Consider the following 57,671-nt stretch of genomic DNA (forward strand, 5'->3'; position numbering starts at 1 on the left):
AGGCAAGTTCAATGAAGAAGGGATTACCGAAATCGCTATTTACAAACACGATGGTCATCAAGTTGTTGATCAGTTCATAAGTTTGGTTAATCCGGAACGAAAAATTCAAGATTTTGTTGTTAAACTTACTGGAATAAGTAACAAGATGCTCCGAAATGCTCCCAAATTTCATGAGGTTGCCAAGAGAATTGTAGAAATTACAGACAATTGTATTTTAATAGCGCACAATGCAAGTTTTGATTACAGAATATTAAAAACAGAATTTAATCGTCTTGGTTATGAGTATAAAAAAACACCATTTGTACCGTTACCTTAAGTAAACTACTTATAAAAGATGCACCATCTTACAGCTTAGGTAAGCTATGCAGACATCTAGGAATTCCGGTAACAGATAGACACCGTGCAAATGGAGACGCTATAGCTACAACTAAACTGTTTAAGCTTCTATTAGATAAAGACACCGATAGAAAAATCACAAGCGATACCATAAAATACTTTGACAACAGACAGGAAAAGCAACGCATTATAAAAATCCTAGACAAGTTGCCAGAGAAACAAGGCGTTTTTTACATACACAATCAAGAAGGAACCATTCTTTATATCGGGAGAGGCTCCAATATAAAATTAGAGGTCAACAAACAATTTTTGAAAAAAACTAGCAAAGGTGAAAAAGTATTAAAAAGAGCATATGATGTTACTTACGAGGAGACTGGAAATGTACTCTTAACAAGACTAAAATACCATCTAGACTTGCAAAGAATACGACCTAAATTCAATATTATCAGAAAACGTAAAAAATTAGGTATTGACTTCAACAGTGATAATTTTTTCATCCAAGACAAGGGTAGATTTCCAGAGGAGAACTCTATTATTTTGGTAGAAAACAATGTTGTCTTAGGATATACCTTTACTAACCTAGCGTTTCAAGAAAACCAAATTGAGATTTTAAAATCAATGCTAACCCCCATCGAGAATAAAGATTTAGCAAAAACCATTGTAAAAAACTATTTACTCAAAAACAAAGTTCATAAAATAGTTCGATTTGACACCAACAATAGTTTTATATAAAAATTATAGAGAAACGATAAATCTTCCGAATACCTCACGAAACATCAAAATAAATGGGGTAGCATATCTAAACTAGTAATAAATCGAATTTTTTGTATTTCTGACAGGTAAAAGCCTCTAAAATCTACCATAAAAAAGCCTTATAGTTTCTATAAGGCTTTTTTACATATTTGTGTAACTCTATTTACTCAAGTACATCTTTCTTCGCGCGTAAAGATCATAAAACTGATCGTCACGTAAGTTATCAATAAACAAGATACTCTCTCCAGTAGATTTCATTTCAGGCCCCAATTTTTTATTTACGTTGGGAAATTTATTAAACGAAAAAACAGGTTGTTTAATTGCAAAACCTTCCAATTGAGGATTGAAATTAAAATCGGCAACCTTTTTATCTCTTAACATTACCTTAGTGGCATAATTCACATAAGGCTCCTTATACGCTTTGGCGATAAAAGGTACCGTACGAGATGCCCTTGGGTTAGCCTCGATGATGTATACTTTGTCGTCTTTAATTGCGAACTGAATATTAATTAAACCAACAGTATCTAACGCTAAAGCAATAGTTTTTGTGTATTCTCTAATTTGTTCCAGAACTAACTCACCAAGGTTAAAGGCAGGTAACGTCGCATTAGAATCTCCAGAGTGAATTCCACATGGTTCAATGTGTTCCATGATTCCGATGATGTACACATTTTCACCATCACAAATAGCATCTGCCTCTGCCTCTATTGCTCCTTCTAAGTAATGATCTAATAGTAATTTATTGTTTGGTATTTTTCGCAATAAGTCTACTACGTGCTCTAATAACTCTTCTTTATTAATTACAATTTTCATTCCCTGACCTCCTAAAACATAAGAAGGACGAACTAATATTGGAAAATCAAGATCGTCTGCAAGCGCTAAGGCTTGTTCTGCATTTTCTGCAACACCAAATCTTGGATATGGAATATTGTTTTCCTTTAATAGCGTTGAAAAACTTCCTCTATCCTCTGCTAAGTCAAGTGCTTTAAAACTTGTTCCTATAATTGGAATACCGTAACGGTCTAATTTCTCTGCTAATTTTAAAGCTGTTTGTCCACCTAACTGCACGATAACACCTTCTGGCTTTTCGTGTTTTATGATGTCGTAGATATGCTCCCAAAATACGGGCTCGAAATATAGTTTATCGGCCGTATCAAAGTCTGTAGAAACTGTTTCAGGGTTACAATTAATCATGATTGTTTCGTAGCCACACTCAGCCGCCGCCAATACACCATGTACACAACAGTAATCAAACTCAATGCCCTGTCCAATTCTGTTCGGCCCTGATCCTAAAACTATGATTTTCTTTTTATCACTTACCTTGCTTTCATTGGCTACAGTAACTGTTCCTTCCGGAGTCTCTATGGTACTCTCAAAAGTAGAATAGTAATACGGAGTTTTCGCTTCAAATTCAGCAGCACAAGTATCTACCAATTTATATACCCTCTTAACATTTAATTCCTCTCGCTTTGCGTATACTTCACTTTCAAGACATCCCAACATGTGTGCGATTTGTCTATCCCCATATCCCTTCTGCTTTGCCTCTAGTAATAAATCTTTCTGAAGCGTATCAATCGTGTATTTTGAGATTTCTTTTTCTATTTCAAATAGCTCTTCGTATTGTTTCAAGAACCACATATCAATTTTTGTGATTTCGTGAATTTTACTCAATGGCATTCCTATTTGTATGGCATCATAAATAGCAAACACCCGATCCCAAGACGCATATTTCAATTTATCTTTTATCTGGTTGTAGTCGGTATAACTTTTACCATCTGCTCCAATTCCATTTCTCTTAATTTCTAAAGATTGTGTCGCTTTATGCAGTGCCTCTTGGAAAGAACGACCTATTCCCATTACCTCCCCTACTGCTTTCATTTGAAGTCCTAAAGTTCTATCTGACCCTTCAAACTTATCGAAATTCCAGCGTGGAATTTTCACTATTACATAATCTAAAGTTGGCTCAAATAAAGCAGATGTAGATTTTGTTATCTGGTTATCCAATTCATCTAAGGTATATCCTACCGCTAACTTGGCAGCAATCTTCGCAATCGGATACCCTGTAGCTTTAGATGCTAATGCAGATGATCGCGATACCCTTGGATTAATTTCAATAGCTATGATATCTTCGTTTTCGTCTGGAGAAACAGCAAACTGCACATTACAACCTCCTGCAAATTCACCAATAGAACGCATCATTTTGATTGCCATATCACGCATTTTCTGATAGGTCTTGTCCGATAAGGTCATGGCAGGTGCTACAGTGATAGAATCCCCTGTATGAATTCCCATCGTCCATATTTTCAATCGAACAAATAATAACCACATTATCGTTATCATCACGTAATAGTTCTAATTCAAACTCCTTCCAACCCATCATGGCTTTGTCTATCATAACCTCATGGATAGGAGAAATTTCCAAACCGCGAGTTAACGATTTTTCAAATTCCTCTTCATCATACACAATAGAAGCTCCTGCGCCTCCTAAAGTAAAAGAAGCCCTAATACATAACGGGAAGCCATATTCTTGTGCTATCTCTTTTCCTTTTAGATACGAGGTAGCAGTTGCTTGCGGAGCCATTGGTACACCAATTTCCAGCATCAACTCTCTAAATTTTTCACGATCTTCTGTGATATTGATAGCATTGATATCCACTCCAATAATTTCTACTCCGAAATCATTCCATATACCTTTTTCATCTGCTTCAATACAAAGGTTAAGAGCGGTTTGTCCTCCCATAGTTGGCAGTACTGCATCAATTTGCGGGTGCTCTTTAAGAATTTGAATTATAGATTTGGTATTTAATGGTAAAAGATATACATGATCAGCCATTGAAGGGTCTGTCATGATGGTAGCAGGATTGGAATTAATTAATATTGTTTCAATTCCATCTTCGCGCAACGAACGAAGTGCTTGCGATCCAGAGTAATCAAATTCACATGCTTGACCAATTACAATTGGTCCCGATCCGATAATTAAAATTGACTTTAGGTCTTGTCTTTTAGGCATTACTTAATGTTGTATAGTTGTGTATAAAAATAAAAATTGTTTGCGTATAAAAAAAGGTGTTACTAAAAAAAAGTAACACCTCTATATTAATGATAATATACCATTATTTCTTTGGTCTTGCTTCAGATGAAACAGTCAATTTCTTTCTTCCCTTTGCTCTTCTTCTAGCTAATACTTTACGACCATTAGCAGAAGCCATTCTATCTCTGAAACCGTGCTTGTTTCTTCTCTTACGTTTTGATGGTTGGTACGTTCTTTTACTCATTACAATATATCTTAAATATCTTCTTAATTAATGTTTGCTTTTGTGAAATTCCGTCTGCTAAAAGCGTGGGCAAATATACAACAGTTTTTCAGTCTGACAAATTCAATTTTTCTTTTTTTAAAAAAAAATATAATTTTAAAGCAGGCACCTCTTTTTTCTACAATTTTTGTTTGCCGAGTTTAACATACTTCTTACTTTTGCCCAAACCTAACAATATCATGAACAATACAAAATATGTATTTGTAACTGGTGGGGTAACCTCCTCACTAGGAAAAGGAATTATAGCCGCTTCACTAGCAAAATTAGTTCAAGAGAGAGGTTTCTCTGTAACTATACAAAAACTAGACCCTTATATAAATATAGATCCAGGAACATTAAATCCTTATGAGCATGGCGAATGCTATGTTACTGATGACGGTGCAGAAACCGATTTAGACTTGGGACATTATGAACGATATTTAAACATCCCTACTTCTCAAGCCAATAACGTAACTACAGGTAGAATATACCAATCTGTAATAAATAAAGAGAGAAAAGGAGAATTTTTAGGAAAAACTGTACAAGTAATTCCGCACATAACCGATGAAATCAAACATCGCGTTAAGCTTCTGGGTAATACTGGTGAGTATGATATTGTTATTACAGAAATTGGTGGAACTATTGGAGATATAGAGTCTTTACCTTATGTTGAGGCAGTTCGTCAATTACAATGGGAAATGGGACAAGAAAATGCTATTGTAATTCATCTAACGCTTGTACCGTATCTTTCTGCTGCAGGAGAATTAAAAACAAAGCCTACACAGCATTCTGTGAAAATGCTAATGCAAAGTGGTGTTAGTCCGGATATTTTAGTTTGTCGTTCTGAACATGAAATAAACGATACCATTAAACGTAAGTTGGCTTTATTTTGCAATGTTAAAAAACAAGATGTAATTCAATCTCTAGATGCGGAGACCATATATGACGTTCCTAATTTAATGTTTCAAGAAGGACTGGATTATGTCGTCTTAGAAAAACTTCGTTTATCTACGAGAAAACAACCAAAACTTAAAGCTTGGAATAAATTTTTAGAAAAACATAAAAACCCAATTTCTTCTGTAGAAATAGGATTGGTTGGGAAATATGTAGAACTACACGATTCGTATAAATCGATAACAGAGGCTTTTATACATGCTGGTGCGGCCAATAAGACTAAAGTTAATATACGATGGATACACTCAGAAGAATTAACGCCTGAAAATGCCGTTACCATGCTACAAGGCTTGGATGGAGTTCTAGTAGCTCCAGGATTTGGTGACCGAGGAATTGAAGGAAAGATTGCAGCCGTAGCGCATGTGCGTGAAAATAATATTCCTTTTTTAGGTATCTGTTTAGGAATGCAAATGGCTGTTATCGAATTTGCTAGAAATGTTCTTGGACTAGTTGGTGCTAATTCAACAGAAATGCAACCCGATGTAAACTATCCGGTTATTAGCTTAATGGAAGAACAAAAAGGAGTAACTGACAAAGGAGGAACCATGCGATTAGGAGCGTGGAATTGTCAATTATCTCACGATTCTAAGGTATACGAATCTTATAAAGAAGAGATAATCAGTGAACGTCATCGCCATCGCTATGAGTTTAACAACGATTTTAAAGCGCAAATTGAAGATGCAGGAATGAAAGCTACAGGGATTAACCCAAAAACTGGCTTAGTGGAAATTGTTGAGGTACCTGAGCATCCATGGTTCGTTGGAGTTCAATACCATCCAGAATACAAGAGTACGGTTTTAAATCCACATCCTTTATTTGTTAGTTTTATAAAGGCAGCCCTAAAACAATCTAAAAAATAAAAGAAAATCCTGTGAAATTAGTCGCAGGATTTATTTTTAAAAAAAGTGGAACAACATTTGAGCTATTTACTGCAACAAAACAAATAAAGGTAAACACTGCCTAAATAGACGTGGTTTTACTAAATTTGTCGGTTTTTAAAGCTATTAAAAACCCATTTACTGACAAGTTGACAATTATAAAATAAAGCAATGGAACAAAAAAAATTCGATTTTAATTCCTTTATTGGAATGATTTTACTGGGAGCACTTTTACTATGGTACATGAATACCCAAAAACCAGAAATAACAGAATCCTCAGTTGAAGAAATAAAGACAGAACAAGCTAAAGAATCCGATAATTCTGCAGCACAACACGAGGAGATAAGTTACGGCAATGATTCCATTCAAAAAGAGTTACTTCAAAACAAATTAGGTGCATTTTCTTACAGTGCAATGGTCGCAAAAGAGGGAAACAGCGTTTTAGAAAATGATGTTGTAAAAATTACCATAAGCAATAAAGGAGGACAAATTACGGAAGCTTTATTGAAAAACTTTAAAACCTACGATTCCCTCCCTTTATACTTAATTAAGGATAAAAATGCCTCCTTTAATATCAACTTTGGGACAACGGATAATAGAATTTTAAACACCAAAGATTTACTTTTCGAGCCAACTTTAACCACAACCGGTGATACCGAAGTATTATCGTTAAAATTGAAAGTTGCCAAGGATAAGTTTTTAGAGTATCGTTACGAAATTAAAAAAGACGACTATAGAATTAATTTTGCAGTTCGTTCACAAGGCCTAAGTGCTGTGATTAATGCTTCGCAGCAAATTAATTTAAACTGGAACCTGAAAGCATATCGCCATGAAAAGAGTATGAAAACAGAAAACACCATGTACTCTTGGTATTATTATAAAGCGGATGATGAAGTAGACTATTTAAGACCTGGAAATTCTGAGGTTTTAAATGATGTTAATTGGGTTTCTTACAAACAACATTTTTTCTCTACGGCTTTAGTGAGTGATACAGCTTTTAACAGCGCAACACTTACCTCTACAGATTTGGGAGAAAATGAAGAGAATAGCACAGGAGTATTCACTAAAGAATACGACTTAAAAACACCACTTGCCTTACGTAATGGAGAATTGAATTACAATATGCAATGGTTTTATGGGCCAACAGATTATAACTTACTCAAAACCTACGAAGGTACCGGTCTTGATGAAACAGCAGACTTAGGTTGGGGTATTTTTGGAACCCTAAATCGTTATGTTTTTTATCCGGTTTTTAACATGCTGAAAGGCTTTATTGGAAACTATGGTTTAATAATTATTTTAATGACCATAGTAGTTCGTATTATCATGTCGCCTGTATTGTACAAATCCTATTTATCTAGTGCAAAAATGAAAGTTATTCGTCCTGAAATGGAGGAAATAAACAAAAGACTTCCTGGCAAGGAAAATGCGATGAAACGCCAGCAAGAAATCATGGCAGTGCAGCGAAAAGCTGGTGTTAGTATGATGTCGGGATGTGTTCCTGCGCTTCTTCAAATGCCCGTTTTCTTTGCTTTGTTCAAATTCTTTCCAACCAACATAGATTTTAGACAAAAAAGTTTTTTATGGGCGAATGATTTATCTTCATATGATACAATCTTTAAATTACCTTTTGAAATTCCTTTCTATGGCGACCATGTTAGTTTATTTCCAATTTTAGCCTCAATAGCGATTTTCTTTTACATGAGAATGAACCAAAGCCAACAAGCAAATATGCAGGCACCTGCACAAGAAGGAATGCCGGATATGGGAAAAATGATGAAATGGATGATTTACTTTTCTCCTATTATGATGTTATTCTTTTTTAACAACTATGCAAGTGGCTTAAGTTTGTATTATTTCATCTCTAATTTACTTACTATTGCGATAATGTTGGTTATAAAGAATTTTGTGATTGACCAGGATAAAATCCATGCTCAAATTGAAGAAAACAAGAAAAAACCTGTTAAGAAGAGTAAGTTTCGTGAACGTCTTGATGCTGCAATGAAGCAGGCACAAGAACAACAAGCTTTACAACAAAAAGCTAAAAGCAAAAAGTAGTAGCTTACCAATTTATAAAGTAAAACCATCCCCTACGGATGGTTTTTTTATACCTAAAATTAATCGCATGTCTAAATTAAAAGTATCCCCTCAAGAATCACAAGCCAATTATAATAAATACTGGATAGCAGGGTATGCGGAAGTATTGTGAAAAACAAAACTAAAAACTACAAAAATCACCCAAGAAATTTACTCCTATTACAAAATTTAAGATCCGTGTATCTTTATGGATTTTAAAATAAAAAGGGTTGATTTTTTGTTACAAAAACTACCCTAGTAATCACGAAAATTAAAAACTTATTAAAGTTATCTAAAATACAAACCTCACTGCAATTCAGTACTACATATAGGTTACAAAACACAAGTGCATTGCGTATTATTTGATGGAAGTTTCAATAAAAATAAAGTCTAAACAAAACACAATACACCAAATGTCTTATGCATTAAAAAGAGCTATAATATTTCTATTATAGCTCTTATAAATTATGCGTGGTAAATACTTTTGATACTATCGTACTTTTCGATTTAAGTAATCAGGAAGATCCGGATTGTTTGGATCGTTTTTATCATTGGTCGGATCACCGTCACCATTGGCGTCTTCATCCCTTGTCGGGATACCGTCTCCATCATCATCAAAATCTCGATAATTCGCAAGACCATCTTCATCGGTATCATCATTATACGGATCACCATCACCATCGGGATCTTCTAATATCCCAGGAACATTATCATTATCAAAATCAGTATCTGGTAAAATATCCCATAAATTAATATAGAATAACAAATTTGAATTTGGACCTATTCGTCCGGAAGAATTATTTCTGTATGCCAAACCGGATGGAATGAAAATGAAACCTTCACCGTAATTGATATACGAGATAGGATCGTTAGGAGCATCTACTAGCTCACCAGGTTTGAATTCAGGAAAACTATATCTCCAACCAGGAATAACGTTAGACAATACAAGCCAAGAAGTATTCTCATCAAAAGTATTCCCTAAAGCGTTAGAAGATTCAATTATCTTTCCATTATACTTGGTAAAAACAGAGTCCATTACCGTAGGATTTCCTTTATCTAAATTTGGATTCGAATGCCCACCTGGTTTATAACATATACATATAATTTATAGTCTATATCGAATTGATTGACGTCTTTGGTTATTAAATTAACATCGTTAAAAAGAGGAGTTTCCCCCGATAATAAAGAGTCAATAGTTTTCGTGGTAGAGTTATAATAATTATTCTTTAAAAATTTTACAATAGAATCATTATCAATAATCGCTTGAGCCTCATGATCAAAATCAACAATCTCATCACCGCTATCTCCACACGAATAAATCAAAACACAGAAGGTTAGGAAATAAAAAATGTATTTTAGTTTTTGCATTTAGTATGAATAATTTTAGGGCGCAATTTACCATTTTTATACCTTTGTGAAAAATGATTAGGTAATTTTTAACTATTTTAATGAGAATTGACAAATATTTGTGGTGCATACGACTTTTTAAAACTCGAAGTATTGCTACAGAGGCCTGCAAAAAAGGGCATGTTAAAATTTCAGGCAATAACCTTAAACCCTCTAAAGAAATATTCGGAAACGAGGAAATAACCATAAGAAAAAATCAAATAAACTATAAAATTAAAGTCCTAGATATTCCACCGAATAGAGTTGGTGCTAAATTAGTAGATTTATACCGAAAAGATGAAACACCTCGAGAAGAATTTGAAAAAACCGAACTACTAAAATACAGCAAAGACTATTATCGAAAGAAAGGTTCGGGAAGACCAACCAAAAAAGACAGAAGAGATATTGATGACTACTATCAAGATAACTAATACTAGACTACCGTAAATTTGTACCACTACAGCATGAATACAGCAAACAACAATATAATTCTAAATAATAACGAGATTGAGCACAAAATTAGAAGAATTGCATATCAAATATTCGAATCTAATAACGAAGAAAGAGAGATTGTAATTGCCGGAATAAGTAACAATGGATTTCTTTTTGCAAAAAAGATAGCCAATGTATTGGAAGAAATATCCCCCATTACAGTTGTTTTATGTGAGGTTTTCATTAATAAAAAGCGTCCTATCGAAGCGATAAAGACCTCTATTGATCAAGACCAATACAAGAACAAAGCACTAGTACTTGTAGACGATGTATTAAATTCAGGCACTACCCTAATCTATGCTGTTAAACATTTTTTAGAAGTCCCTCTGAAAAAATTTAAAACAGCAGTTTTGGTAAATAGAAACCATAAAAAATATCCTGTGAAAGCCGATTTTAAAGGAATTTCACTTTCTACGTCTATAAAAGAACACGTCGCTGTAGAATTTAATAAAGACGAAATTATAGCCTATTTAAATTAATAAATCGGTAAGCTCTTTCGTGACCTCCTCTATTGATTTGCTATCGACATGTATCGTAAAATTCGCTTTTAAATAATATAAATTGCGCTCGAACAAATGTTTCGCAATAAACTCATGTAAATCCAAATTGTTTAGAGATGCTACTAGTGGCCTCTGCGCTTTTTCTTTGCTTAGCCTACTTACCAGAGTATTGATGTTAGCCTTCAAATAAATAGAACGTGTATTTTGTGTATTTAGAATAGCATCCATATTATTAGCATAACATGGAGTCCCACCTCCTAAGGATAATAAAAAATCATCATCACTAGCCAATAATTCCTTTAAATACTTACTTTCTATTGTTCTAAAATAAACCTCTCCTTTATATTTAAATATATCTTTAACCGTTTGTTTTTCCTGTTTTTCTATGAACGTATCTAAATCAATAAAAGGATAATCAAGGACATTAGCGGCCATTTTCCCAATCGAAGATTTTCCGCAAGACATATACCCAAGTAAAATAATTTTCATATGACGATGACATTAAAGATTTACAAATATGACTAAAAAAAATCAAAAAAAATAGTTTGAGTTTTAAAAAACCATTGTATATTTGCAACCGCTTTTAAGCACGAAAATGACCGGGTAGCTCAGTTGGTAGAGCATCTCCCTTTTAAGGAGAGGGTCCTGGGTTCGAGCCCCAGCCCGGTCACAAAAAGTTAAGCAAAAAATTCGCTTAACTTTTTTAATTTAAGCACGTATGGCGGAATTGGTAGACGCGCAGGCTTGAGGGGCTTGTTCACAACGTGAGTGCAGGTTCGACTCCTGTTACGTGCACTTTCTTCACTTTTTTAAATCAAACAAATTTTCGGAAAACAAGCAAAAACCTAGTAAAAACAAGGGTTTAGAGAATTTATACCCTTTTTTAAAAAAAATTAATTTGCTTTTAAATACGGTAAAAGTGGCAACTGTGGTGGCAACTGGCTATATTTGTATTATGGCATTATGAAACTTTTTACATGTATTTTGATTTAAAAGAACCAAATTCGACACAGGAGACATTGATCGTACTACGATATTATATTTCCAAAAATGAGGGTAGATTTGTTTTTTCAACTGGCTTAACTATCCATCCCCAAGAATGGGATAAAAAAACTAAATTACCCATACAAAAAAGAGGTCGTTCAGACCTTGGTTCTATCAATAGAAAGCTTCAAGAATTTATCGTCTTCTTAGACAAAACAGTTGATAATTTCGACTTAAATAAAATACCTATTACAAAAGCAAATCTAAAAGAACGGTTTGCAAGTGAATTTAACAAAACCAATGAAAAGAAAACGTTTAGTTATTTTACTGACTTTGTAGCTGATTTTGTAGAAAAAGCCCCAAACCTAGTAAACCGAAAAACTAAAAGAAAGCACAGTAAAGTTCAATTGAAACATTACAAAACTTCCCTTAACATTCTATTGAAATATGAAAGCTTCTGCAATAAACGAATAAAAATTAATGAGTTTGACCTAAAAACCTACGATTCATTGTGCGAATACCTCTTAAACGACCAAAAGTATTCTATTAATTCAAGTGGAGAAGTTATAAAAAATATTAAGGTGTTTTTATCTAAAGCAGAGGAATCAGGACTTACAATTAATCAAGATTATAAAAGTAATTACTTTACAACTTTAAAAGAGGAAAGTGTTTCTTTTGCATTGAATGAAGAAGAAATTGAAAGCATTTTAAATTATGATTTTTCAAATAATAAAAGACTAGAAAACGCAAGGGATTTGTTCATTATAGGTTTATGGACTGGTTTAAGGGTTTCCGACTTCCTAACGCTTTCAAATATTAATGTTAAAGACGATTTTATAAAAGTTAAACCACAAAAAACAGTTACTACCTCTGGTATTTCTGTGGTTATACCTTTACACCATCATATTAAAGAGGTAATCAAAAAAAGAGGTATGCCCCACTCTATTTCAGATGTTAAATTCAATAAATACATAAAAGAGGTATGCAAAGAAATAGGTTTTAGCGAATTGATAAAAGGAGGATTAGTATTTGTCGATGAAAATACAGGAGATAGAAGAAAAAAAATAGGTATGTACCCAAAATACAAACTTGTAAGCTCTCATATTTGCCGACGTTCATTTGCTACCAATTTATATAAAATGAATTTTCCATCTTTATCAATAATGCAAATTACAGGACACACTACGGAAAAAGCTTTTTGAAATACATAAAAGTAACACCAACAGAACATGCCGAAAAACTTCTTGCTCATTGGAAAGAATACTATAAAGCTACAAACGTAAGCAAGGACGTATCTAAATAGAATTTAATTTTGCATTATGTATGCAAAGTATTTTTCTGTTTTGGTTAAGAGTTCTGGCGCACCAAATTTAAGCACCGATTAATTTATACGTTATCAAAATATTATAGCAATCGAGTATTTTATTTTGAAAATTAAAAGCATGGGAGTAGCTCATACTTTTTATAAAGAATTAGCGAGACATCAAGAAAATTTAGACAGACTTACCAAAAAACTACCTCCAGAAGAATTAATACAAGAAATGTTAAAACTATCTTATAGTTAGTTTATGAAATGTTAATTGATAACGATTGTATTATTTATTTTTTTAATTTTAAATGTACTTACTATCAAACAAACATTTTGTTTCGTGATAAAATTGTTTAAAAGTCCTTTATTATCCCCCAATAAAGGGCTTTTTTTATTCCTTATCACAACCAAATAAATAAAACAGTTAAAACACCCTTTTTAAAACTTTAGAGCCTTAAATCAATCGAATCAAAAATTTTAACACTTTCGTAAATTTATATTTGCTATTATTTTTTTTTACAAAATAGATATATTTTGTTCTCGAAGAGTTTTCCCAGTTATATCTATAATACCACTTATATATTTAAATATAAGATCGAAAAATTAGAAATAAAATTAACACTTGTAAAAAATATCTTTCCATCCTTATGAATATTAATAGAACTTAAACTTTTTAAGTAATTTAAGTTTTTTATTTCATTCATGTCAAATTTAGAATTTTTATGTATGATAGCATTTCTAATTTTTTGGTAACCTTGTATTTTATTCCAAGTATCATCTAATTCATTTAGATTTAATCCAACTGCTTTGTCAAGATAAACTTTACATTTTCTAATTTCATTATGTTCTTTAATATGTTTTAATTCAAGTTTTATATTATAGAAGTCGGTATAATCCTTACATAAATCTTTAAAAAAAGACTCGAAAATAGAGTATGCATTTAAAAAGTTACTCGATACATTGAAATTTCTATAAATAGAATCATATTTGTATGTCTCCATAGTCAAATCAAGCATGTGGTCATGGAATGAGTCATTATTGAAATAATTCTTTACAAATTCTTTACTTAATTTTTCATTTTTACTTGTAACCTCATTGAGGTAATCGTCAACGTCAATAATAAATTCTCTAAAGGGAGATATTAAATATTCTTCTAAATTAAATAAGTTCCTATCCAACTCATTGATAAATTGTTGTATTTCATCTGGCCTACTTGTTATGCTCATTTTATTTGTTTAATGGTAATATATGTTTTATCAAAAATAAATGTTTTAAATGTGTTATTTTACTTTTCTTAAATTCACTTTAAAAACAAAAAAAGCACCTCGTAAAAGGTGCTTAGTATAGTAGTAGATTGTGAGTAATTAAAATTAGTTGTTTTCTTTATTTTCTGTAAAGTCAACTATTTTATTACTCATACTTCCGTTAAAAGTTGCATAATTAAAGCAACTAAACTTTTAATTTTTGTAATCTTTAATAAAACTTTGAATGTACATTCTGAACAAATATAATTATAATCGCTAAGATTAAGATTTTATAGATTTTTCAAATATACTTTCATAGTAATCAAGAGCTAAGAAGCCAGATGTTCGAGAATGAATAAATAAATGTTTTTCTGGATCATACTCCACATAATTTAAAGAATGAGGTAGTTTGTCAACTTCTATTTCTTTGTCAATTTCATTAATAGGAATAGGCTTGTCGTAATCATATTTATAGTTAGCTCTAGTTAAAACATAAAGAGTATTGTTGTCTTTTGACAAACCGCTTTTTACTACAACATATTCTCCATTGTGATTTCTAAAAAAAACTTTACCCTTTTCTAAATTATCTTTATACTCCAATAAGGATGAAATGTTATTACCTTGGGGAGTGCATGGAAATTCATTTGGTTTATCATTATGAAATTTTTTTTCTTGGGCAGCATTTGGAGTTTTAGATAAAATGTAGTTAGAATAATTTTCACTTACATTTTCACTATTTATTTTTCTGAATATAAATTCTCCAAGTTTACCTCCTTTTGAAACACTACCCTCTTTAAACCATGTTGTTAGATTATTTAAAGTGTTTTCGGCTTCTTCTGGTGTAACAGTTCTCATCCATTCAGTATCTTTTTCATGAGGGCGTATAGGTTTTGATGGATCTTTTATAAAAGCATCAATACTTCCGTATAAATATATTACGCTTTGTAGCGAACGTTCATTAAGAAGAATGTTTTCTAATCGAGTAACCCATCTTAAATTTTCTGGTCTGTTATTTTGTCGATTTGTGTCGATATGATCTACAACATGATTTCCTGTTGGGTTTTCTCCATGAAATGCGGTAGCGACAATTTGATGAACCCTATTACTTGAAAAGTTTAAATATCCATCTGCTGTAATACTTGAATAGAATTTCCAAACATTATCAAGTTTTCTTTTTCTTTTATTCGGGTTAGGTTCTCTTAATATTGCCCCGTTATCTCTAACTCGATACTTTTCTCCTTTATAGATAGTCGTTTTTTCAATATCAAAAATGTCAATTATTTCTTTCATTACTTATTTTTAATATTCTCGCAGTAGTATTCTAAATAAAAACTTTCCATTGTATCTGGAAACGGTATTTTCATTTTCACACTGCTGTTTTGATTATAATCTACAACAGCATCTTTAGTCCAATATCCATTTGATTTAATACCTATTTCTTTTGATTCACAATCAAAAACATACAATACTACATCACTTATAATTGTATGTTCTTTTGTATTTAGCAGAGTGATTTCTTCGTGCTTTTTAGGTTTATTATAAACCGTTTTGAACCAAACAGTATTCTCTTTTAAAAGTTGGTAATAAAGTTCATGGTTAGTCTTTTTGCTTTTAAATATAAAAGTCCACCCATCGTAAACCTTACCCTCTTCTTTTTTATCTTGTCCGTAAAAGTCGCAGATTGAAAATATTAAAATAGCAATTAGTAGTTTTCTTTTCATTTCGGTTAATTTTATTAATTAAAAGTAAACAAATATATTTTCTCTACAATTAACTTTATTCTAGTTTTATAAAACTTAATTAATTTTGTCAATGATCGTATTAAAGAGTTTTAAGAACTCCCTGTAATTTTTCTTTTACCTGTTCTAACTTTTCTCTGGTTTCTTTTAGTTCTTTTTCTAGGGCTAATACATCAATAGTTTTCATATTTTCCTGTCCTGCTTCAAAAGCATTTTTTATCCTATCAATTCGACATCTTTTTCGCTTTCGATGGATTGTAAAAAATCTTTAGTTTGAATTGCTATAAGCTAGCATTTTTTGAAGAATTGAATCGTCCTTGATTGTATTACTTTTTTTGATATTTAACTGCTTAACCTTTGCTTTATCTATGTTTTTTAGCTTGTTTATCCAGTCATTCTCCTGCCAATCTCTTTGAAAGTTTAGCCAATTGTGTTTCTCTTGACCTGTCAAATCTTTAAATTTCATGTAAGCGACTGTTTGCTTTTCGAATTCTTGAAATTCTCCGTTTTGCTTTTTTGCTCTTGCGAAACTGTAAACACGCATTTTTAAAACTTCGGTTGTTTGAGAAAAAAATTCGCAAAGATTTTTTAAAAACATTTCTTCGTCTTTAGAGAAAATTAAATTTGAAAATTCATCATTCCCTTGCACGCCTATTGTTTGTTTGTTTATTTGTTTATTTGTTTGTTTGTTTATTTGTTTATCTATACTCGACTCGCTTTGGTGCGTGCTTTGGTATGTGCTTTCTACTTGCTTTGGTGTGTGCATTGTACTTGCTTTGTCATACGCTTTGGTATGTGCTTTGGTATGTGCTTTGGTATTTTTTACCAAAGCGATTATACTAGCGGTAAATTGATTTTTACTCTCTTGAACCATTTCTATAAAACCCCATTCGATTAAATTTAGTAGCGCAGGTTTATATGTTTTATAAGACCTTATTCCTAGTGCTTCCATTGCCATATCTGTTGGCAAACCAAACTTTTCTTTCCATCCTAAACGGTTACATCTATCAATAACAAAGAAGTATATTGCTGTGTGTATAGGCTTGACTTTTTCTGGATTCTCAAATGAGAAGTCGAACCATTGTCGAGATAAATCGTAACTATTCATTTTATACTTTTTTTTAAAAATTAGGAGCTGTATTTACTGCTCTATCTATTAGTTGAATTATTAATCGTGTTGGTACGATATGTTCCTTTTGAATCTTTTCGTTGTCTATGTGATTATCAAAACGAATACATCTTTTTTGCGCTTCTTCCATTTCTTTTAAGCGACTTTTAAGAACTTGTTTCTGTAGCTTATTATTTTAATTATTTTCAGAACAAAAATTCTGACAACTTAAAGTTAAGTCTAATTTTAATCGGTTAAACATGGCAAATGTTAAAATTTACGTTTTGGTCTTGATTTTACATATTCCAAAAACTTTAATCCGTCAATTTCTTTCTCTGTCATTGGTTTTAACTCTGTCTCCTGCTTTTTATGTCTTTTTGCAAAAAGCCTATCTAAATATTCCGCAACTTCTGCCTCTCTTTGGGCTTTTGATTTTCTTTTCGACTTTATTAGTTCTGGCTTTATCTTAACACCTAACATTTTATAAAGTCTTTGCTTCTCCTTTTCTGAAAGTGCTTGTATTACGTTGTAGGCTGTTTCTGCTTTCATAGGTATAAATAAAAAAGCAAGGACATATTTAAAAAAACACGTTTTACTAAACGTGTTTTATAATATATTTAAATTCTAAGGAGCGTATACTTTACTCGCAGGGTATCGAACCACTTTGAGTAATTGTATACGAATAGTATACTATATTATTACTTCCCAAATCAACCGCTTGAGTATATTCACCAGTTAAATAATATTCTATCCGTTTAGCTGATTCATCGTAACGAGTGTTTGAAAAAGTTTCATGCCAAGTAAGTCCATATTGCCAACCTGAAAGATTAGAATTCATTGAGGTTGGTTGACAAAAATCTATATAAAATCCATATACAAGCGTTGTCTGAAAACCAATAGGGTACCTCCGCGTCCAATAATAATTATTCTCTTCACCTCCACCTTCATTATCTATATGTGTAATCTTATCAAAACCTACAGATGATCCAAATTTAGCTTTATTATCTTCAATATTTTGCTTGCATTCTTTAATAGAAGGTAAATCTGTAATATTTTCATGGTTATCAATACTATTTTTTGGAACAAATCTAATATTATGGAATCCATTTTCTTCCAAATAAGATTTTAACTCCAATTGTTCCAATTCCAATCTTGTATCATCAAGAACGTTATTTTCATCCGAACATGAATTTAGAACTATTAAGAATGCTAAGGCAATAAATTTGATTTTTTTCATTTGATTGAGTTTTAAATTTTTACAAATATTGATATAAGAATTAATACTAACAATACCTATAAACCCTATTTAACACTTATAGTTAACCCTACTATAGACTAATGGTTAACCCTATTATAGATTAATGGTTAACACTGGTTATCCTAAATTAAAACACTATAAATCATAATTCTAACTAACCATATTTAAGTCAAAGAATTTTTCAATATATTTAAAAGTCAAATAATGCGTGATTTTTGTGTGAGACTTTATCTCTTGAATTATGCCCACAGCCGGATCATAATATTTTCCTTTGTGCTTTACTATGAAATGTCCGTTTTCAGTTGGGTAACTTAGTCTTATTATGCTACTGTCTGGAATCTCTGAATAAGTAATATCATAGCCTTTTATTAATCTTGTTTTATACCCTTGACGGTTTAAATACTTCATTATGTCGGTATCTATATTTGTAGTTCCGTCTTTCCCTAAGTCTTTACATATTTCCTCCAGAGAATTACCTGTTATCATAGACAAACAACTTTGACCGCATTTTTTAGAGTTAAAAGGCTGTGTTACGTGCTGCATTTATTTTAATCTTTTAATTACTTAACTTTTTGACATAAAAAAACCACTTCTTTTGAAGTGGTTGTGGTAAGGTTTTTTAAATATTCAATTTACTTTTTCATTTAAAACTGAATACATTCTTTGTTTAATATTATCTACCTCGGAAAGAGCCTTTTTCAAAAACGGAATAATTTCTATTTCTCTATTTAAAAAAAACATCTTATTTTCCTTTACTATTTTAAACTGAACATCAATTGAACTAACGATTTCACCATTTTTGATTACTAAATCTTCAACTTTTTTACCATTAACCAAAGTATTAGTAAATGATATATTTGATGTATCCGAAACATGAAACGCACCTGGAAGATTTACACTCTGTACTTTATCTTTATTTTCAGTTTTATTTAAATTATTGTGTTTAACTTCATTAGTCAATTCACATAAGTTTATTAACCATTGATCATTTATTTCAAATGGTTGAACTGACAGGAAAATTTTATAAATAGAAAAATATTTTTCTTTGAGCCCAGGAAAGTTTCTTTTAATTGAAAGTTTTAAAATGATTTAATCTTTGCCCATAAGGAAAAAATACTTTTTTCTCGGGAGAATTAACAATATCTGAAACATCCTTTGCAATGTATTCTAATCCACTTCGTAAATTTTCTAAAGTGTTTTTCAATAGAACTTTATCAATATTATCTTCTAATTGAATTATTTGATTTTTAGTGTATTTTAAAATTTGATCTACTTGTTCTTTGTTCATTTCATATTTTATATTTTATATTTTTAGTTAAAAAACAATCTTTGAAACTCATTTTTATCCATTTCCTTTGGTTTAAATAAGGATAAATTTCTACATTATTGAATCTTCAATATTACTAACTCTTTGATTTAGCAATTTTAAATTTTCTGCAATTTCAGATAAAAACAATTGAATTTCACTACTATTTTTATAATAACTTTCTATATCAGAGGTAAACCCCAAACAAATACTTTTAATAGTTTTTATTTTCTCTTCAACAGGTATATCTGAATCGAGAAATTCAATACTTTCCTTCAATGTCATTATATAATCTTCAATTTCACTCATAAATATTTTATTTATTTATTGTTATCACTTTTAATCTAAAAATCTAATCTATCAAATATATGGAATAAATAAAATAATTTATTTAGTCCATGATAAATTTACTTACCACAATTATATCAAAGAACTTTACAGGCTTTTTAGTATTACCGTTTAACTACTGTTTGTTTAATTCTATATTTTATACAAGTTTTATACTCAATTATCGCTTTCGTCTGCTTTTTTAAGTTCTTCAGCTGCTATCTATAAATTTCTACCACAGTAGAATCCGTTTTCGTCTTCCAAGTCAGATAGGTAATATCCTAATTTTTGGTATAGATCTACCATTAATTCTACTCTTTCCTCTACCGTCATTTTTTTTTGTAAATGTCATTGCTAAAATGAATGAATATATCTGCTATTTGGCTCAAAATCTTATAATAGATAAGTCAAATGTTAAAATGCTAATATTTTTCATATATTGAAAAATGAAAGTTTTAATCTTAAAAACTCAAAAAGTGGCAACTGTGGTGGCAACTAAAAAACAAAAACCTTATAAAAAAAGGGATTAAAGCATATATTAGTACTCCTGTTACGTGCACTTTCTTCACTTAAACATAATTGTTTAATTGCTCCAAAATAAAATATCATATGCACAAAATATACTATGCGATGTTTCTTTTTTAAATACTATTTGAGCACTCATACTAATATCAAATTCTGCCTAAAATAGGCATTTAAGTACCACAAATACAAGTTATGTTGCTATGGTTTTTGTAAGTTTATTACATAAACTTAGTTTATTCTATAGATTTTTTACACGGTAATAAATATTTTTTCAAAATTTTGTATTTCTTTTTAGCTTACAAAAATCTAGTTAAAAAAAAGTTAAAATTTATAATACCTGACAACTAGTATTATTTAAAAGAAAAAAAATCTTACTTTAGGTTCATCTTATGATGTTAAATATACCCATTTACAATTTAGATTCTTCGGTATATGACAGTATGAGATATTTCAAACTATATACGCAATTATTTGATTAATAAGCTCCATTAATTTGGGGCTTTTTTATTTAATCCCAGATTATATACTACATCTAGACTAAAAAAAATAAAGAACATTAAAAAAAAATAGTAACAACTGTAACAAAATAGTTATTTCCTCGTCTATTTATTGTAACCGCGTATTAGGAGACATGGTTCTTACACCAATAGCCGTTTTTCTTTTTACAACAGGGTAAATATTTATATATTTAGAATTGGCACTAGCAATATTGTGTTTTAATTTCCGGTGAACTAGTAGCACCATTTAAGCGAAAATTAACTAGGAAGAAATATTGCCAATCCAGCAACAAAAGGAAATGTTAGGGTAATAAAATATATAAACAAATATTAGGAGGGATGGCTTTTGCAGAAATGGCCGTTCCTCTTTTTTTTTTAATTTTTTAATAAGTGGTTACCATACAAGAACGAAATCTAAATGTCTATTATATGACAATACACCATAAAAACCACCTAAATAGGTGGTTTTTTCGTTATTGTATGCAAGTTTTATTTTACAAATTTAATTTTTACGTAAACGTAAACTTTCTGGGGTTACTTCTAAATATTCGTCATCTTTTATGTATTCCATACACTCTTCTAGTGACATGTCTACCTTAGGTGCAATTTTCACACCATCATCAGAACCAGATGCACGCACGTTTGTTAATTTTTTACCTTTAATCAGATTCACTGCCAAATCATCTTGTTTCGCATTTTCGCCAACAACCTGTCCTTTATATATTTCTTGGTTAGGATCAATAAAGAATCGTCCTCTATCTTGTAATCTATCTATGGCATAAGCAGTTGCCTTCCCAGCTTCCGAAGAGATGATAGCACCATTAACTAAGTCAGAAAACTCTCCTTTGTAAGCATCATATCCTCGTAATCGATGGTTAATAATAGCCTCCCCTTGTGTCGCAGTTAAGAGCTTGTTTCGTAAACCAATAAGTCCGCGAGAAGGAATATCAAATTCTAAATGCTGTAAATCTCCTTTTGGTTCCATTACCAAGAGGTCCCCTTTTCGCATGGTTACTAAATTAATAGCTTTACTTGCTAATTCTTCGGGAACGTCAATTACTAAAGTTTCATATGGCTCACATTTAACACCGTCAACATCTTTAAATATTACTTGCGGTCTTCCTACTTGAAGTTCATACCCTTCTCTTCTCATTGTTTCGATGAGTACCGACAAATGCAATATCCCCCTTCCAAACACATTAAATTTATCTTCTGTGTCCGTATCTTCAACCCTTAGAGCTAAGTTTTTCTCTGTTTCTTTATACAATCTATCTCTTAGGTGACGCGAAGTAACAAATTTTCCTTCTTTCCCGTAAAATGGAGAATTATTTATGGTAAATAACATACTCATAGTAGGCTTATCTACCTCAATTCTTGGCAGTGCCTCAGGATTTTCAAGGTCTGCGATAGAATCACCAATTTCAAAATCATCAATACCAGTAATAGCACAGATATCGCCACTTCGAACTTTACTTGTTTCCACTTTACCCATACCTTCGAAAACATGCAACTCTTTAATACGAACTTTTTTAGTAGATCCGTCTGCTTTACAAAGCATATAGTCTTTATTTTTTTCTAAATCTCCCCTAAAAACACGTCCGATTGCAATTCTTCCCTTAAAAGAAGAGTAATCTAAAGATGTAATTTGCATTTGTGGTGTACCTTGGCGATAAGGAGCTTCCGGAATGGTTTCCAAAACAGCATCCAATAAAGGGATGATATCTTCTGTAGGCTTTTGCCAATCCGTACTCATCCATCCATTCTTTGCAGAACCATATACCGTTGTAAAATCAAGCTGTTCCTCTGTAGCCTCTAATGCAAACATCAGATCAAACACCTTTTCATGTACTAAATCTGGAGTACAATTTTCTTTATCTACTTTATTAACTACAACGATTGGAGTTAAACCTAATTCGATAGCTTTCCCTAGTACAAATCGAGTTTGTGGCATAGGACCTTCAAAGGCATCTACCAATAATAAAACACCATCTGCCATTTTTAATACACGTTCTACTTCTCCACCAAAATCGGCGTGACCTGGGGTATCAATAACATTAATTTTTACGTCTTTATACGTTACGGATACATTTTTAGATAAGATTGTAATTCCTCTTTCTCTTTCTAAATCGTTATTATCTAATAATAAATCTTTTCGCTCTTTACGGTCGTCTAAAATTTTTGCTTGGTCTATAATTTTATCCACCAAAGTTGTTTTACCGTGGTCAACGTGTGCTATAATAGCGATATTTCTTATTGATTGCATTTTACTACGTTAAATTTGGCGCAAAAGTAGTACATTATAATTTAATATGTTGTTTTTAAGCAAATCAATTTGATGTCAAAATGATTTTACTACTTTATCCTGTGTTTAAGAAGTTTACGAATCAGGATTTTTATCAGCAATATGCTCGGCATCTGTTGTAAAAGAACTCGGCAGAATATCGGGGATTAATTTTATTAAAAGCGGTAATAGAATTGCACCGCCCGGAAGCATAAAAACAGTAAATGCAGGAATCGCTTTGCAAATATCCAGCATTTGTGTTTTTACTTTTAATTTCTCTTCCTCGGTTAAGGGAGCTTGTAAAGATTTTTTTATAAGTGCTACTAATTCTTTACTTTCTTGAAGCTCTTTGGCCAATCTATTTTTATTAACCCGAATCGCCTCTTTTATTTCGGCAATGGTGGTCATTATAACTTTCGACGAGCTTTCTCTGTTTTCAATAAATTTAATTCTCTTGAGGTTTGTCCTGCTACGGAGGTATTTTCTTCGGCTCTTCTAATTAAATAAGGCATAACATCTCTTACTGGTCCAAAAGGAACGTATTTGGCTACATTATAGCCTTCTTTTGCTAGGTTAAAACTAATATGATCACTCATGCCATATAATTGGCCGAACCACATACGTTTATCATCTGCTTTTATGGCGTGTTTTTTTGCCAATTGTAATAAAAGGTACGAACTATTTTCATTATGCGTACCGGCAAAAATAGCCATATTTTTATGCTCCATCATGTAAGTAATAGCAGCGTCATAATTACGATCTGTGGCTGCTTTATCTTGACATATTGGCGAATTATACCCTTTTTCCTCCGCTCTTGCTCTCTCTTTTTCCATGTAAGCTCCGCGTACTACTTTCATTCCTATGTGATAGCCTTTTTGATGAGCTCTTTGGTGCAGCTTTCTTAGGTATTCCATTCTATCATGACGATACATTTGCAGGGTATTGAAAACAATGGCTTTGTCTTTATTGTATATTTCCATTAATTCTTCTATCAAATCGTCTGCAGCATCTTGCATCCAACTCTCTTCAGCATCAATTAACAAAGGCACATTCTTTTCTATAGCAGCTTTACACACTTTGTGGTAACGTGCAACAACTTTCTCCCACTCTTTTTTTTCTTCGTCTGTAAGCTTCTCCCCTTCCGTTAATTTTTGATACAACGCAAACCTTCCAAATCCTGTTGGTTTAAAAACAGCATATGGTATAGAGTTTTTCTCTCTAGCAAACTCTATAGTTTTTAAAGTCATTTCCAAAGCATTCTCAAATTGCGTTTCATCCTCTTTTCCTTCTACAGAGTAATCCAGGATACTACACACCTTTCCCTTCATGTACATATTCTCAATATTTGGAAGGCAATCGTCTTCTGTTACTCCTCCACAAAAATGATCAAATACCGTTGATCTAATAAGACCTTCGATAGGAAGATGTGCCTTTAAAGCAAAATTAGTAACCGCGGTTCCAATGCGAACCATAGGCTGATTCTGAATTAATTTAAACAGAAAATAAGCTCTTTCTAGCTCTGAATCAGACTTTAATTTAAATGCCGTTTCCGTGTTGTCAAATAATTTCATCAGGTGCGTTTATTATGGATTATTTTTCGATTACAAATATACTTGAGAAGAGCGACATTTTTCAATTTTTTCTATTTAATTTGCATTCTTATAAAAAGGAATAAAATGGTCTCTATACAAGCAGAAACATACCCAATACACTTCAACGAAAAAGCATATAATGAACTCGCTAAACACATTGTGGAAAATGCTTATTCGTCAATTTTTATTTTGGTAGACACTAATACGATAGAATTTTGCTACCCTCGATTCATACAGTTGCTAGAAACAGACAAAAACATTGAGGTTATCCAGATAGATGCTGGTGAAGTTTATAAAAATATGGAAACCTGTATAGGTGTTTGGAATGCCATGACGGAACTCGGTGCAGATAGACATAGCTTACTCATTACCCTTGGAGGTGGCGTAGTAACAGATTTGGGAGGATTTGTGGCCGCTACGTTTAAAAGAGGTATAGATTTTATTAATATTCCGACAACTTTGCTAAGTATGGTGGATGCCTCTGTTGGCGGTAAAACAGGTATAGATTTAGGCGTGTTAAAAAATCAAATTGGAGTTTTTTCTAATCCTAAAATGATCGTTATTGATCCGGAATACTTACATACCCTCTCGGAAAGAGAGATACGTTCTGGTACTGCAGAAATTTTAAAGTACGGAATGACACATGACAAAAATTTATTTAACCAAATAAAAGATAACCTACACTTAAATATCATCACGCTAATTCACCGATCTATAGAAATTAAAAACACAGTGGTACTTGAGGACCCACTTGAACAAAATGTTAGAAAAGTTTTGAATTGGGGGCATACCATAGGTCATGGAATAGAATCGTATTTTTTAGAGAATGCATCGAAAGAAAATTTAACACACGGTGAAGCGATTGCTATTGGTATGGTTTGTGAAGCCTTCATTTCTAATAAACTATTAAATTTCCCAAAGGAGCACCTAAACGATATCAAAAACACGATTATTTCTCTATTCGGTAAAGCGGAAATATCTGATCAAGACGTGCCATATATCCTAAACTATATGAAACACGATAAAAAGAATGTTGGCGGAGAAATACAATTCGTTCTCTTAGAAAACTTTGAGCATTTTAAAATAAACAGAAGGGTTTCCAATGTTTTGATTGAAGAAAGTTTGATGTTTTATTCCAGGTAAATACATTCAAAGCCAAAGGATAGTCCTTACTGCCTTATGAAACACAGATAACACATTAACAATCTTTGTATATCGACTCGTATTGTGTAACTACGTTTTCCAAAGAAAAAGTTTTAATATGCTGTTTAGCGTTGCTTTTAAAAGAAGCTAATAAAGCATCGTCTTTCAGTATTTTAATTGCATCTTTTGCCATATTATCAATATCTCCAACATTGCTAAGATAACCTGTTTGTCCGTCTACATTAACCTCTGGTAAACCACCTGCATTGGTAGAAATAATTGCGTTTCCAGCCGCCATTGCCTCTAGCGCAGCCAAACCAAAACTTTCTGTCTCTGATGGAAGTAAAAACAGATCTGAAAGACATAATATTCTTGCCACATCGCTGCTATTTCCTAAAAACATTACTTTATCCTCAATACCTAATTTTTTAACTAAATTTTCAGCTTTGAAACGGTCCGGACCATCGCCAACCATTAGTAATTTAGATGGAATTTGCTTTTGTACCCTATAAAAAATCTCCACGACATCCTTTGTTCTTTTCACTGGTCTAAAGTTACTTATGTGGGTTACAATTTTTTCTGTTTCATAGGCCAAAGCACTTCTTTTGCATTCTTGTTTGTCTATAATATCGTATTTGGACCCATCGATAAAATTGTAAACTACTTTAATTTCTTTGGTAATATTGAACAATCGCATGGTATCATTTTTGAGACTATTTGATACTGCAGTTACCTCATCCGATTTGTTAATACTAAATTCTACCGCTGTTTTATAGGTTGGATGACTTCCCACTAAAGTAATATCGGTTCCGTGTAATGTGGTCACTACTTTCACTTTTATTCCTTTATCAAATAGCATTTTCTTAGCCATGTATGCAGCATACGCATGCGGAATTGCATAATGTACGTGCAATACTTCTAAAGTATACTTTTCTACAATTTCTACCATTTTGCTAGACAAAGCTAATTCATATGGTTGGTATTGAAAAAGCGGATATTCTTCCAGAATAACCTCGTGAAAATGTAATTTGTTGGATATAAAGTCCAAACGTACAGGTTGGTTGTATGTAATAAAATGTACCTCGTGTCCTTTATTTGCGAGTGCCATTCCTAATTCTGTTGCCACAACACCACTACCTCCAAATGTTGGATAACAAACTATACCTATTTTCATACTATTAAGATTAATGTAAACTACTCAAAATGTTATTCTATCTGCTTTGCACCTAAAAACAAATAATGTTTTCAAGGAAATATTCTAAATTCTACCTTTAGAAATTAAAATTAAACCGATTGTAAATTTAAGGCTTATTGCTTTTAATTGGTCGAATTATTCCAATAAAAACACCGTTATGTCTTCGATAGTATAGACAAAACGGTGTTTACTATTTTCCAAGTAGTTAACAAAGTAACTACTTATGATAATATTAATAATCTCCTAATGTTTCTGGGTTTTGTGCTAAAGCACTAACTAATTGTTCGTCATTTGGAGCCTTACCATGCCATGCATGCGTATGCATCATAAAATCAACACCATTACCCATCTCTGTATACAACAAAACACATACCGGTTTCCCTTTTCCCGTTCTAGATTTTGCCTCAGACATACCTTTTAGTATAGAATCTATGGTATTACCTTCCTTAATTTCAAGAACGTCCCAATCAAAAGCTTCAAATTTTGCTTTTAAACTTCCCATGGGAAGAACATCGTCTGTCGCACCATCAATCTGTTTTTCATTAACATCTACGGTAGCTATTAAATTGTCAACTTTCTTTCCTGCTGCATACATTGCCGCTTCCCAAATCTGTCCTTCTTGTAATTCACCATCTCCGTGCAAAGAGTATACGATACCCGCATCTTTATTAAGCTTTTTGGCCGCTGCTGCTCCAATTGCAACACTCATTCCTTGTCCTAAAGAACCAGATGCAATTCTAACTCCTGGCAATCCTTCATGCGTTGTTGGGTGCCCTTGTAAACGAGAATCTAATTTTCTAAAGGTATTTAATTCCGCTACCGGAAAAAAACCACTACGAGATAAAACACTGTAATACACAGGAGATATATGGCCGTTAGATAAAAAGAAAAGATCTTCATTGGTGCCGTTCATATCAAAATCTGTACTGTATTCCATGATTTCTTGATACAAACAGCTAATAAACTCGGCACATCCTAAAGAACCTCCTGGATGCCCTGAATTAACAGCATGAACCATGCGAAGGATATCTCTTCGAACTTGTTGTGTAAAATCTTGTAGTTTTTGTGTTGTTGACATTGTTGTTATTTTTTAATAGGACAAAAGTAATTGTTTCAATAAGAATTAACAATTACTTTCCTGTTTATTGTTAGACCATATTTAAAAATTGAAATAGTTTATAAAACAAGAATACTAACAAAAAAAGCAAAAGAGTCTTCTTTTGCTTTTTTGGTGTAATTATACTAAATTTTAATTGGCTACATCACTAGTGAACTTTATACGCATCAAGCGAAGTTCTTCATCGTCATAATCTCCGTCAAACTCATCTAATGCAGTTTGTATTTTATCGGATTCAGCCTCCATAAAATAGTCGTGAATTTCTTCTTGTTGGTCTTCGTCTAAGATATCATCAATTGCATAATCAATGTTTAATTTAGTTCCTGAAAAAACAATTGCTTCCATTTCCTTTATTAATTCTGTCATTTCGAGACCTTTTGATTTTGCAATATCTTCTAAAGGTAATTTTCTATCGGTATTTTGAATTATGTATAATTTTAAACCAGAATTAACACCGGTACTCTTTACGATTAAGTCGTCTGGTCGAACAATATCGTTGTCTTCAACATAATTGGCTATTAATTCTACAAACTCCTTTCCATATTTTCTCGCTTTACCCTCTCCTACACCGTGAACCTTTGCTAGTTCTTCAAGCGTAATAGGATATTTTAATGCCATATCATCAATAGAAGGATCTTGAAAGACTGCAAATGGTGGCACGTTTAATTTTTTTCCAACGTGCTTTCGCAATTCACGCAAAATTTCCACTAGTTTACTGTCCACCCCAGAACCAATTGATTTTTCGTTGGTGATAATAGTTCCATCATCGTCGGTATTATAAACGTGATTCTCTGTCATCATAAAAGAGGATGGGTTTTCTAAAAATGCCAATCCTTCCTTGGTTATTTTCAGAACGCCATATTGTTCAATTTCCTTTTTTATATAATCGGCCACTAAAACTTGTCGTATCAGAGCCATCCAATAATGATTATCTTTATTCTTACCACAGCCAAAAAAAGGTTGACTAACTGTTTTGTGCGATTTTAACAGGGCATTTTCATTGCCAATTAAAGTGTTTACAATCTCCTTGGGTTTGTACATTTCGTTGGTCTTTTTAATTACATTAAGTAATTTAACGACCTCTTCTTTAGCTTCGTGTTTTTTCTTAGGATTACGCATGTTGTCATCCATATCTGCACCATCTCCCTTAACTTCATCGAAATCTTCACCAAAATAATGCAAGAGATACTTTCTTCTATTCATCGATGTTTCCGCGTAACCAACTACCTCTTGTAAAAGCGCATGACCGACTTCTTGTTCTGCCACTGGTTTATTGGCCATAAATTTTTCTAACTTTTCAATATCTTTATAAGAATAAAAAGTTAAACAATACCCTTCTCCTCCATCTCTACCAGCCCTTCCTGTCTCTTGGTAATACGATTCTAAACTTTTCGGAATATCATGATGAATAACGAAGCGAACGTCTGGTTTATCAATTCCCATACCGAAGGCTATAGTAGCTACCACAACATCACAGTCTTCCATTAGAAACATATCTTGATGTTTTGCTCTAGATTTTGCATCTAAACCAGCGTGGTATGGCACTGCTTTAATGCCATTCACCTGGAGAACCTGTGCAATTTCTTCCACTTTTTTTCTACTTAAACAATAAATAATTCCGGATTTCCCAATACGCTGTTTTATAAATCTGATAATATCTTTCTCAACATCCTTTGTCTTTGGTCGAACCTCGTAGAATAAATTGGGTCGATTAAAGGAAGCTTTAAATACATTCGCATCCACCATCCCTAAAGTTTTCAATATATCTTCTTGAACTTTTTGTGTGGCAGTTGCTGTCAAACCGATTATTGGAACGTTATCAATTTGGCGTATTATGTTTCTTAAATTTCTGTATTCTGGTCGAAAATCGTGACCCCACTCCGATATACAGTGGGCTTCGTCGATTGCGACAAAAGATATGTTCTGTTCTCTCAAAAAAAGAACGTATTCTTCTTTGATGAGAGATTCTGGAGCCACATAAAGTAATTTTGTGATCCCATTTTCTATATCCGATTTAACTTTAGCTACTTCAGATTTATTTAAGGAAGAGTTAAGAACATGGGCTATTCCATGATTTTCTGAAATGCCTCGTATGGCATCTACTTGGTTTTTCATCAAAGCAATTAGCGGGGATACTACAATTGCTGTTCCGGGCTTCATTAGCGCTGGCAGTTGATAACAGAGCGATTTACCACCTCCTGTCGGCATTATAACAAAAGTGTTTTTATTACTCAAAACACTATTAACAACTCCTTCTTGTAAACCTTTAAATTTACTAAACCCAAAATTTTTCTTTAGTGATTTGTATAAATCTGTTTGCTCTACCTCCATCCTTTTAAGCTCATATTTAAAATACAAATCTAATTTATAAAAAATCTTGAAATAAAAAGGCATAAACTTCCTTTTTATAAGATTTCATAGACAAAATATTTTTATTTTTACACTTTTAAATTTTAATAATTTCAAACTTGAAAAACCTTGGTAACATTCTTTCGTCGGCAAAAGAAACTATAGAGCTACAAAGCAAAGCTATCGCCAATCTTAGCAATTTACTTACTGAATCCTTTTCTGAAGCGGTAAATTGTATCCTACATGCAGACGGTCGCGTAATTGTTACTGGTATTGGAAAGAGTGCGAATATTGCAACTAAAATTGTTGCGACCCTAAACTCTACAGGAACACCAGCTGTGTTCATGCACGCGGCAGACGCCATTCATGGAGATTTAGGTAATGTTCAACAAAATGACACCGTAATTTGTATTTCCAAAAGTGGTAATACTCCGGAAATCAAAGTCCTTGTTCCATTAATTAAAAATGCCAATAATAAAATCATAGCAATTACTGGAAACCCCAATTCATTTCTTGGGAAAAATGCCGATTTTGTACTGAACTCTTACGTTGAAAAAGAAGCATGTCCTAACAACCTTGCTCCAACTACTAGTACCACAGCACAACTTGTTCTGGGGGATGCCTTAGCAGTTTGTTTATTACATAAAAAAGGATTTTCTAGTAGTGATTTTGCAAAATATCATCCTGGAGGAGCTCTTGGAAAAAAATTATACTTAAGGGTATCTGACCTGGTAAAGAATAACAAAAAACCTAAGGTTGAAAGTAAAGATCCAGTTACTAAAGTTATCATTGAAATCTCAGAAAAGCGACTCGGGGTAACCGCTGTTATGGATGAAAACAATAAAATTACTGGGATCATCACCGATGGAGATATCCGTAGAATGTTGAGTAAAACAACCAACATTGATACCTTAACCGCTAAGGATATCATGAGTAAAAATCCCAAGACGATACACATCGATCAAATGGCGGTAAAAGCTTTAGAAATTTTAGAGGAAAATAATATTACTACAATGCTAGTGGTAAACGATAGCGAAGATTATGCTGGAGTAGTTCACCTGCACGATTTGATCAAAGAAGGAATTTTTTAAATATGGGAGAAAAAGAAATGTCTTTTCTTGATCATCTTGAAGAGTTAAGGTGGCATCTGGTACGAAGTTTTTCTGCTATATTTATCATAGCAATACTGATATTTAGTAACATAAAGTTTGTTTTTAATGAAGTGTTATTGGCACATTTAAAACCAGATTTTATTACCTATCGCTTTTTTTGTAAGTTTTTTTCTAGTTTTGGTGTAGAGACGAGCTTTTGTGATATCACTTTTAACCAAACACTACAGTCTTTAAATCCTACACAGCAATTAATGACCGGGATATGGTCTTCATTAATACTCGGGTTTATTCTTGCTTTTCCATATATATTATGGGAGATTTGGCGCTTTATTGCGCCCGGTTTGCATAAGGAAGAACGAAAAAAATCGAGAGGTTTTATTTTTACCTCTTCGTCTTTATTTTTTTTAGGAGTTTTGTTTAGCTATTTTGTAATCATTCCAATGTCTGTGTTCTTCTTTTATAATTTTGAAATTTCAGATAGTATTGAGAACAACTTTAAACTGGAGGCGTATACAAGTCTTATTACCAACACAATTATCGGAGTTGCACTATTTTTTGAACTCCCAGTAGTAATTTATTTTTTAACCAAAATAGGATTAATAACGCCTAATTTTTTAAAGAAATATAGAAAACATGCTTTGGTAGTGGTGCTTATATTATCAGCAATTATTACTCCACCAGACGTTGCTAGTCAAGTAATAGTTTCGGTTCCTATCATGATTTTATATGAAATAAGTATACACGTATCTAAATTTGTTATTAAAAAACAAGAGCGAACCTTCTCTAACTCCTAAAAAGTTATGATTATTTTAAGATGCCTTACCAGTGTATTTTATGTACTTTTATCAATCTAAATTCTTCATTAAAACATGAAACTGAAAGCTGAAAATATACAAAAACTCTACGGTAGTAGAAAAGTTGTTAAAGGTATATCCCTAGAGGTAGTGCAAGGAGAAATTATCGGGTTATTGGGACCTAACGGCGCAGGAAAAACTACCTCCTTTTACATGATTGTTGGCATGATCAAACCAAATGGTGGATCTATTTACCTCGATAAGGAGGAAATAACAGACAACCCGATGTACAAAAGAGCACAAAAAGGGATTGGATATTTAGCACAAGAGGCCTCTGTTTTTAGAAAATTATCTGTAGAAGATAATATAATGTCTGTATTGGAATTTACAGACAGAACCAAAAGAGAAAGAAAAGAACGATTAGAGGAACTAATTGAAGAATTTAGCTTAGGACACGTTAGAAAAAATAGAGGCGATTTGTTATCTGGAGGAGAACGCAGAAGAACAGAAATAGCGAGGTGTTTGGCGTCGGATCCTAAATTTATTTTACTTGATGAACCATTCGCTGGAGTAGATCCTATTGCGGTAGAGGATATCCAAGGAATTGTAGCACAGCTAAAAAATAAAAATATCGGTATTCTTATTACAGACCATGATGTGCAAGCTACTCTTGCTATTACAGACAGAACCTATTTAATGTATAATGGCGGAATTTTAAAAGAAGGTACCCCAGAAGAATTAGCAGAAGACGAAACGGTTAGGAGAGTTTATTTGGGTAAAGACTTCGAATTAAAAAAGAAAAAGTTTTAGTCTGCCAATAGTAAAAGTCTTGATGTCATTTTGGTAATTCATCACTTTGCTGTTCGAGTTTTATCGTCTTTCCATATAAAAACAAGATTCTACCGTTTTCTAGATATTTAAATGTATTTTTTCCATTGGGAAATTCGAGTAGTTCGTTTTTGAAATCTTTTTTTTACTCCACAAGTGTTAATAACGATTGCAGTAATAAGTGATTAGTTTTATATCCCTCTTCCATTTATGCCAATGCTGCTAGCAAAGGATTATCGCTTTTTTGCGACCAAATAATAAAGTTCATTCGTAAAAGGATAGATAGTACACGTTACAAAAGTAGAATCTTAATACTATTTGTCGATATTGATATTTTTAAAAATGGAGATTAACACATACAAACCGATGATCAGCGGTACGGATACGATTTGAAAGATTACAACTAAAATTAAGGAAACTATTAAAAATACATATTTAGTAATATTATCATTAACCCTGTACGATGCAAATTTTAATGAAAACAGCTTGATTTCTGCATTCATAATCCAGCTGAATATCAAAGTTATCGCAATTAAAAAATATGTATTATGAATTAGATCTGCAAAAAAAGTATCTGGAGCATATAAAACTATTAGTGGTAAGGAAACAATAAATAAAGTCATTGCAGGGGTAGGCAATCCTATAAAACTTTCAGATTGACGCTCGTCTATATTAAATTTCCCCAAACGATAACATGCAGCTAATGTTACTAATAATCCGAAAAATGAAATTATCGATATCGATTCCTCTAAAGGCATGTAACCAAAATAACCTACCGTATGCATCGCTGTAGAGGCCTGCAGTAATTGCAACATTACGATTCCCGGAACAACGCCACTTGTGACCATATCTGCAAGTGAATCGAGCTGCTTACCAAGTTCTCCTTGAACTTGTAAAAGCCGTGCTATAAATCCATCAAAAAAATCGAAGCCTATACCCGATGCAACAAATATTGCTGTACTAGTAAAATCTCCTGTAACTGCAAAAATTACGGCAATAGTTCCGCACAATAAATTACCTAAGGTAAAAAGATTGGGAAGGTGTCTTTTAATATTCATATAAATGGATTTAAAAAGCTAAAATAAGAAATACTACACGCAGTTTTACTATTTCACACTTTTTTATCATCTTTGGATAAACTCGGAACATTTTCTTCATCATGCCATTATTAAGTCATAATTTTAATCCGTCGTTACCTTTCAAAAATCCTCATTTTAATACTATTTACCGTCCACTTTTTATGACCGGTTGTATTTCGTATCAAAGAAAACGAATACCTACTTGGGATAATGACTTTTTAGACTTAGATTTTTCTATTGTAAAGTCTAAAACTATCGTACTTCTAATACACGGTTTGGAAGGAAGTGCTCAATCCAATTATATGATAACTAGTGCTAGCCAACTAAACAAAGCTGGTTACGATACGGTTTGTTTAAATTTACGAGGTTGCAGTGAGGAAGATAATTTATTGCTCGGCACGTATCACAGCGGAAAAACCGATGATATAAAATATGTTGTAGAATACTTAGTCTCTAATTACAATTATGATAACATTGTTTTACTAGGGTTTAGTTTGGGTGGAAACTTAGCCTTGAAATATATAGGGGAATACAAACATATCCCTAAAGAGCTTAAAGTAACGGTCGCAGTATCTGTTCCCATCGATTTAACAGCATCCCAGCGCGAATTGTCTAAATTTAAAAATAAAATTTACTTGCGTGAATTTTTAAAATCCATGAAAATAAAGCTCTTAAAAAAAGCTGAAAAATTTCCAGAATTTACCATCGATAAAAATTTATTGGCAAAAGCGTCACTATTCCGCCATATAGAAGAGCAATATACTGTACCTGTTTTTGGTTTCGATAGTCCTGAAGATTATTGGAAAAAAGCTAGTTCCAAGCCTTACATTCCGAAAATAAAAACTCCCACCCTACTCATTAACGCATTAGATGACAGTTTTTTATCTCCAGAATGTTATCCTTTTGATGTAGCAATGCAACACGATAATTTCTATTTACTAGCTCCAAATTACGGGGGGCATGTTGGCTTTTTGTCTTCCTTTTATTCTTCTCAAAATTATTGGTTAGAAAAAGAGATTATTGCTTTTATAGAAAAAAAACTAGTCGTAAAGTAGCTGCATACTTTAGTTGGTTTAACAATAACTTGTCAAAAAGTTAGTTATATCCTAAGTATTTTAGATATTTGTTACGCATACAAAAGAAACCTTTGAGAACCTACTTTATACTTTTAATTTTCTTTATTTCAGCCAGCGTTAACGGTCAATTCCGAAATTATTCGAATGAATTTTTAAATATTGGCGTGGATGCAGCTGCACTTGGTATGAGTAAATCGGTTACTGCTACTAGTGGTGATGTAAACTCTATCTATTGGAATCCTGCCGGTTTAGTAAAAGTAAATGATTATCAGGGCTCTCTAATGTATGCAACATATTTTGCAGATATTGCAAATTATAATTTTGCAGGTTTTGCAATGCCTATAGATAACAAAAGTTCTATAGGTTTTGCGATAGTGCGTTTTGGTGTTGATGACATATTAAACACCACAGAATTAATAGATAACCAAGGTAATATTGACTTCAATAGAGTGAGTCTTTTTTCAGCTGCAGATTATGCCTTCAATGTAGCCTATGCTAGGAATATGATCTTGGATGGTTTTCAGTTTGGATTTAACGCTAAGATAATTCGAAGAATAATAGGAGATTTTGCCACCTCTTGGGGTTTAGGGTTTGATGCGGGCATACAATTTGAAAGAAATAATTGGAGTTTTGGTCTAACTATTAGAGACATCACTACCACGTATAATACATGGGCTATTAATGAAGAAGAATTCGAAAAAATACAAAATGCTATTCCAGGGCAAAACCAAGAATTACCAGAAACTACCGAAATGACTAAACCTAAATTACAAATTGGTGTAGCTAAAGACTTTACAATTAGTCGTTATTTTTCCCTATTATCTTCCATAGACTTGAGGATGCGATTTTTAAAAACCAATGACTTAATTGCTACTGATATTGTCTCTATTGATCCGGCTGTAGGACTGCAACTAGATTATGATAAAATGGCATTTTTAAGGGTAGGTATAGGGAATTTTCAAAATATCACAGCGTTCGACAATTCAAAATCACTGAGCGTACAACCAAATTTCGGAATTGGTTTTAAATACAGAGGCATTCAAATTGATTATGCTCTTACCAATATCGGTAGTGTAGGAAATGCCCTTTATTCGAATATATTTTCTATAAAATTTGACTATAGTTTTTTCAGACAATGATACTACATAAGAAATACTTTTTATTGCTTCTACTCTTGTTAACTAGCAAGGCTTTTACAGGACAAAATTTACAATTATCCACATACGCGGAGGTTAGTGTTGTGACTTATGGTCCTGGAGAGGCATTATTTGAAAAGTTTGGACATACTGCAGTGCGTATCAAAGACCCGCTGTTGCGTTTAGATTTAGTGTATAATTATGGCATATTTGATACCAGTGAAGCAGATTTTTATGTAAACTTTACCAAAGGATTCATGAAATACAAGCTAGTTCGGTATCCCTTCAAAAACTCGGTTGAAAGCTACCAACAAGACAAAAGATGGATTAAGCAGCAAGTATTAAATTTAACCGTAAAGGAGAAAAACCAAATTTTTGGTTTTTTGGAACAAAATGCACAACCTAAAAACGCGAGTTATTACTACGATCCCTTTTTTGATAATTGTTCTACAAAACCTAAGAATATTCTATTTAGTGCGTTGGAAGATAAGATTATTCTTAACGATAATTTTATTGTAGCAAAAAAAACGATACGCCAACTTATGAATTCCGAGTTACATTGGAACACCTGGGGTAGTCTTGGAATCAATATAGCATTAGGAAATAGACTTGACCGGGTTGCAACCCCGCAGGAATATGCATTTCTTCCCGATTATGTTTTTAAAATTCTAGCGGCATCTAAGGTAAAAAGAAATGAAAAATTAGAAGACCTCGTCTTAAAAACGGAAACAATTCTAGACTATGAAGAAAAAGTTCCTACCTCTGATAAACTAAGCCCTTTTCTCGTATTTTTTCTACTATCGATCCTCGGATTTTTTCTTACAATAACAGATTATAAAAATGCTACCAGACGCGATGGTTAGATTTTTTCTTGTTCAGTACAACTGGAATTTTTGGAATTCTAATTATTTTTCTTTGGTTTTTTACAAACCATTCCACTGCGCCAAATAATTTTAATTTCCTTTGGGCATTTGCACCAAATTTTATGGTAGGATTTTTTCTTTTTAAAATGAGGATACCAAAATGGGTCTCCGTATATTATAAAATATTGGTAGTACTGTTGTGTATCATTCCAATTCTATGGATTACAGGGTTGCAAACCTTTCCTATAAGCTTACTCAGTTTTTACCTACTTTTATTCGCAAGATACATGTATGTAATACGATTTATAAAAAACTCTGAATAGCTAAATCATAACTTTGTAATCCAAAACCAAGTATTACTCCTTTGGCATTCGGTGCTATGTAGCTAAGATGCCTGTAGGTTTCTCTCGAATGTACATTAGAAATGTGTACTTCAATAGTAGGTGCTTGAATCGCCTTTACAGCATCTGCAATTGCAATAGAGGTATGTGTATAGGCTGCTGCATTTAATATAATGCCATCATATGCAAATCCAACTTCGTGCAATTTATTAATAATTTCACCCTCTATATTAGACTGATAGTAGGATAGTGTAATTGTGTTGTATTTTTCTTTTAAGTTGGCAAAGAACTCCAAAAAAGAGGTATTCCCATAAATTGAAGGTTCTCTTTTTCCTAAAAGATTAAGGTTGGGCCCATTGATTATAATAATTTTTTTCATGCGATACCTTTTATGTCGTAAATGTAGGAATAGTATTCAAAAGAAAGGTAAAAAAAGCCATTGTATTCTAATTACAATGGCTTTTTTATTAAAATATAGAATGAAATTCTTATCTTCTACTGTAATTTGGCGCTTCTTTTGTGATTGCTACATCATGCGGATGACTCTCGTTAATTCCAGAGGCGGTAATTCGAACAAATTTTCCTTTTGCTTTTAACGCCTCGATATCTTTTGCCCCACAATACCCCATTCCTGCTCGTAAACCACCTACAAATTGGTGAATACTTTCGTACAATTCTCCTTTATACGGAACACGTCCAACGATACCTTCTGGAACAAGTTTTTTAATATCGTCCTCTACATCCTGAAAATAACGATCTTTAGATCCTTTTTTCATGGCCTCTACAGAGCCCATACCACGGTAAGATTTAAATTTTCTTCCTTCAAATATTATGGTTTCACCCGGCGACTCTTTGGTACCTGCTAAAAGTGAACCTAGCATCACACAGTCGGCCCCTGCAGCAATTGCTTTTGGTATATCACCAGTATATCGAATTCCTCCATCTGCAATTACAGGAACCCCAGAACCTTTGATAGCCGCAGCTACTTCTAGTACTGCTGAAAACTGTGGAAATCCTACTCCGGCAACGACACGAGTTGTGCAAATAGAACCCGGACCAATACCTACTTTAACTGCATCTGCACCTGCTTCCACAAGGTATTTTGCGGCTTCTGCAGTGGCAATATTACCAACGATAACCTCTAGTACAGGAAACTTACTTTTTACCTCTTTTAAAACAGTCACAACTCCTTTAGTGTGACCATGTGCGGTATCAATTACGACAGCATCTACTCCGGCGTTAACTAGTGCCTCTGCCCTTTCTACAGCATCCCCTGTAACCCCTATGGCAGCTGCAACTCGTAATCTTCCAAAATGATCTTTGTTGGCTGTTGGTTTCAGTGTTAGTTTTGTTATATCTCTAAATGTTATTAAACCAACTAACTTATCTTCTTTGTTAATTACCGGTAACTTTTCGATTTTATTTTCTTGTAAAATTACTTCCGCTTGTTTTAACGAAGTACCTTCAGCCACTGTAATTAAATTTTCTGAAGTCATTACTTCCACGATTGGTCTTTCGATATTTTTTTCAAATCGAAGATCTCTATTCGTTACAATACCAACTAATCTTTTATTTTCATCAACAACAGGAATACCGCCTATTTTATGTTCGCGCATCGCATTTTTTGCATCGTAAACTACTGCATCTAATGGTAAGGTTATTGGATCTATAATCATACCACTTTCTGCCCTTTTAACTTTGCGAACCTCTGTTGCTTGTTGGACAATAGTCATATTTTTATGCAGAACCCCAATACCCCCTTCTCTTGCAACAGCGATAGCCATTGAAGACTCGGTTACTGTATCCATCGCAGCAGAGACAATAGGTACATTTATCGTAATGTTTTTGGTAAATTTAGTTTGAATACTAACTTCTCTCGGAAGAACTTCTGAATAGGCTGGAACAAGTAGAACATCATCGTATGTTAAACCTTCACCAACAAATTTTGAATCGTGCGCGTTCATATGTGTAATTAATAAACTCTTAAAAAGAGTAGTTATATTAAAAATTAATTACGAGCAAATATACTACATATATTGTAAATAAAAGGTTAAGTATTTAAAAATGAAAAATAGCGATATATTTATTTAAAATAAATCTTAATAAATATTGCTCAACTATATTTTATGAATAACTTTGCAAAAAATTATATTAATTAAATCTAATTAAATGAAAATTTTGACTAAAATAGGAGTTTTGATACTAGCAATGATAGTAATGAAGTCATGTTCATCAGATGAAACCCCACAACCAGATCCAATCCCAGTAATTAGTAAAGAAGACGTAGTGAAGAACTATGTTAACATGGTCTATCAAAATTACAAAGACAGTTATGACGCAACACTTGCCTTACAAACGGCAGTATTGAGTTTTACAGACGCTCCATCAGAAGCAGGTTTTAACCAAATGAAAACTTTATGGTTACAAGCAAGAGAGTTTTACGGACAAACAGAAGTATTTAGAGGATCAGACGGTCCTGTAGATAATGAAGGAGAAGAAGCCTGGACAATCGGTAATGAAGGGCAAATGAACGCATGGCCTTTAAACGAAGCCTACATTGATTATGTTGCTTTAAAAACTAGTTATACTGGTACCTACGATGTAAGTATTTTATCTGGCACAGATCCAATAACCAAAGAACTTATCGCAAACCTTAACGAGGCTAATGACGACGAAAAAGCAGTTAGTACTGGATGGCATGCGATAGAATTCCTGATTTGGGGGCAAGACAATACAAATCCGGCAGATAAATTAGCTGGCTTAAGAGAATACACAGACTATACTACAGCCGATAACGCAGAGAGAAGAAAGGACTATCTAGAGGTGGCAACGGCACTTTTAATTGACGATTTAAAAGATCTTGTGGATACATGGGCTACAGGAGGTGAATACTACAATGTATTTATGGCGATGGATACCAACGAGGCGCTTACAAAGGCTTTAAAAGGACCAACATTTTTAGCTTCATTTGAATTATCTAACGAAAGATTATTAGGTCCTGCAGTAAGTTCTGACGGAATTGATGAGTCAGGACAAGAGGATGAGCATTCTTGTTTTTCAGACAATACCCACAGAGATGTATACACTAACGCTTTGGGTATTATTAATGTACTAAAAGGGGAATATGGAAACATTGAAGGTCCTTCTCCTTTAGACCTAATTACTGAAGCTGACCCTGCACAAGGAGCTAAATTACTCGAAGAGATGAATAAAATGATGGACGCCGTTGAGGCTATCGATGCAGAAGCCAAATCTGGGACTCCTTTTGACCTAATGATTTTAGAAGAGGGCGAAAATAACCCTGGAATTGTTTTAGCAGCGGATCAAGCCTTAAAAGACTTGGCGGATGTTATTATAGAAAGTGCTGAAGTTATTGGAGTTACTTTAACAAGAACAACTAGTTAAATGAAGGTATCTCTTTATAAAATTAATCCGAATTTATAGCTTTCAATGTATAAATTCGGATTATCTTATTTGTAAATAAAACCATTATTTTTTGTAGTAAGATATTAATGAATGAAAAAATATTTTCTAACCCTACTACCCATAAGTCTTTTATTATTACTTAAATGTACTGCTCCTTCTTTAAATCTCAACGATGAGTATTCAGAGTTGGAATTTTATCAAGACGGAGAGGAATTGCCTGTTGGAAATTTTACGACCATATTTTCGAATAACGATGCTTTTGGAGTAAAAATACCAGGATTAAACAGAACCGAAGATATAAAGTTTTTTGTTGGAGATCGTTTGTTTATAACCACATGGGTACCCTCGCCAGCCTCAACAACTGGGCTTGATGGTTTGGGGCCTACTTTTAACGCAAAATCATGTGCTGGTTGTCATTTTAAAGATGGTCGTGGAAAACCGTTACTTACCAATACGCAAAGTGCAAGTGATGGTTTTTTAATGCGTTTAAGCATTCCAGGACAAGACATACACGGAGGTCCTATGCCGGTTCCGGGGTATGGAGATCAACTTCAAAACAAAGGCGTTTTAAATGTTTCCGGGGAAGGACATGTTGCCGTTACTTTTGAAACCATAGCCGGTACATATCCTGATGGAACTCCTTACGAATTAAGAAAACCAAAGTATACCATTTACGAAGAAAACTTTGGCGATCTAAGCACTGTTTTAACTTCACCAAGAGTTGGAACCCAAACCATTGGATTGGGTTTTATCGATGCACTGAGTGCGGAAGAGTTACTTAAAAATGCCGATGAATTCGACACGGATGGTGATGGAATATCAGGGAAACCTAATTATGTTTGGGATGTAATAAATAGTTCTATATCTATTGGGAAATTTGGGTGGAAAGCAAATCAACCCTCTTTGAAACAACAAGTAGCTGCAGCATTTTTTGGAGATTTAGGCTTAACTTCAACAGTGTTTAAAGAACAAAATTGTCCTTCACCCCAACAAGATTGTTACGATGCTCCTGATGGCGGATCGCCGGAAGTAGTTGAGGAACAGCTAGAGAGAATAACCTTCTATCAAAGCGCCTTGTCTGTTCCAATTCGAAGAAATTTTAAAGACCCGGATGTTTTACAAGGTAAAAAGATGTTTCATAAAGCAAAATGTATTAGTTGTCACGCTATTAATTTTAAGGTGGAACAATACGAAAGAATACCGCAAATAGCAGGAACAACAGTTAACCCTTATTCGGATTTTTTACTGCACGATATGGGAGAAGCATTAGCGGATAATAGAGCTGATTTTTTGGCCAATGGACGAGAATGGAGAACACAACCATTATGGGGTATTGGTTTAATTAATACCGTAAACAGGCATACTTTCTTGCTGCATGATGGTAGAGCTCGTAATATCGAGGAGGCTATTCTTTGGCATGGTGGGGAGGCACAGGCTTCCAAAGAAATTTTTATGAACTATTCTAAAGAGCAAAGGGAGCAAGTTATTAAATTTATTAACACTTTATAGAATGAACAAACCGTACCTATATATACTTTTACTTGCCGTTACAATTTTTAGTGCGTGCAGTGAAAATAAAGAAGAAGTTACCTTTAACGAAAAAGACCTAATAAGAGATATCGTTGAAGGAATTGCGCAACCAAACGTTAGAAATTTCACACAAGAAACAAAAAAACTACAAGATTTTTTCACTTCCTATAACGATGCCAAGACTATTGAAAATTTGAACATCCTGAAAACACAATGGAAAGCTGTTGCGCTTCAATATTCTCTAGTGTATACATTCAATATCGGAGATGTAAAAAATAGTTTCTTCAAATTAAAACTCAATAACTGGCCAGCTACCACAAACGCTATCGAAAATTTTATTCGTGATAAAGATGTTACTGCTGAAAATATTATGAATTTTGGTAGTTCCGCAAAAGGTATTCCTGGAATAGAATATTTGATATTCTCAGAAAATGTAACGATTACAAATGATAAACTCGTAAATAATACAAAAAGAGTTGCATACCTAGGAGCAATTATTGACGAATTGCACAATAATGCGATGGCACAAGAAGCACTTTGGGATACCTATGGAGACTATCTTATCAACAATGAGCAACAGAGTATTAAAGGTTCTTTTAACCTTTTATTCAATGGCCTTAACAACGTAATTCACTTTGCTGCTGAAACTAAATTGGGTAAACCTGCTGGTTTTATAAAGACCGGAGGTGTAAATTCAGAAATTTTACAAGCGTATTACAGTACCATGTCCTTAGAACTAATAAAAGCAAATGTAGAAAGTGTAAAAGAAGTATTTTTCAAACCCAACAGTATTAATATAGCTAGTAAAATTGATTTTATAACCAAAGATACTGTGCTGTCGGATAAACTAAATACCCAATTTGATCTTATATTAAACGCCATTGCATCTATAGATGATCCACTTGTTACCTCTCTCGTGACAGAAAAAGATAAGGTACGCGTTGTATTTGATGAATTGGTTAAATTAGAAATTCTGTTTACCGCCGATGTTAGAAGTGCGTTGTCCCTTATCATTACTGGAACAGATGGGGACGGGGACTAATAATAACTAAGAACCTATAATTTTTTCAAAAAGCGAGTTTATCATAATACTCGCTTTTTTAATAGGTAATACTTTTAAACAGGGATGCTATATAGGGAGTTTTCGGATTATTAAAGACCTCTTTAGTCACTCCTTGTTGCAAGAGATTACCGTCTTTTAAAACTATTATTTCATCAGAAATAGCTAGAGCATCTTTAATATCGTGCGTAACAAAAATTGCAGTGCAATTTGCATTTTTTAAAATTCGAAGAACATCTTCACGTAATTGTTTTCTCAAAATTACATCTAAATTACTAAACGGTTCATCTAATAGTAAAATTTCTGGTTCGGGAGCCAGAGCCCTTGCCAAGGCAACACGTTGCTGCTGTCCTCCCGAAAGCTCGTGAGGGTAACGATGCTCAAAACCCGACAAACCAACCAATTCTAAAACCTCACTAATACGATCCTTTTTATTTTTATGCGTGGATATTCCATACGCTATATTTTTATAAACTGTGAAGTGTGGAAATAACGCATAATCTTGAAAAACCATACCTACATTTCGATGTTCTGGATTCGTAAAACTAGTAGCAGAGGAAACCAAATTATTCTTTAAATAAATTTCTCCCGAATCTAAAACTTCTAAACCAGCAATCAATCGAATTAAGGTGGTTTTTCCACTTCCGCTTTCACCTACAATAGCTAATACTTTACCATTGGTAAGAGAACATGAAATAGAATCTAAGGCCTTTACCTTTCCTTTGGTAAAAGCTTTGGAAACATTTTTTACCGTTAATATAATTGCATTAGTGTTCATACTTAGTTTTTAGAAATTAATCGGTTTAAAAAAAGAATAGGTAGAATTCCCGTAAGAATAATACATAAAGATGGCAATGCTGCCTCTGCAATCAATTCATCACTAGCGTATTCATAGGCCTTTACTGCGAGCGTATTCACACTGTAAGGCTTTAGAATTAGAGTAAGCGGTAATTCTTTCATAACATCTACAAATACTAGTATAAAACTACTAATAATTGCAGGTTTTAACAACGGAAATTGAATTTTATAGAATGTCTTAAGATTTCCACTTCCTAGCATTTTTGATGCTTCTACCAAAGAGGTTCCTAACTTTAATGCACTTGCCTCTATAGGATTATAAGCAACTGCTGCAAATCGAATCGTATAAGCATAGAGTAATGCTATTATGGTTCCGTTCATGAAAAAACCAATCTTTTCATGAAACACAAAATCAAAAACGTTAATTAACCATTTGTCAAAAAACAAGGTTGGTATTAAAACACCAACAGCAATAACAGCTCCAGGGATAGCATACCCTAAGGTTCCAACTTTGGATAACATATCAAAATAGGAAAGTCTATTCCATTGCGCAAAAAATAATAAGCCCAATGCTAAAACAACTGTAAAAAAAGCTGCAATAGAAGCAATAAAAAAAGTTTCCATTGCAATCGATAAGAAATCTGTAGTAAAAACCGATTGAAATGTTAAATACGTCCAATACAATAATTGTAAGACTGGAAAAACAAATCCTACTAAAATAGGAAGCAATACAGCCATAAAAAGAAAATATTTACTTTTATTAGGTAAACTTAGTTTTTTTAATTTTGTATGATTTTTAGAAGAATTTGCATACCCAATACGTTTTCGTTGCCATTTTTCAATTGTAATGAGTACGAGGATAATACCCACTAGTATGGCAGAGAGATAAATAGCAGTCTCTGGTTCCTCAAGCGAAAACCAAGAGCGAAAAATCCCGGTAGTAAAAGTGGTAACTCCATAATATTTTGCAGCTCCATAATCGTTTAATACTTCCATTAGCACCAATAATAAACCTCCAACAAAAGCAGGACGAGCTATTGGTAAAATTATAGTAAAAAAGGTCTTTACTTCGCCAGCTCCTAACAACTTCGAAGCTTCCATTAAATTATTGGATTGGCTTGTGAAAAATGCTCTGGAAGCAACATAAATGTATGGATATAAGGAAATACTCAAAACAAAAACTAAACCCCAAGAATTCATTACATCTACTTTATACCCCAGGAAAGTCGTTATAAAACTACCATAATCAAAAATTCCTGCATAGGCGTATGCAGTAATATAAGAAGGTATTGCTAAGGGAACAATTAATAGCCATTCTATTACCTTTCCATAAGGAACTGTATATCTTGAAACAATCCATGCCGCAGAAACTCCAAACAAAAGAGTAAGCAAACTCGTACCAAGTATTAAATAAAAAGTATTCGTTATATAATTAGGTAATAAATTGGATACGATGTGTTCCCAAGTCTCTCCTGGGCCTTCAAATATTCCAAAAGCGATGGTTAAAATAGGAATTGAGATAAATAAAACAATGGCCAATAAAAGTATTGACCATTTGTTTGTATCTCTTTTAATAGTATTTATTATGGATACCATCTATAAATTATTAAGGAAATTATAACTAGATGGAATCCTATTACTTCCAACCTGCAATATCGAAAGTTAGAACAGCCTTTTTATTGTTTTCGCCAAGTTTAGTTAACGATAATTTATCTTCTTTAAAAGTTCCCCAAGAAGCCAACAGTGCAGATGGATTTACATCCGAATTAACGGGATACTCGTAATTTGCTTTCGCAAAAACTTCTTGTGCTTCTTTACTGGCTAAAAATTCGATAAATTTGATTGCATTAGCTTTATTGGGAGCATATCTAGCAACACCAGCACCACTAACGTTTATATGTGTCCCTCTATTCCCTTGGTTTGGAAAAAATATTTGAATGCCTTCCCCTGCTTTAACTTCTTCTGGATTCTCCGAATTTAGTAATTTCCCAATGTAATAGGTGTTAACGACAGCAATATCACCTTCTCCTGCAACAACAGCTTTTACCTGATCTCTATCGTTACCTTTTGGGGAACGAGCCATATTAGCTACGACTCCTTTTGTCCATTCTGTAGCTGCTTCTTCTCCATCATTAGCTATAATAGATGCTAATAACGACTGGTTATAAATGTTTCCCGAAGAACGAATAAGTATTCTTTTTTTCCATTTTGGATCTGCTAAGTCTTCGTAAGTAGATAAATCTTCTGCAGTAACTTTTTCCGGATTATACACAATTACCCTTGCCCTCTTTGTTAAGGCGAACCAATTGTTATCAACGTCCTTAAGATGTTGTGGAATAGTAGCGTCTAAAAAAGTAGAATTAGCTGTTTGCAATAAACCTTTATCTTTTGCACGTACAAGTCTTCCGGCATCAACCGTTATAAGCACATCTGCCGGAGATTGCTCCCCTTCAGTACTCATTTTTTGTATTAGTTCGTCTGCACTTGCATTAACCACATTTACCTTTATACCTGTTTCCTTTTCGAACGTAGCAAACAACTCTTGGTCAGCTTTGTAATGTCTGTGCGTGTAGACATTTACTTGATTTTCTTTTACTGGCTCTTTTTTTACTTCTTTTTTACAAGAAAACATTACCATTGCAATGGCAATAAGAGAGAAAGTTTTTTTCATTTTTATAAAGTTTATAGAAACAAATATACGTATTTAGACTTGTTCTATTAATGAAAAAATATCAAGAAATTTTATCGTATTTACTTTGCCAACTATACTCGCTAAAATTTTTACCTGATGCAGCGCCTAGAAAAAGAATGGCACCAACAACAGACTTAAAAGTAAATAGAAATATTACAATGGTGTATGCAATAGCACTCTCTTGGTTGTTAAATGATATATAATACGATAAAGCGGTAAAAAGTATACTAATGAACAACGCTGTTAATCCGAGTGTTGTTACGTTTTTAATTGCCCAATATTTAAATTTTCGCAACGGATGTAAATCGTTTCCCCATTTGTGTATGAGGTAAAAATAGCCGTTACCCATGGGCGCAAATAACAAAGGATCGTCTGCTTTTTTAATTCGAAATAATTCCTGAGGAGCAATAATTTTAAAATTAGAAAATTTTGTATCGTGCAGATTTTCTAAATCTCTAATCTTGGAAATTGCTTCTTCTGGGTAATCTCCTTTAAATAAACTTGTATCCAAAAATCGCAATCTGTACGTAACACAAATTTGTTTAATCTGATCGATATGAAAAATATTTTCGCATCTACATGATCAATATTAAAAACATTGTTTTTATTTTTTCCTCGATCTAATAGCCTAGTCTGGATATCATTTCTTTTTACATCAAGATCGTAAAATATATTTTGTAACCAATTATTGATATGGTGTTCTTTAATGGTTTTTTTTTGAAGATGGACTAACTTTTCTTTAATGTCGACAGGTTTAAACATAATCATAAAGTTTTTTTAAAGATACTAACAATTGTAACTACAAGAAAAGAGCTAAAAAAACTACCTATTATTTAGAGTTATTACAAATAAGCTATATTTTAAATTCTACAGTAACGTAATAGGTTCTTGGTGCTGACGGAATAATTCCAGGACCAGGGTAGCCCGTTGCCCTTCTGGTAAAGTAATTTTCGTCTAATAAATTATTGACACCTGCCTCAATTTTGAATAATTTGAATTTATACGAAGATGAAAAATCAAATACATCATAAGCCGGAATTTCACCAATTACCCCGCTTACACCTCCACCTATAGAATTTGACGCATCGGTATACTGTAAAGAGAGATAGGTATATTGCATGGAAGAGGAAAAATTCTTGTATCCAAATTTAATACCAGTCTTTAAATTAACATCCGGAACAAAAGGCATTTTGTTTCCTTTAATTCCAGGTGCTATAGCCCTTGTATACTCGGTTTTTATAAAAGAAGAATTTACAAAGTAATTAAACGCATAGTTCGGATTAATATCTAAAATTCTCTGCAGGTTAAAATCCAATAAAGATTCGATTCCGTACACTCGAGAATCTCCAATATTAGTTCTTAAAAGCCCAGCATAATTAACAGGTGGTATGGTGGTAGATAAAAAATCAATCTTATCATTATAAAATAATGCAAACGCTCCAATATCATAAGATACCAATCGTTTATAATTTCCTCTTATACCAATATCGGCTGTAAAACCAGTTTCATCTTTTAAGTTTTCGTCAATTGCATTGGAAGGATTAACGATATTCACGTCCGAAAAAGTAATTGAACGATAATTCTGAGAAATATTTCCATACATTTCAATATTACTATTCCATTTGTACTCCATACCTACCCCAAATAATACAAACATTCTCTCTTTTGAAATATCATCAAACTCCTCTATTTCTCCAATAGGATTACCTGCACCATCCGTGTTTACCGTTTTCTTAAATCCTTTACTTCCAGTTTTAATGTATTCCACTCTAAAACCTGGGGTAATGGATAATTTATCACTTAGGTAGAAGATGTTTTCCCCAAAAAAAGCGATATTCAAATTAGGATTACTAAAATCAGATTGGTTTTTATAGTTAGGGAATTCCTCTGTTCGCAAGGTAAAATCAGCGTCTGAATTAGCACTACCTGGTCCCTGAATAGAATTGTTATCTGCTTTGTAAAATTTGGTTCCCAATAAATAGGTGGCTTTTTTATCAAAAAAATTATACGAATCTAAAAATCTAAATTCAAATCCAAAGTTATTAAAGTCTCCAATTAATAGTTCTCTAACACCGCCAACATCGGATACATCAGCTCTCCTAGTTCGTATGCCGACAGCTTTTCTAGAAGCATTCAAACCAAAAAACTCAAACTCATTTTTGTGTTTTCGGAAAATTCATAAAAGTACTTTAAATTATACAAAAGCCAATTTACTTGAAACCAGTTGCGTTCTCTATTGCTCTGGAACATATCTTCGTTAAACATACTATCCGTTAATCCACCAGGTTGTTGTGCAAGGTATTCTAGGTAAGTAATTTCCGCTTCTAGTTTTGATTTTGAGCTAAACTCATATCCAAAATGTGCAAAAGCATTTTTAGAAGAAAATTCCGAATTTGGTCGAAAACCATCTCCTTGTTTATAGTTATAAAATGCAAAATAGGAGAATTTATCTTTGGTACCGTTAACGCTGGTGAAATTGGTAAATAAATTATTACTACCAAGAGTATTTCTAGTTTGAAACTCGAAGGTTTTATTTGGGTTTGGTTTTTTAAAAACAAAATTTACCAATCCGCCAAACTGAGTTCCATATTGAAGTGAGGCGGCTCCTCTAACAATTTGAATTTCTTCCATAGCTTCTGCTGGCGGCGAATAATAACTCTCTGGATACCCCAGAACATCAGCACTAATATCGTAGCCATTTTGACGCGTGTTAAAATTAGAAGTTCTATTGGGATCTAATCCCCTACCTCCTATGTTTAATTGCAAACCTGCATCATCATTCTCAAAGATATTTAAACCAACAACTTGGTTGTAAATTTGTCTGGCGTTATTTGAGGCTAAATTAGCGGTTGCTTGCCCTACTAAAATAACCTCTGTTTTTTTACCTGCATAAATTGCGGTTTGTTCTACATCTCTTAACCTAGTTAACTCGAATACTTTTCTTTTTTGTACCGAAATTTCTATCTCTGATAATTCCTCAGAAAAAGATTCTAAAACTACATCCAGTCTGTTCGTTCCCTCAGTAAGATTTAGAGTAATGTTTTTGATTTTATAGCCATCGCTGTAAAAAGCTACGTTAATTTCCTTCCTCGTGGAAGCCAAACTATACGAACCATCAGAACTAGTATTAGTGACCTTCCCTGTATCGCGATCGAAAATCTGTACCTTATTAATGGGTATGTTTTCCTCGGTGGTCACAGTTCCAATAATTGTATATTGTCCATAAGCACTACACGTCATGAACAATACTATAGCTAAACTTTTAAATTCCTTTAATTTTAATTTCATGTGTAAAAGGTTTAATCCATTCTTTATGCTTAAAACTCTCTTTTTGCTGGTATAAATCAATTTTAGGGTCTATGTACAGGGTACTAAGTCGACCATTTAAAGCAACGTAACTTTCTACGTATACTTCTATATTTTTATGTCCTTGGCTTTTGAAATGATCGCCAAGGTAGTGTGCATATTCCAAAATAAAGTCCGGCTGAAAACTCATTTGCTTTTCCTGAAATGACGATAAAAAATCGGTATTATCAACATAAAAGAAACTACCAGACTTACCGTCTACAATTTTAAAAACAGAATACCCTGCTTTCTCCATGAGCATAACTCTCCAAGAAAAACGATACCCTTCCTCGGTCCAAAACAATTCTCCAGGGTATAAAAGGTATCGCCATGGTAGCAACAATTGCATACCAAAAAAAGAACTAAACATACCGTACGCATACCTTTTCCAAGTTTTGTAAATTCAAATCTTTCAGAGGTAACCATACCTTCCGATGGAAATGGTACTATTTGTTTAAATAAGCCTATTAGCTTAAGGTGAAATTTGGCATCAAAAAATATTAATGTTCCAACTATCATTATGTATGGAAACATTCCGATAGGAAAGAGAACACGGGTAAAAACGTGAAATACTACGACTAGAAAAAAAGCAAACCCTCTTGTCTTCTTAAAAACCAACAAAAAAGGAATAGTCAGATCATAAATTGCACCAGACCAACTCATGGCATAGTGAAACCATTCTTGTTGCATTAAATTCTGTCCTATTAAGGGTAAATCATATTTAGAAGGAAGCCATATTTTAAGTGGCATAGCGCGAAACATCCAATCGGTATTTAGCTTTGCAAGGCCCGCGTAAAAGTATACGATACCTAATAACAATTTGATACTGTCTATGGTCCATTTAGGGACGGATAAATACTCTTGCTTTTTTTGGTAAGCATCTATAGAATAATAGACATTTGCAGGTAAAAAAATGAGTAAAAAACTAAGGATACTAATGAAATAATAATGGTTTAAATAGGTAGTTTTATCCATTAATTCTATGTAAGTAAAACTCAGAAAAAAAACTACGATAGCAATTCTATATTTGTATCCTAATGCTATAAATATTGCTGCAATCGCACAAATAGCAAATAGTACATATGTGAAAGAACCTAAAGGTTTAACCCATTCAAAGCCATAGTAAGAAAAGTGAAATTTTGGCGTAAGATACAATTTCTCAATCCAACCTTGGTGCCAAAAGCGTACGATACTAAGCAGCATCATAACACCAAAAAGTATGCGGAACGAGGCCAACGGAGCCGCACTGTATTGTTTTCTAAAATAAACTTTAAATAGCATATAATTATAAAAAAACTGTCTGGTTTAACAGACAGTTTTAATATGGTTAATAATAATTATTTTAGTCACCATCTGCATCTACATAATCTACGCGTACATTAAATGCCTGCAGCATATCAACTTTTAGCATTACAACAGCTTTTTGTAATTCATCATATGCCGATAACATCGCACTATTGTCGGTGTTTATCTGGTTGTAAAAGTTATTGTCTAGAGTATTAATTTGTGTTTGCGCAGTATTGAATTGATTGTTGATATTAGCAGCAAGTGTTGCATTATCTAAGGCCTCAAGGTATTCTTTAAAGCCAGGTCCTGGATTGCGTAATACACCATAACTTTCTCCATTAAAAAGCCTTTTTATAGAGGTTAAAGCTCGCATTGCAAGTTCTTTGGAAACTTCCTGATTGTAATACCCTTCCACTTTCTCAGGTAATGGCGTGTTTGAAAAATTTCCTGCTGGAATTCCAAATTTATTAGCTCTAAGAAGTTTTTCGTAATAGAATATAAAGTCGTTAACAAATTTATTTAAAGAACTTGTGGCTGTGTTACCAGAATTACTAACAAACTCATCTCTATACCCTCCTTGCCAATCATTTACTATTGCCGTAGTTATTTCTGTCATTTTAGAAAGAATATCATTGGCATATTTTCGATATCCAGCAGCATTTACATCGGTGGTAAACTTAGCCACTATTGCCGTATCGGTTTCTCCTAATCCAAAAAATAAATAATCCAGTGCTTGAAAACCTTGTGAATCATGGTAATTAGAATTGGAAAAATCGTAATTTCCACTTTCTATATTAGATTCAATTTCATCCGAGGAAGTAGGATAAATATTAATGAAATTTACAAAACCAATCTCCTCTGCTTTACCGATATTAAAAACGGCAACATCTTGCCAAGCTTTTAAAGCCTCCAACCAAGAAGTCCTTACCTCCTCTAAAGAATTTTCATCTGCAGATGCAGTAAAAGTTGTTGTTTTTTCTTGTAATGTTTTTAGTTTTTCATCGAAATTAGCAAAAGCAGGAATAATAATATTGTCTGCAACGTTGGTTAAAATCTTACTTCTATCGTAGTTGTCGTCTGGTGTATCAGGATCCTCTGAAGAAGAGCTACATGCTACGGATAATGAGGTTATTAAAAGAAAATATAAAAAATTTTTCATGTTATTTATTACTATTTATTCTAAATAAAGTGTAAAGATAAAAAAAAGTAGCTGAAAATTCAGCTACTTTTTTATAAAATATAAAAGTTAATTATAAAGCTTGTTCTACTGTAAAACCAAAAACAGTAGCGATAGCTTCTGACATGTTATCTAAAGTACTAGCTTCGATATCCCAAAAACCATTACCTTCACCTTCTTCTAATTCTGATAAAAACGCATTAACTTGAGAAGCTGTTAAGTAAGGCGTGCCATCAGGTGATTGTGTAAATCTTAAAGACTGTACGAAACCATATCCTTCTGATAAATCATGAAAAACTTTAGAATTATCCACGCCTAAGTTACTTTTACCTGCTTGTAAGTAATATACAGCTCTCACGGCAACGACTTTAGAAACCGCAGCTTTAATAATTTCAGCTTGTTGATCTCTTACCGTGTAATTTTTTGCTACAATGGCAGCTCTACCTGTTTTAAATGCATCGTATATTTCGTCTGCAATTCCTGCAAAATCTACATCACCATCAACTCTTGCTAAATATTTATTCAAAAAAGAATCTGCACCTAATTGTGGAGCAGCAGCTGATTCTTCTGCACCATACAAATAACCAAAAGCTTCATCCCATTTATGCTCCATGGTTGTATAATTTTTACCCTCTGCAGTAGTTCCGGCATTATTATCCTCTACGTTCGATGCCTCGTCTAAAACGGCAGTTGATAAATAGTTGTTTAACATTTGATCCATCATTAATGCACCAATAAGTCCTTTTGCGAATGCCTGATTGTATTCTAACCCTCTGGCATTAACATATCTGGTAGATCCTCCACCAACTTGAATTTTTCCTGCAACTCCAGCTTCTGCATTTACTTCCCAATTAGGAAAAACTTCCGTTACTTGACTACGGATGTAACCATCAAAAATATTTTTAATAGCATTAGATTCCGTAGAGTTTGAGGAGAAATAATCTTTTGATGCTGCAGTTTTACTTCGAACACTTTTGTTGGAAGCATTTAAATCCGCTCTACCTGGAAAATCTTCTCTATTTTCTTCATGACTAAACATGTTTAAAATGACATTTGCATCTGTGATGTCTTCGTCCATAAGAGCATCTAAAATTACCTCTGCCATCTCAATTCTCGTACTTTGTCCTGAATAGCTAACTGTTGAACTACCATCTCTTGTAAATGTATAGGTTTCTGGTACAACCACATTTGGATCCTCTGGAGAATCGTCGTCAGAACATGAAGCAAATACTAATGTAGATGCTGCTAGCATAGAAAGTATAACTTTTTTCATTTGTATTGAATTTATCAAAGTGAGTATTTTGTTTATTTAGATTGATTAAATTTAATGCAAATGTATCATATAATTTAACAAACACAAAATTTATTTAGTTTATTTCTAAATAAATTTTAATACCAATTAAACGTACGCTCAAACTAAAGAACTGACACTTATACCAAAAAAATAGGATTATTCAATTAAATCTATTATTTTTAATGAAAGATTAAAATTAAAAAAAATGTTTACCCCCAAAGAAAAAGTTATCCCTAAAACTAAAAGGGATATTTATTATGTAAAATGTACCGTGGGAAATACTGCAGTTCCCAAAGCAACCATTGCTAAATTTTCGTTAGCCATATCTAAAAAAAACAATAAAATTTCTGGTATTGTTAAAATTTCTAACATTTATAGTAACGATACTGCCACCATCAATGTGGTTGGAAAAATTCAGGAAAGAGGTACGAAATTCATTACGAAACAGCTTAAACTAATAGGTGAATCTATTGTTCACGAAAATGCAGAGCTTGAAAAGAATACAATGGAAAGATTCACGGCTTCCCTAACTTTAGATGCTACTGGTAATGGTATTGGTAATTTCTCTTTTAAAAAGATAAAAGAGACTAATATTCCCGTACTTCCATTGATAACGAAACAGGAAGAATGCAGCAAAAAAGAGCATTTCACTGTTGCAAGCTGATACTTTTTACAATGGAACTTGTTTCTAATAGTAAAATACGGTGAAAAATAATGTCGTGTTAAACTTTTTTTATGGAAACTTTAAATAAATTCATAAAAATATCATGTATTGCTTCAGCTTCTTTTTTTCGAATGGAAATTACCAACATACATTCCAATTCTAATTTTTGATTGAGAACAGTAATCGATTTTTCTTTAATAATTCGCATTACCTTGTTCATCCTATCGTAGCCAAAATTTAATTGATAAACAACATCTATGGTTTTCTCAATTACTTCAGAAGCTTCAATAGCCATTCGAGCAGAGGTTCTGTAGGCATTAATAAGCCCCCCTACTCCTAATTTTGTACCGCCAAAATAGCGCACCGAAACGATTAAAATATTGGTCAAGCCAAAAGCCTGAATTTGTCCGTAAATTGGTTGTCCTGCGGAATTATTTGGCTCTCCGTCATCATTTGCTCTATGGCTAATTTTATCGGTTCCTAATTGCCAGGCATAACAATGATGACCTGCAGTATGGTGCTTCTTGCGCAAACTTTCCAAATACTTTTTTATATCTGCTTCAGTTTGTATCGGAAAAGCATACCCATAAAATTTACTATTTCTATCCTTAAACAATGATTCCTGAGAAGGGCCCATAATGGTCTTGTATGTATCGTCTAGTGTACTCATTATGCCAAAGAAACTAATGCGATTCCTAATATTGCCAAAACAATTCCAATTTTATTTTGTACACTAAATGATTCTTTGAAAATAAAAAAACCTAAAAGAGCAGATAAAATTACGATACCCACGTTGTTCATAGTAAATAAAGTAGAACTTTCAAAATCTTTATTTTGCAATGCTTTAATTAAAAAAACAATAGAATAGTAATTAGGAATTCCTAGAACAACTCCTGCTACGATACTATTAATATGTATCTTACTTTTATGAACTAAATATTTATATCCTAAAATAGACATTCCAAAGAATGCTGCTATTGCAAACAAACTTCCCGAAAAAAAATCAACTTCCGTTGGTGCAACATAATTTATCTCTACATATTTTAAGACAGTGTCAATTACGCCAGAGCCAACAAATAATAATACCGGAAAAAGGAGGCTTACTTTAGGGTTGGAACTTTTACTTGATTTATTAGATGCTAAATACACTGCGATTAACGCGATAGTAATCCCTAATGCCTTGATTAAATTTATAGTTTCATCGTATAATATAATACCAAATAATATGGGAACCACAACAGACATTTTTCCGGATATTGACGCTACGGAAACACCATTTTTGCGATGTCATTGCCATTACAAAAAATACAGAAACAAATAATAAACCGAGTACTAAAGCGCCATAAAACCAGGGTTGCTGCGGAATGGTAGTTATTCTTGAAAAAGAAGAAGCCGATAACATTCCCACAACAAATGCTACCAAATAATTCACAACAATAGCCTGTAAGGTATTTATTTTATAACGTTCAAAATATTTAAATATCACAAAAAGTGAAGAGGAGAAAACGATACTTAAAATTAAATAGATCATATTAAGAGAATTGTTTTCTTTGTGTTAGGTTGCTTATATCTTCTGTTTTGGGATTGATATTCCAAACGTGTATGCCAAGACTTTTGGCTGCATCTGTATTTTCTTTAGTGTCGTCAATAAAAATAGTTTCCCCAGGAATTAGATTATTTTCTTCCAGTACATATGCATAAATATCTGAATTTGGTTTTCTTAAATTGATCTCATGAGAAAGGTAGAACTTTTCGAAACAGTTTTTGAAGTCCTCCCATATTTTATTTCCCCAATCCTTTTGAATCCAATCGATATGCAATTCATTGGTGTTACTCAACAAGAAAAGACGATATTTTTTTGTAGCTGCCAAACGCTTTAAAAAATGAAATCTGTGTTCTGGAAAATCCAAAAGAATGGCATTCCATGCTTCTATTAAATCCCTTTTTACGATTCCATATTTACCGTGAAAATGAGCAATAAAATCACGAGAAGAAAGTAAACCCTTTTCATAACTGTAATACACATCCATCATTTCGGGTGTAATGGAGGTTACTCCTAATTTTTGCAATGCGTCATGAGTAGCATCTTTGTTGAGATTTATAAACACATCTCCAAAGTCAAAAATGATATTTTTAATCATTGTAATAAGTTCTTAATATATCGTTATCTATTTTTTCAACATGAGAGAGCTCAGCATGTAATGATGGAGATTTTATACCTTCGTTAAACGAAGTATCTCCGATAAATATTTTTGCCTCATCCCATAGATTAGCTGCAATAAAGGTTTGTAATGTTCGTGCTCCTCCCTCCACAAAAAGAGATTGTATCTTGTACTCGAATAAAACCTCACAAATTTGAGCTGCTATGTTTTTCGAAAAATCAATTTTTTCAAAAGCAATCGCATCTTTTTCCAATGTACACGTAGTATAAGTATCGGTAATTACAATTACTTTACCGTCACCATTATAAATTTTAAAATTTTGGCAATTTGCAATGATCGATCTAAAATTACTTTAACTGGATTTT

53 protein-coding genes, 2 tRNA genes and 4 pseudogenes (2 of these 59 only partly in view) are annotated in these 57,671 nt (G+C 32.9%); 20 read left to right on the forward strand and 39 right to left on the reverse strand.

Features of this window, described 5'->3' with window-relative positions:
* Positions 1–1,068: pseudogene (locus BSU00_RS03945) on the forward strand (exonuclease domain-containing protein); it begins 32 nt to the left of the window's first position.
* Between the two features lie 180 nt (positions 1,069–1,248).
* On the opposite strand, the pseudogene carB reads toward BSU00_RS03945, so the two are convergent.
* Positions 1,249–4,099, reverse strand: a pseudogene (gene carB / locus BSU00_RS03950) (carbamoyl-phosphate synthase large subunit).
* A gap of 103 nt (positions 4,100–4,202) precedes the next feature.
* A complete protein-coding gene (gene rpmH / locus BSU00_RS03955; protein WP_105003207.1) occupies positions 4,203–4,364 on the reverse strand; it encodes a 50S ribosomal protein L34 in 162 nt (53 codons plus the stop codon).
* Between the two features lie 218 nt (positions 4,365–4,582).
* On the opposite strand from rpmH, the gene BSU00_RS03960 reads away from it, so the two are divergent.
* Positions 4,583–6,196: a CTP synthase gene (locus BSU00_RS03960; RefSeq protein WP_105003412.1), complete on the forward strand. Its 1,614-nt coding sequence runs from the start codon at positions 4,583–4,585 to the stop codon at positions 6,194–6,196.
* A gap of 189 nt (positions 6,197–6,385) precedes the next feature.
* Entirely contained in the window at positions 6,386–8,272 is a 1,887-nt protein-coding gene (yidC, locus tag BSU00_RS03965) for a membrane protein insertase YidC (protein WP_105003208.1), read from the forward strand.
* Between the two features lie 508 nt (positions 8,273–8,780).
* Here the strand turns inward: yidC and BSU00_RS13175 are convergent.
* Both BSU00_RS13175 and BSU00_RS13180 read right to left on the reverse strand, forming a co-directional pair.
* Positions 8,781–9,326: an FKBP-type peptidyl-prolyl cis-trans isomerase gene (locus BSU00_RS13175; protein WP_233188580.1), complete on the reverse strand. Its 546-nt coding sequence runs from the start codon at positions 9,324–9,326 to the stop codon at positions 8,781–8,783.
* Between the two features lie 20 nt (positions 9,327–9,346).
* Positions 9,347–9,613, reverse strand: a complete 267-nt coding sequence (locus BSU00_RS13180; RefSeq protein WP_233188581.1) for a hypothetical protein — start codon at positions 9,611–9,613, stop codon at positions 9,347–9,349.
* 125 nt (positions 9,614–9,738) lie between these two features.
* Here BSU00_RS13180 and BSU00_RS03975 point away from each other — a divergent pair, with 125 nt between their 5' ends.
* Complete coding sequence (locus tag BSU00_RS03975; protein WP_105003209.1) at positions 9,739–10,107, forward strand: RNA-binding S4 domain-containing protein; 369 nt, start codon at positions 9,739–9,741, stop codon at positions 10,105–10,107.
* A gap of 33 nt (positions 10,108–10,140) precedes the next feature.
* The gene (locus BSU00_RS03980) at positions 10,141–10,647 is read left to right on the forward strand and encodes a phosphoribosyltransferase family protein (protein WP_105003210.1); all 507 of its coding nucleotides are present in this window, start codon (positions 10,141–10,143) and stop codon (positions 10,645–10,647) included.
* On the opposite strand, the gene BSU00_RS03985 is transcribed toward BSU00_RS03980, so the two are convergent.
* Positions 10,639–11,157, reverse strand: coding sequence for a shikimate kinase (locus BSU00_RS03985; RefSeq protein WP_105003211.1), 519 nt, complete (start codon positions 11,155–11,157; stop codon positions 10,639–10,641). The two genes, BSU00_RS03980 and BSU00_RS03985, sit on opposite strands and share 9 nt — an antisense overlap.
* A gap of 108 nt (positions 11,158–11,265) precedes the next feature.
* On the opposite strand from BSU00_RS03985, the gene BSU00_RS03990 reads away from it, so the two are divergent.
* From BSU00_RS03990 to BSU00_RS13665, 4 genes are all read left to right on the forward strand, one after another.
* A tRNA-Lys gene (locus BSU00_RS03990) sits at positions 11,266–11,338 on the forward strand.
* 42 nt (positions 11,339–11,380) lie between these two features.
* Positions 11,381–11,463 (forward strand) — tRNA-Leu (locus tag BSU00_RS03995).
* A gap of 182 nt (positions 11,464–11,645) precedes the next feature.
* Positions 11,646–12,854 carry a tyrosine-type recombinase/integrase gene (locus BSU00_RS04000; RefSeq protein WP_105003212.1) on the forward strand — a complete coding sequence of 403 codons (1,209 nt, stop codon included), beginning with the start codon at positions 11,646–11,648 and terminating at the stop codon, positions 12,852–12,854.
* 240 nt (positions 12,855–13,094) lie between these two features.
* Positions 13,095–13,217, forward strand: coding sequence for a hypothetical protein (locus tag BSU00_RS13665; RefSeq protein ID WP_255402270.1), 123 nt, complete (start codon positions 13,095–13,097; stop codon positions 13,215–13,217).
* Between the two features lie 319 nt (positions 13,218–13,536).
* On the opposite strand, the gene BSU00_RS04005 is transcribed toward BSU00_RS13665, so the two are convergent.
* The 14 genes from BSU00_RS04005 to BSU00_RS04065 all read right to left on the reverse strand — a co-directional run bounded on the left by BSU00_RS04005 (position 13,537) and on the right by BSU00_RS04065 (position 24,820).
* On the reverse strand, positions 13,537–14,187 hold the full coding sequence (locus tag BSU00_RS04005; protein ID WP_105003213.1) for a hypothetical protein: 651 nt from the start codon (positions 14,185–14,187) through the stop codon (positions 13,537–13,539).
* A gap of 300 nt (positions 14,188–14,487) precedes the next feature.
* Positions 14,488–15,495 (reverse strand): HNH endonuclease signature motif containing protein, encoded by a 1,008-nt coding sequence (locus BSU00_RS04010; RefSeq protein ID WP_105003214.1) that lies wholly within the window; start codon positions 15,493–15,495, stop codon positions 14,488–14,490.
* A complete protein-coding gene (locus BSU00_RS04015; RefSeq protein ID WP_105003215.1) occupies positions 15,495–15,926 on the reverse strand; it encodes a hypothetical protein in 432 nt (143 codons plus the stop codon). Before BSU00_RS04015 ends, BSU00_RS04010 begins: the two co-directional genes overlap by 1 nt.
* Positions 15,927–16,212: 286 nt before the next feature.
* The gene (locus BSU00_RS04020; RefSeq protein WP_105003216.1) at positions 16,213–17,052 is read right to left on the reverse strand and encodes a hypothetical protein; all 840 of its coding nucleotides are present in this window, start codon (positions 17,050–17,052) and stop codon (positions 16,213–16,215) included.
* Positions 17,053–17,065: 13 nt separating this feature from the next.
* Positions 17,066–17,203: a hypothetical protein gene (locus tag BSU00_RS12875; protein WP_158254389.1), complete on the reverse strand. Its 138-nt coding sequence runs from the start codon at positions 17,201–17,203 to the stop codon at positions 17,066–17,068.
* A 119-nt stretch (positions 17,204–17,322) separates the two neighbouring features.
* Positions 17,323–17,601 (reverse strand): hypothetical protein, encoded by a 279-nt coding sequence (locus BSU00_RS04025; RefSeq protein WP_105003217.1) that lies wholly within the window; start codon positions 17,599–17,601, stop codon positions 17,323–17,325.
* Positions 17,602–17,692: 91 nt separating this feature from the next.
* Entirely contained in the window at positions 17,693–18,289 is a 597-nt protein-coding gene (locus tag BSU00_RS04030; RefSeq protein ID WP_105003218.1) for a hypothetical protein, read from the reverse strand.
* A 171-nt stretch (positions 18,290–18,460) separates the two neighbouring features.
* Entirely contained in the window at positions 18,461–18,853 is a 393-nt protein-coding gene (locus tag BSU00_RS04035; protein ID WP_146104784.1) for a hypothetical protein, read from the reverse strand.
* Between the two features lie 84 nt (positions 18,854–18,937).
* The gene (locus tag BSU00_RS04040; RefSeq protein ID WP_105003220.1) at positions 18,938–19,270 is read right to left on the reverse strand and encodes a hypothetical protein; all 333 of its coding nucleotides are present in this window, start codon (positions 19,268–19,270) and stop codon (positions 18,938–18,940) included.
* 106 nt (positions 19,271–19,376) lie between these two features.
* Positions 19,377–19,598 carry a hypothetical protein gene (locus tag BSU00_RS04045; RefSeq protein WP_105003221.1) on the reverse strand — a complete coding sequence of 74 codons (222 nt, stop codon included), beginning with the start codon at positions 19,596–19,598 and terminating at the stop codon, positions 19,377–19,379.
* 90 nt (positions 19,599–19,688) lie between these two features.
* On the reverse strand, positions 19,689–19,925 hold the full coding sequence (locus BSU00_RS04050; protein ID WP_146104785.1) for a hypothetical protein: 237 nt from the start codon (positions 19,923–19,925) through the stop codon (positions 19,689–19,691).
* A 1,542-nt stretch (positions 19,926–21,467) separates the two neighbouring features.
* Positions 21,468–23,228 carry a translational GTPase TypA gene (gene typA, locus BSU00_RS04055; RefSeq protein ID WP_105003223.1) on the reverse strand — a complete coding sequence of 587 codons (1,761 nt, stop codon included), beginning with the start codon at positions 23,226–23,228 and terminating at the stop codon, positions 21,468–21,470.
* A 114-nt stretch (positions 23,229–23,342) separates the two neighbouring features.
* Positions 23,343–23,654: an LETM1 domain-containing protein gene (locus BSU00_RS04060; RefSeq protein ID WP_105003224.1), complete on the reverse strand. Its 312-nt coding sequence runs from the start codon at positions 23,652–23,654 to the stop codon at positions 23,343–23,345.
* Entirely contained in the window at positions 23,654–24,820 is a 1,167-nt protein-coding gene (locus tag BSU00_RS04065; protein ID WP_233188601.1) for a proline dehydrogenase family protein, read from the reverse strand. Before BSU00_RS04065 ends, BSU00_RS04060 begins: the two co-directional genes overlap by 1 nt.
* Positions 24,821–24,922: 102 nt before the next feature.
* Here BSU00_RS04065 and aroB point away from each other — a divergent pair, with 102 nt between their 5' ends.
* Positions 24,923–25,981 (forward strand): 3-dehydroquinate synthase, encoded by a 1,059-nt coding sequence (gene aroB, locus BSU00_RS04070; RefSeq protein ID WP_105003226.1) that lies wholly within the window; start codon positions 24,923–24,925, stop codon positions 25,979–25,981.
* Between the two features lie 55 nt (positions 25,982–26,036).
* On the opposite strand, the gene bshA is transcribed toward aroB, so the two are convergent.
* The 3 genes from bshA to BSU00_RS04085 form a co-directional block, all read right to left on the reverse strand.
* Complete coding sequence (gene bshA / locus BSU00_RS04075) at positions 26,037–27,155, reverse strand: N-acetyl-alpha-D-glucosaminyl L-malate synthase BshA (RefSeq protein WP_105003227.1); 1,119 nt, start codon at positions 27,153–27,155, stop codon at positions 26,037–26,039.
* 253 nt (positions 27,156–27,408) lie between these two features.
* Positions 27,409–28,254 (reverse strand): transketolase, encoded by an 846-nt coding sequence (locus tag BSU00_RS04080; protein ID WP_105003228.1) that lies wholly within the window; start codon positions 28,252–28,254, stop codon positions 27,409–27,411.
* Between the two features lie 171 nt (positions 28,255–28,425).
* A complete protein-coding gene (locus tag BSU00_RS04085; RefSeq protein WP_105003413.1) occupies positions 28,426–30,624 on the reverse strand; it encodes an ATP-dependent DNA helicase RecQ in 2,199 nt (732 codons plus the stop codon).
* A 137-nt stretch (positions 30,625–30,761) separates the two neighbouring features.
* On the opposite strand from BSU00_RS04085, the gene BSU00_RS04090 reads away from it, so the two are divergent.
* The 3 genes from BSU00_RS04090 to lptB all read left to right on the forward strand — a co-directional run bounded on the left by BSU00_RS04090 (position 30,762) and on the right by lptB (position 33,358).
* Positions 30,762–31,733 carry an SIS domain-containing protein gene (locus BSU00_RS04090; RefSeq protein WP_105003229.1) on the forward strand — a complete coding sequence of 324 codons (972 nt, stop codon included), beginning with the start codon at positions 30,762–30,764 and terminating at the stop codon, positions 31,731–31,733.
* A gap of 2 nt (positions 31,734–31,735) precedes the next feature.
* Complete coding sequence (gene tatC / locus BSU00_RS04095) at positions 31,736–32,548, forward strand: twin-arginine translocase subunit TatC (RefSeq protein ID WP_105003230.1); 813 nt, start codon at positions 31,736–31,738, stop codon at positions 32,546–32,548.
* 75 nt (positions 32,549–32,623) lie between these two features.
* Complete coding sequence (lptB, locus tag BSU00_RS04100) at positions 32,624–33,358, forward strand: LPS export ABC transporter ATP-binding protein (protein ID WP_105003231.1); 735 nt, start codon at positions 32,624–32,626, stop codon at positions 33,356–33,358.
* 332 nt (positions 33,359–33,690) lie between these two features.
* Here lptB and BSU00_RS04105 read toward each other — a convergent pair whose 3' ends face one another.
* Entirely contained in the window at positions 33,691–34,434 is a 744-nt protein-coding gene (locus BSU00_RS04105; RefSeq protein ID WP_199176749.1) for a phosphatidylcholine/phosphatidylserine synthase, read from the reverse strand.
* Between the two features lie 101 nt (positions 34,435–34,535).
* Between BSU00_RS04105 and BSU00_RS04110 the strand changes: the two genes are divergently transcribed.
* From BSU00_RS04110 to BSU00_RS04120, 3 genes are all read left to right on the forward strand, one after another.
* A complete protein-coding gene (locus BSU00_RS04110) occupies positions 34,536–35,510 on the forward strand; it encodes a YheT family hydrolase (protein ID WP_105003232.1) in 975 nt (324 codons plus the stop codon).
* 92 nt (positions 35,511–35,602) lie between these two features.
* Complete coding sequence (locus BSU00_RS04115; protein ID WP_146104786.1) at positions 35,603–36,670, forward strand: PorV/PorQ family protein; 1,068 nt, start codon at positions 35,603–35,605, stop codon at positions 36,668–36,670.
* On the forward strand, positions 36,667–37,530 hold the full coding sequence (locus BSU00_RS04120) for a DUF4105 domain-containing protein (RefSeq protein WP_105003233.1): 864 nt from the start codon (positions 36,667–36,669) through the stop codon (positions 37,528–37,530). Before BSU00_RS04115 ends, BSU00_RS04120 begins: the two co-directional genes overlap by 4 nt.
* A gap of 303 nt (positions 37,531–37,833) precedes the next feature.
* Here BSU00_RS04120 and aroQ read toward each other — a convergent pair whose 3' ends face one another.
* Both aroQ and guaB read right to left on the reverse strand, forming a co-directional pair.
* Positions 37,834–38,250, reverse strand: a complete 417-nt coding sequence (gene aroQ / locus BSU00_RS04130; protein WP_105003235.1) for a type II 3-dehydroquinate dehydratase — start codon at positions 38,248–38,250, stop codon at positions 37,834–37,836.
* 109 nt (positions 38,251–38,359) lie between these two features.
* A complete protein-coding gene (guaB, locus tag BSU00_RS04135; protein ID WP_105003236.1) occupies positions 38,360–39,835 on the reverse strand; it encodes an IMP dehydrogenase in 1,476 nt (491 codons plus the stop codon).
* 205 nt (positions 39,836–40,040) lie between these two features.
* Here guaB and BSU00_RS04140 point away from each other — a divergent pair, with 205 nt between their 5' ends.
* From BSU00_RS04140 to BSU00_RS04150, 3 genes are all read left to right on the forward strand, one after another.
* The gene (locus BSU00_RS04140) at positions 40,041–41,276 is read left to right on the forward strand and encodes an imelysin family protein (RefSeq protein WP_105003237.1); all 1,236 of its coding nucleotides are present in this window, start codon (positions 40,041–40,043) and stop codon (positions 41,274–41,276) included.
* Between the two features lie 111 nt (positions 41,277–41,387).
* Entirely contained in the window at positions 41,388–42,806 is a 1,419-nt protein-coding gene (locus BSU00_RS04145) for a di-heme oxidoredictase family protein (protein WP_105003238.1), read from the forward strand.
* 1 nt (position 42,807) lies between these two features.
* Positions 42,808–43,869: an imelysin family protein gene (locus BSU00_RS04150; RefSeq protein ID WP_105003239.1), complete on the forward strand. Its 1,062-nt coding sequence runs from the start codon at positions 42,808–42,810 to the stop codon at positions 43,867–43,869.
* Positions 43,870–43,927: 58 nt separating this feature from the next.
* Here the strand turns inward: BSU00_RS04150 and BSU00_RS04155 are convergent, their stop codons facing one another.
* From BSU00_RS04155 to BSU00_RS04195, 9 genes and pseudogenes are all read right to left on the reverse strand, one after another.
* The gene (locus BSU00_RS04155; protein WP_105003240.1) at positions 43,928–44,665 is read right to left on the reverse strand and encodes an ABC transporter ATP-binding protein; all 738 of its coding nucleotides are present in this window, start codon (positions 44,663–44,665) and stop codon (positions 43,928–43,930) included.
* 2 nt (positions 44,666–44,667) lie between these two features.
* Positions 44,668–46,281, reverse strand: a complete 1,614-nt coding sequence (locus tag BSU00_RS04160; protein WP_105003241.1) for an iron ABC transporter permease — start codon at positions 46,279–46,281, stop codon at positions 44,668–44,670.
* A gap of 40 nt (positions 46,282–46,321) precedes the next feature.
* Positions 46,322–47,356: a Fe(3+) ABC transporter substrate-binding protein gene (locus BSU00_RS04165; RefSeq protein WP_105003242.1), complete on the reverse strand. Its 1,035-nt coding sequence runs from the start codon at positions 47,354–47,356 to the stop codon at positions 46,322–46,324.
* A 61-nt stretch (positions 47,357–47,417) separates the two neighbouring features.
* The gene (locus BSU00_RS04170; RefSeq protein WP_105003243.1) at positions 47,418–47,888 is read right to left on the reverse strand and encodes a hypothetical protein; all 471 of its coding nucleotides are present in this window, start codon (positions 47,886–47,888) and stop codon (positions 47,418–47,420) included.
* Between the two features lie 342 nt (positions 47,889–48,230).
* The gene (locus tag BSU00_RS13895; protein ID WP_369820254.1) at positions 48,231–49,514 is read right to left on the reverse strand and encodes a TonB-dependent receptor family protein; all 1,284 of its coding nucleotides are present in this window, start codon (positions 49,512–49,514) and stop codon (positions 48,231–48,233) included.
* Positions 49,511–50,665, reverse strand: coding sequence for a TonB-dependent receptor plug domain-containing protein (locus BSU00_RS13900; RefSeq protein WP_369820255.1), 1,155 nt, complete (start codon positions 50,663–50,665; stop codon positions 49,511–49,513). Before BSU00_RS13900 ends, BSU00_RS13895 begins: the two co-directional genes overlap by 4 nt.
* Positions 50,640–52,003, reverse strand: a pseudogene (locus BSU00_RS04185) (HTTM domain-containing protein). The gene BSU00_RS13900 and the pseudogene BSU00_RS04185 overlap by 26 nt, the downstream one beginning before the upstream one ends.
* 61 nt (positions 52,004–52,064) lie before the next feature.
* A complete protein-coding gene (locus BSU00_RS04190; protein WP_105003245.1) occupies positions 52,065–53,168 on the reverse strand; it encodes an imelysin family protein in 1,104 nt (367 codons plus the stop codon).
* A 91-nt stretch (positions 53,169–53,259) separates the two neighbouring features.
* A complete protein-coding gene (locus tag BSU00_RS04195; RefSeq protein WP_105003246.1) occupies positions 53,260–54,459 on the reverse strand; it encodes a DUF4856 domain-containing protein in 1,200 nt (399 codons plus the stop codon).
* Positions 54,460–54,685: 226 nt separating this feature from the next.
* Here BSU00_RS04195 and BSU00_RS04200 point away from each other — a divergent pair, with 226 nt between their 5' ends.
* Positions 54,686–55,144, forward strand: coding sequence for a DUF1842 domain-containing protein (locus BSU00_RS04200; protein ID WP_105003247.1), 459 nt, complete (start codon positions 54,686–54,688; stop codon positions 55,142–55,144).
* Between the two features lie 58 nt (positions 55,145–55,202).
* Here BSU00_RS04200 and BSU00_RS04205 read toward each other — a convergent pair whose 3' ends face one another.
* The 5 genes and pseudogenes from BSU00_RS04205 to ribD form a co-directional block, all read right to left on the reverse strand.
* Positions 55,203–55,814: a YigZ family protein gene (locus tag BSU00_RS04205; RefSeq protein ID WP_105003248.1), complete on the reverse strand. Its 612-nt coding sequence runs from the start codon at positions 55,812–55,814 to the stop codon at positions 55,203–55,205.
* Positions 55,814–56,380: a hypothetical protein gene (locus BSU00_RS04210; protein WP_233188582.1), complete on the reverse strand. Its 567-nt coding sequence runs from the start codon at positions 56,378–56,380 to the stop codon at positions 55,814–55,816. Before BSU00_RS04210 ends, BSU00_RS04205 begins: the two co-directional genes overlap by 1 nt.
* Positions 56,343–56,675: a hypothetical protein gene (locus BSU00_RS13185; RefSeq protein WP_233188583.1), complete on the reverse strand. Its 333-nt coding sequence runs from the start codon at positions 56,673–56,675 to the stop codon at positions 56,343–56,345. Before BSU00_RS13185 ends, BSU00_RS04210 begins: the two co-directional genes overlap by 38 nt.
* A gap of 1 nt (position 56,676) precedes the next feature.
* Positions 56,677–57,285 (reverse strand): HAD family phosphatase, encoded by a 609-nt coding sequence (locus BSU00_RS04215; protein WP_105003249.1) that lies wholly within the window; start codon positions 57,283–57,285, stop codon positions 56,677–56,679.
* Positions 57,278–57,671 (reverse strand): annotated as a pseudogene (gene ribD / locus BSU00_RS04220) (bifunctional diaminohydroxyphosphoribosylaminopyrimidine deaminase/5-amino-6-(5-phosphoribosylamino)uracil reductase RibD); it runs 630 nt beyond the window's last position. The gene BSU00_RS04215 and the pseudogene ribD overlap by 8 nt, the downstream one beginning before the upstream one ends.

The organism is Tenacibaculum sp. SG-28 (assembly GCF_002954385.1).
GTDB lineage: Bacteria > Bacteroidota > Bacteroidia > Flavobacteriales > Flavobacteriaceae > Polaribacter.

Excerpts from the sequence above, each read along its gene's own strand:
- rpmH (WP_105003207.1), bottom strand. The coding sequence starts at position 4,364 with ATGAGTAAAAGAACGTACCAACCATCAAAACGTAAGAGAAGAAACAAG.
- BSU00_RS03960 (WP_105003412.1), top strand. The coding sequence starts at position 4,583 with ATGAACAATACAAAATATGTATTTGTAACTGGTGGGGTAACCTCCTCA.
- yidC (WP_105003208.1), top strand. The coding sequence starts at position 6,386 with ATGGAACAAAAAAAATTCGATTTTAATTCCTTTATTGGAATGATTTTA.
- BSU00_RS13175 (WP_233188580.1), bottom strand. The coding sequence starts at position 9,326 with ATGGACTCTGTTTTTACCAAGTATAATGGAAAGATAATTGAATCTTCT.
- BSU00_RS03975 (WP_105003209.1), top strand. The coding sequence starts at position 9,739 with ATGAGAATTGACAAATATTTGTGGTGCATACGACTTTTTAAAACTCGA.
- BSU00_RS03980 (WP_105003210.1), top strand. The coding sequence starts at position 10,141 with ATGAATACAGCAAACAACAATATAATTCTAAATAATAACGAGATTGAG.
- BSU00_RS03985 (WP_105003211.1), bottom strand. The coding sequence starts at position 11,157 with ATGAAAATTATTTTACTTGGGTATATGTCTTGCGGAAAATCTTCGATT.
- BSU00_RS04000 (WP_105003212.1), top strand. The coding sequence starts at position 11,646 with ATGTATTTTGATTTAAAAGAACCAAATTCGACACAGGAGACATTGATC.
- BSU00_RS13665 (WP_255402270.1), top strand. The coding sequence starts at position 13,095 with ATGGGAGTAGCTCATACTTTTTATAAAGAATTAGCGAGACATCAAGAA.
- BSU00_RS04005 (WP_105003213.1), bottom strand. The coding sequence starts at position 14,187 with ATGAGCATAACAAGTAGGCCAGATGAAATACAACAATTTATCAATGAG.
- BSU00_RS04010 (WP_105003214.1), bottom strand. The coding sequence starts at position 15,495 with ATGAAAGAAATAATTGACATTTTTGATATTGAAAAAACGACTATCTAT.
- BSU00_RS04015 (WP_105003215.1), bottom strand. The coding sequence starts at position 15,926 with ATGAAAAGAAAACTACTAATTGCTATTTTAATATTTTCAATCTGCGAC.
- BSU00_RS04020 (WP_105003216.1), bottom strand. The coding sequence starts at position 17,052 with ATGAATAGTTACGATTTATCTCGACAATGGTTCGACTTCTCATTTGAG.
- BSU00_RS12875 (WP_158254389.1), bottom strand. The coding sequence starts at position 17,203 with ATGGAAGAAGCGCAAAAAAGATGTATTCGTTTTGATAATCACATAGAC.
- BSU00_RS04025 (WP_105003217.1), bottom strand. The coding sequence starts at position 17,601 with ATGAAAGCAGAAACAGCCTACAACGTAATACAAGCACTTTCAGAAAAG.
- BSU00_RS04030 (WP_105003218.1), bottom strand. The coding sequence starts at position 18,289 with ATGAAAAAAATCAAATTTATTGCCTTAGCATTCTTAATAGTTCTAAAT.
- BSU00_RS04035 (WP_146104784.1), bottom strand. The coding sequence starts at position 18,853 with ATGCAGCACGTAACACAGCCTTTTAACTCTAAAAAATGCGGTCAAAGT.
- BSU00_RS04045 (WP_105003221.1), bottom strand. The coding sequence starts at position 19,598 with ATGAACAAAGAACAAGTAGATCAAATTTTAAAATACACTAAAAATCAA.
- BSU00_RS04050 (WP_146104785.1), bottom strand. The coding sequence starts at position 19,925 with ATGAGTGAAATTGAAGATTATATAATGACATTGAAGGAAAGTATTGAA.
- typA (WP_105003223.1), bottom strand. The coding sequence starts at position 23,228 with ATGCAATCAATAAGAAATATCGCTATTATAGCACACGTTGACCACGGT.
- BSU00_RS04060 (WP_105003224.1), bottom strand. The coding sequence starts at position 23,654 with ATGACCACCATTGCCGAAATAAAAGAGGCGATTCGGGTTAATAAAAAT.
- aroB (WP_105003226.1), top strand. The coding sequence starts at position 24,923 with ATGGTCTCTATACAAGCAGAAACATACCCAATACACTTCAACGAAAAA.
- bshA (WP_105003227.1), bottom strand. The coding sequence starts at position 27,155 with ATGAAAATAGGTATAGTTTGTTATCCAACATTTGGAGGTAGTGGTGTT.
- BSU00_RS04080 (WP_105003228.1), bottom strand. The coding sequence starts at position 28,254 with ATGTCAACAACACAAAAACTACAAGATTTTACACAACAAGTTCGAAGA.
- BSU00_RS04085 (WP_105003413.1), bottom strand. The coding sequence starts at position 30,624 with ATGGAGGTAGAGCAAACAGATTTATACAAATCACTAAAGAAAAATTTT.
- tatC (WP_105003230.1), top strand. The coding sequence starts at position 31,736 with ATGGGAGAAAAAGAAATGTCTTTTCTTGATCATCTTGAAGAGTTAAGG.
- lptB (WP_105003231.1), top strand. The coding sequence starts at position 32,624 with ATGAAACTGAAAGCTGAAAATATACAAAAACTCTACGGTAGTAGAAAA.
- BSU00_RS04105 (WP_199176749.1), bottom strand. The coding sequence starts at position 34,434 with ATGAATATTAAAAGACACCTTCCCAATCTTTTTACCTTAGGTAATTTA.
- BSU00_RS04110 (WP_105003232.1), top strand. The coding sequence starts at position 34,536 with ATGCCATTATTAAGTCATAATTTTAATCCGTCGTTACCTTTCAAAAAT.
- BSU00_RS04120 (WP_105003233.1), top strand. The coding sequence starts at position 36,667 with ATGATACTACATAAGAAATACTTTTTATTGCTTCTACTCTTGTTAACT.
- aroQ (WP_105003235.1), bottom strand. The coding sequence starts at position 38,250 with ATGAAAAAAATTATTATAATCAATGGGCCCAACCTTAATCTTTTAGGA.
- guaB (WP_105003236.1), bottom strand. The coding sequence starts at position 39,835 with ATGAACGCGCACGATTCAAAATTTGTTGGTGAAGGTTTAACATACGAT.
- BSU00_RS04140 (WP_105003237.1), top strand. The coding sequence starts at position 40,041 with ATGAAAATTTTGACTAAAATAGGAGTTTTGATACTAGCAATGATAGTA.
- BSU00_RS04145 (WP_105003238.1), top strand. The coding sequence starts at position 41,388 with ATGAAAAAATATTTTCTAACCCTACTACCCATAAGTCTTTTATTATTA.
- BSU00_RS04150 (WP_105003239.1), top strand. The coding sequence starts at position 42,808 with ATGAACAAACCGTACCTATATATACTTTTACTTGCCGTTACAATTTTT.
- BSU00_RS04155 (WP_105003240.1), bottom strand. The coding sequence starts at position 44,665 with ATGAACACTAATGCAATTATATTAACGGTAAAAAATGTTTCCAAAGCT.
- BSU00_RS04160 (WP_105003241.1), bottom strand. The coding sequence starts at position 46,281 with ATGGTATCCATAATAAATACTATTAAAAGAGATACAAACAAATGGTCA.
- BSU00_RS04165 (WP_105003242.1), bottom strand. The coding sequence starts at position 47,356 with ATGAAAAAAACTTTCTCTCTTATTGCCATTGCAATGGTAATGTTTTCT.
- BSU00_RS13900 (WP_369820255.1), bottom strand. The coding sequence starts at position 50,665 with ATGAAATTAAAATTAAAGGAATTTAAAAGTTTAGCTATAGTATTGTTC.
- BSU00_RS04190 (WP_105003245.1), bottom strand. The coding sequence starts at position 53,168 with ATGAAAAATTTTTTATATTTTCTTTTAATAACCTCATTATCCGTAGCA.
- BSU00_RS04195 (WP_105003246.1), bottom strand. The coding sequence starts at position 54,459 with ATGAAAAAAGTTATACTTTCTATGCTAGCAGCATCTACATTAGTATTT.
- BSU00_RS04200 (WP_105003247.1), top strand. The coding sequence starts at position 54,686 with ATGTTTACCCCCAAAGAAAAAGTTATCCCTAAAACTAAAAGGGATATT.
- BSU00_RS04205 (WP_105003248.1), bottom strand. The coding sequence starts at position 55,814 with ATGAGTACACTAGACGATACATACAAGACCATTATGGGCCCTTCTCAG.
- BSU00_RS13185 (WP_233188583.1), bottom strand. The coding sequence starts at position 56,675 with ATGATCTATTTAATTTTAAGTATCGTTTTCTCCTCTTCACTTTTTGTG.
- BSU00_RS04215 (WP_105003249.1), bottom strand. The coding sequence starts at position 57,285 with ATGATTAAAAATATCATTTTTGACTTTGGAGATGTGTTTATAAATCTC.